Below are 47,708 nucleotides of genomic sequence, written 5' to 3'. Positions count from 1 at the left end.
ATGTAGGCGTCCGACGGGTCGGGCCTGCCGCCGAACTCGCCGAGCAGCGCGTCCTGCCAGCCGGTGATGCCCAGGGAATGCAACAGCCCCTGGGCCCGCAGCAGTCCGGCGAGCCGGTCCGCGGCGGTGGCTGCCGGGACCAGCCGGGCGACGAGCACGGTGGCGCCCTCCTGGAGCATGCCGCTGGGGGTGCCGTCCGGCTCGCGCTCGATCCGGCCGTCGGCGGGGTCGGGGGTGCCGGCGGTGACCCCGGCCAGCTCCAGCGCCCGGGTGTTCGCCCAGGCGCCGTGGTGGTCCAGATTCGACAGGAGCACCGGGCGGTCGGCGACGACCGTGTCCAGCAGCTGCCGGGTGGGCAGCCCGCCCTCGAAGCTGTCCAGGGACCAGCCGCCCCCGGTGATCCACTCGTGGTCGGGGTGCGTCTTCGCGTACGTCCCGATCAGGTCCAGGTACGCGGCGGCCCCGACCGTGCCGGTCAGATCGCACTCGGCCATCTCCGAGCCGCCGCCCACCGCGTGCACATGGGCGTCTTGGAAGCCGGGCACCAGCAGTTTCCCGGCCAGGTCCACGACCTCGGTGCGTGGGCCGATCAGCTCGCGCACCTCGTCGTGACCGACGGCCGCGATCCGCTCGCCGACCACGGCGAGCGAGGACGCCCGGGTGCGGGCCGGGTCCGCGGTGAATACGGGGCCGTGGGTGAAGACCAGATCGGCTGCGGTCATGGGCTGCTCCAGAACGGGTGGGACGGCGGTCGGCGCGGGGCGACGGGCGTCGGGAAGGGGGTGCGGGGCGCCGGGAAGCGGCGACGGCCGTCATGGAACAGGGTGACGCTTCACACGTCAATGGTGTTGACGTAAGGTCGGGACATGACGGAACGGGTGGTTCCCGAAGGCCGGCGGCAGCGCCGCAGGCCCACCAAGCAGGGCGCGGTGCTCTCCGAGGAGCTGATCGTCCGGACCGCGCTGAACCTGATCGGACGGCACGGCGCCGAGGCGCTCTCCGTGCGGCGGCTCGGCGCCGCGCTGGGCGCCGACCCCAGCGCGCTGTACCGCTACTTCCGCAACACCGACGCCCTGCTGCTCGCCGTCGCCGACGAGCTGATCGGCCGCGCCCAGCAGGGCTGGACCCCGACCGGCTACTGGCGGGCGGACCTGCGCGCCATCGGCCTGCGCATCCACGACTCGTACCGGTCGAACCCCCAGGCCGCCCTGCTCGCGGCGCACCGGACGACCGGCCGCCCCCACGAGATGCGCGCGGTCGAGACGATCCTGGGCGTGCTGCGGGAGGCGGGCTTCCCGGACGGGCTCGCGGTGCGGATCTACCACGCCTTCGTGGACCAGGCCCTGGCCTTCGCGGCCCAGGATGCCGCGGCCCTCGCCCTGCCGCCGGCCGCCCAGGCGGCCGACAACGAGGTCTGGCAGGAGGCGTACGGCAGGCTCACCCCCGACACGCACCCGCACATCGCCGCCGCCTTCCCGCTGCTCGCCGCGGACATGAGGGGCAGCGGCTACCCCTTCGCGCTGGAGCTGATGCTCGACGCGGTGGCGGCGCTCAAGCCCGCGTCCGGCGAGGGATAGCCGACCCGCCCAGGCTTATGTCAACACCATTGACGTTGAAGGCGCCGACGGAGTCTCATGGGCGGTACTTCGGAGGGGCCGGGCTCCGGCCGCCTCCGTGATCCGAAGGAGCGCCACCCGTGAACCCTCTCGCCTCACTCGCCGACGCCGCCCCGGCCCCGTTCTGGCTCGACGACCCGCAGCGGCCGGAGCCCCGGCCCGCGCTCGTCGGCGGCACCCGCTGCGACCTGCTCGTCGTCGGCGGGGGCTACACCGGCCTGTGGACCGCCCTCGTCGCCAAGGAACGCGACCCGGGCGCCGACGTCGTGCTCATCGAGGCCGACCGGGTCGGCGGCGCCGCATCCGGCCGCAACGGCGGATTCTGCGAGGCCAGCCTCACCCACGGGCTGGGCAACGGCCTGGAGCGCTGGCCCGACGAGATCGGACGGCTCGAACGGCTCGGCCGCGAGAACCTCCGGGCGATGGAGGAAGCCGTCACCCGGTACGACATCGACTGCTCCTGGGAACGCACCGGCGCCCTCGACGTCGCCACCGAGCCCTACCAGCTCGACGGCCTGGCGGAGACGGCCGAGGCGTCCGCCCGGTACGGCGGCGATCCGCTCCTGCTCGACGCCGAGGCCGTCCGCGCACAGATCGACTCGCCGACGTTCCTCGGCGGCATGTGGAACAGGGACGTGGCGATGGTCAACCCCGCCCGGCTCGCCTGGGGGCTCAGGCGGGCCTGCCTCGACCTCGGCGTCCGGGTGCACGAGCACACGCCCGCCACCGGGCTCGACGAGCACGGCGCGGTGATCGCCGTCCGCACCCCCTACGGCCGCGTCACCGCGAGCAGGGTCGCGCTCGCCACCAACGCGTACCCGTCCCCGCTCCGGCGCCACCGCCCGTACACCGTCCCCGTGTACGACTACGCGCTGATGACCGAACCGCTGACCGAGGAGCAACTGGCCGCCGTGGGCTGGCAGAACCGCCAGGGCTTCTCGGACTGCGCCAACAAGTTCCACTACGTGCGGCTCTCCGCCGACAACCGCATACTGTGGGGCGGCTACGACGCGGTCTACCACTACCGGGGCCGGGTACGCGCCGAACACGACCAGCGGCCCGAGACGTTCGCCACCCTCGCCCGGCACTTCTTCACCACCTTCCCGCAGCTCGAAGGGGTCCGGTTCACGCACACCTGGGGCGGGGCCATCGACACGAGCACGCGGTTCTGCGTCTTCTTCGACACGAGCCACCGGGGGAAGGTCGCCTACGCGGCCGGATTCACCGGCCTCGGGGTCGGCGCCAGCCGCTTCGGCGCCGAGACCATGCTCGACCTGCTCGCGGGCGACCGCACCGAGCGCACGGAGCTGGAACTCGTCCGCCGCAAGCCCCTGCCGTTCCCGCCCGAACCCGTCCGCGCCGTCGGCATCGGCATCACCCAGTGGTCCATGGCCCGCGCCGACCGCAACCGGGGCCGCCGCAACGTGTGGCTCAAGGCGCTCGACCGCTTCGGCCTCGGCTTCGACAGCTGACCACCGGCACCCCGCCCGCCGCACCCCTCCAGGAGCCGACACCGATGCCCGACACCACCACCGTCGTCACCACCGGGGCCGGCCCGGTACGAGGGGAGCGCCGGGCCGACGGCACCCTTCGCTTCCTCGGCGTTCCCTACGCGAAACCGCCCGTGGGCGCACTGCGCTTCGCGTCGCCGGTGGCACCGGACCCGTGGACGGAGCCGCTGGACGCCACGGCGTACGGGCCGACCGCGCAGCGCCGCGCCTTCGCGGAGGTCACCACGATCCCCGAACCGTCGATCCCCGGCGAGGGCGTGCTGAACCTCAACGTGTTCACCCCGTCCGCCGACCCGCGGGCCGCGCTGCCGGTCCTGGTGTGGATCCACGGCGGCGGCTTCGTCGCCGGATCGGCCGCCGGCCCCTGGTACGACGGAGCGGCGTTCAACCGGGACGGGGTGGTCCTGGTGTCGGTCGGCTACCGGCTGGGCATCGAGGGCTTCCTGCACCTCCCGGACGCGCCCGACAACAGAGGGGTGCGGGACTGGATCGCCGCCCTGGAATGGGTGCGCGACAACATCGCGGCGTTCGGCGGCGACCCGGCCCGGGTGACCGTCGCCGGGCAGTCGGCCGGCGGCGGCGCGGTGCAGACCCTGCTCGCCACCCCCTCGGCCCGCGGCCTGTTCCGCGCGGCCGTCTCGGCCTCCGGGGCGGTCATGCGGCCCCAGGACAGGGACACCGCCGGGGCCGTGTCGGCACGGTTCACCGCCCGCACCGGCCTGCCCGCGACCGCCGCCGCCCTCCGCGACGTCACCGACGACGAACTGCTGCGTCTCCAGGACCGGTTGTGCGAACCCGGGGCGGACGGAGCGGACGGGCCACTGCTGCTCCTCGCCCCCTTCGCGGACGGCGGACTCGTCCCGAGGCCCGTGCCCGAGGCGCTCGCGGACGGCACGGCCGGGGCGGGCGTCCCGCTGATGCTGGGGTTCACCGCGCACGAGTTCCACGGGATGCGGCCCGCCGGGGTGGGGGCGGCCCTCACCGACAAGATCTTCCGGGAACCGGCCCTCGCGATCGCCGAGGGACGCGCCCGCGCGGGGCACCCCACCTGGCTGTACCAGTTCGAGTGGCGGGCCACCGCGCCCGCCTTCGCGGGCCTGGCGCACCACTGCTGCGACCTGCCCTTCGTCTTCGACCTGCTGGACGCCGCAGGGGTCCGCGAGGCGCTCGGCGACGCCCCGCCGCAACGGCTCGCCGACGAGATCCACGGCGCCTGGGTCCGCTTCGTCGGCGACCTCGATCCGGGCGCCGCCTGGCCGTCCTACACCCCGGACACCCGTGCCACCCGGCTCTGGTCCGACCGCTCCCGCACCGAGCACGATCCGCTGCGGTCACTGAGGGGACAGTGACCGGACCGACCGCTTCCGGCCGCCCCGGCCCCGGTCGGCGCGGGGCGGCGGCCGGCGCCCGCACCAGCGCGGCGCGCCCCGGTCCGGGCCGCCCACGTGCACACGGAGCCTCCCTCCGGCCGCCCCGGCCCCGCCCGAGCGACAGCCACCATCGTGCGACTCGACCCCGACGACCGCGCCACCCCGTACAAACCGAGCAGCCGGGCAGCCATACTGGACGGGCCGGGGAGGGCACAGCAGTGGGCGACAGGCGGAACGACGGGGGCGACAGCAGACGATGGCGGACACCAGGCTGATCCAGAGCCGGTACCGGCTGCTCGATCTGATCGGGCGCGGAGGCATGGGCGAGGTGTGGCGCGCCCGTGACGAGTCGCTCGGCCGGCACGTCGCCGTCAAGTGCCTCAAGCCGGTGGGGCCGCAGCACGACCAGTCCTTCACCCGCGTCCTGCGCGAACGCTTCCGCCGCGAGGCCCGCGTCGCCGCCGCGCTCCAGCACCGCGGCGTCACCGTCGTCCACGACTTCGGCGAGCACGAGGGCGTCCTCTACCTGGTCATGGAGCTCCTGGAGGGCCGCAACCTCAGCCAGCTCCTGGAGGACAACGAACAGCACCCGCTGCCGGTGGCCGACGTCGTCGACATCGCGGAACAGGTGGCCGACGCCCTCGGCTACACCCACCGGCAGGGCATCGTGCACCGCGACCTCAAGCCCGCCAACATCATGCGGTTGACCGACGGCACGGTGAAGATCTGCGACTTCGGCATCGCCAGACTGGGCCACGACATGGGCTCCTCCCGCCTCACCGGCACGGGCATCGCGATGGGCACCCCGCACTACATGTCGCCCGAACAGATCAGCGGCGGCGACATCGACCACCGCAGCGACCTCTACTCGCTGGGCTGCGTCCTGTACGAGATCGCCACCGGGGCACCGCCGTTCGACATGGGGGACTCCTGGGCGATCCTGGTCGGGCACCGCGACACCCAGCCCCGGCCCCCGCGCACCCACCGGGCCGAGCTCCCGGACTTCTTCGACCGCGTCGTCCTGGAACTGCTGGCCAAGACCCCCGAGGAACGGCCCGTCGACGCGGGCGACCTGAAACAGCGGATCGTCATCGGCCGCACCGGCGAACGGCCGGGACCGGAGCTTCCGGGGCGGGTGTGGCTCGCGCCGCCCGTCCCGGTCGTGCGCCCGGGGCAGCGGCTGCCGGCCTGGACCCGCGGCATGACCACCGGGCACAAGGCGGCCGGCCCCCGGCTGCCCGTCGCCCTGCCCGACCACTCCGCGGGCCTCACCGGCGAGTGGACCACCGGCACCGACCTGCGCGACCTCACCGGGGAACTGCCGCCGGTCGCGGTCGGGCGCCCGACCCCGTCGCCGGAGCTGCTCTCCGTGCTCGCCGGCCGGCACGCCGCGGGCCTCGACCTGGGGCGGCTGGGCCACTGGGAGGAAGCAGGCGAGGTGCACCGCGCGGTCGCCGCCGAACGGGAACACGCCCTGGGCCCCGACCACCCCGACACCCTCGCCAGCCGGTACGAGATCGGCTTCGCCCTCAGCCGCACCGGGCGCGCCCCGGACGCCCTGCGGGAGTTCGACCGGGTCGCCCGGGGCCGCGCACGCGTCCTGGGCCCCGATCACCCCGACACCCTCGCCGCCCGCCAGGAGACGGCGTACGTGCTGGGCCGGCTCGGCCGGCACTTCGAGGCCCACCAGGTGTACGCGGAGGTCCTCGCCTCACGGGAACGGTCGATGGGCCCCGACCACCCCGACACCCTGCGCTGCCGCCACAACCTGGCCTTCAACCTCGGCAGGCTCGGCCGCCTGGAGGACTCGTACCGCATGGCCAAGGAGGTGGCTTCGGCCCGTGCCCGGCTCCTCGGCGCCGAGCACCCCGACACCCTGGTCACGCTGTACGAGGTGGCGTACACGCTCGGCCGGCTGGGCCGCTGGCCGCAGGCCCTGCAGACCTACCGGGAAGTGGCCCGGGGCCGTGCGAGGTCGCTCGGCGCCGACCACCCCGACACGCTCTCCGCCCGCTACGAGGTCGGCATCGGCCTCGGCCGCATGGGCTGCAGCGAGGAGGCGCTGGAGCTGTACCGCGCCCTGGTCGACGACCGGACCCGGGTGGGCGGCCCCACCGACCCCGAGACGCTCCGCGCCCGCCACGGCCTGGGCGTCAACCTGGGGCGCCTGGCCCGCTGGGAGGAGGCGCTCGCCGAGGCCCGGGACGTGTGCGCGATCCGGGAACGGGTGCTGGGCCCCGATCATCCCGACACCCTCGTCAGCCGCCGGGAGGTCGCCGTCGGCCTCGGCTGGCTGGGCCGCTGGGCCGACGCCCTCACCGCCTACCGCCAGGTCGCCGGGGTCCGCGAGCGGCTGCTCGGCGCCGGCCACCCCGACACCCTCGCCGCCCGCAACGACGAGGCGCACTGCCTGGAGCAGCTCGGCCGGGGGACGGAGGCCGTCGAACTGTACCGACAGGTCGCGGCGCTGCGCCGCGGACAGCAGGACCCCGGCGCCGCGACCCCTGGCCAGGTGTGATCGTGCCGTGCTACGAAGGGCCATGCCCGCACCCGACAGCTATGACGCAGTGATCGTGGGCGGCGGCCACAACGGACTGGTCGCCGCCGCCTACCTCGCCCGTGCCGGACAGTCGGTCCTCGTCCTGGAACGGCTGGCCGCCACCGGGGGAGCAGCCGTCTCCACCCGCCCCTTCGCCGGGGTCGACGCCCGACTGTCGCGCTACTCGTACCTGGTGTCCCTGCTGCCGCCGAAGATCGTCCGCGACCTCGGACTGGACTTCGCCGTACGCAAGCGGGACGTCTCCTCCTACACCCCCACCGTGCGCGACGGCCGCGCCACCGGGCTCCTCGTCGGCGGGGAGAGCACCCGGGAGTCCTTCGCCGCGCTCACCGGCTCGGACCGGGAGTACCGGGCGTGGCAGCGCTTCTACGGCATGACGCGGCAGGTCGCCGAACGGGTCTTCCCGACGCTCACCGAACCCCTGCCGGACCGTGCCGAACTGCGCGGGCGGATCGGTGACGAGGAGGCCTGGCGGACGCTCTTCGAGGAACCCATCGGCATCGCCGTCGAGAAGAACTTCACCGACGACCTGGTGCGCGGAGTCGTCCTCACCGATGCCCTGATCGGCACCTTCGCCGACGCGCACGACCCGTCGCTGATCCAGAACCGCTGCTTCCTCTACCACGTCGTCGGCGGCGGCACGGGCGACTGGGACGTCCCCGTCGGCGGCATGGGCGCGCTCACCGACGCACTGGCCCGGGCCGCCCGCGAGGCCGGGGCGGAGATCCGGGTCGACCACGAGGCGACCCGGATCGAGACCGACGGGACCCGGGCCGAGGTCACCGTCCGCTCACCGGAGGCGGAACACGTCGTCGCCGCCCGCCGGGTACTGGTCAACGCCTCCCCGCAGGCCCTCGCCGCCCTCCTCGGCGAGGAGCCTCCCGCCCCGGCCGAAGGGGCGCAGCTGAAGGTGAACATGCTGCTCACCCGGCTGCCCCGGCTGCGCGACCGCTCCGTCGACCCGCGCCGGGCGTTCGCCGGTACGTTCCACATCGCCGAGGGGTACGGGCAGCTCGCCGCCGCCCACCGGGAGGCGGCCGCGGGCCGGCTGCCCACCACCCCGCCGTCCGAGATCTACTGCCACTCGCTGACCGACCCGTCGATCCTCGGCCCCGACCTCGCCGCCAGTGGTCACCAGACCCTGACCCTCTTCGGTCTGCACGCCCCGGCCCGGCTCTTCGCCGCCGACAACGCGGCGGCGCGCGCCGAACTGCTCAAGGCGACCCTCGCCGCCCTCGACGCGCACCTGGACGAGCCGATCACCGACTGCCTGGCGTCCGACGCGAACGGCGAGCCGTGCATCGAGGCGAAGACCCCGCTCGACCTCGAACGGGAGCTGCGGCTGCCGGGCGGCCACATCTTTCACCGGGACCTCTCCTTCCCGTACGCCACCGGGGAGACCGGGCGGTGGGGAGTGGAGACGGCGCACGCCAACGTGCTGCTGTGCGGGGCGGGCGCCGTGCGCGGCGGCGGGGTCAGCGGGGTGCCCGGCCACAACGCCGCGATGGCGGCCCTGGGCCGGTGACGGGAGGGGGCCGGCCACCGCCGGCCCCCTCCCGCGCCCCACTACCGGCCGAACACGCCCCGCAGCGCGCCGAGCTTGCGCGGCAGGTCGTACTCCGCGCCGCCCTCGTGCCCGTTGTACGTGAACACCTCGATCTCGGCCGGTCCCGCGTAGCGGTGGTACGCGGCGAACACCGTGGACGACGGGCAGATCCGGTCCATCAGGCCGACGGAGAACCACGCCGGGGCGCTCGCCCGCGCCGCGAAGTTGACCCCGTCGAAGTAGGACAGGGTCTCCATCGCCTCGTCGATCCGGAAGCGGTGCCCGGACAGCCAGCGGGCGATCTCCGCGTACGGCCCGGCGTCCGTGATCTGCGAGGCCCGCCGGTAGTGGCAGAGGAACGGCACGTCGGCGACGGTCGCCGCGACGTCGTCCCGCAGCCCGGCGACGGCCAGCGCGAGCCCGCCGCCCTGGCTGCCCCCGAGCACCGCCACCCGTGCGGCGTCCACCGCCTCGTGGGCCTTCGCCGCGTCCACCGCCCGCACCGCGTCCGTGATCAGCCGCCGGTAGTAGTGGCGGTACGGATCCTCGATGCCGCGGGTCAGGAAGCCGGGGGAGGAGGAGCCGTGCCCGTCGGGGCCGATGTCCGGGGTGTCCGCGGTGTTCTTGCCGCCGCCGCCCTGGCCCCGGTTGTCCATGACCAGATGGGCGTACCCCAGCGCGCTCCAGGTCAGCCAGGAGTACGGGATGCCCCGGCCGCCGTTGTAGCCGATGTACTGCACCACGGCGGGCAGCGGGCCCGAACGCGTCCGCGGCAGCATCAGCCACGCCTTCACCGGCTGCCCGCCCCAGCCCCGGAACGTCACGTCGAACACATCGACGGTCGCGAACCCGGCGTCGTACGGGACGAACCGAGCGTCCAGGTCGTGGCGGGCCGTCTCGGCGAGGGTCTTCTCCCAGAAGGCGTCGAAGTCGGCCGGTTCCTCCGGCTCCGGCCGGTACGCGCGCAACCGGTCGAGATCCATGTCGAACAGCAAGGGTCTAGCTCCTCTTCAGGGTGAGGTTGAGGGTCGCGCCGTGGCGCCCGGCGGTGTCGGCGGTGATCCGGATGCCGCGGCCGGTCCTGGCGACGCTCACGCCCGGGTCGGCGGAGGCGACGTCCAGGTTGCGCCGCGCCAGGTCCAGCACGACCGAGGAGCGCGACTGCGTCGGGTCGGACAGCGCCACCTTCACCGTCTTCCCGTCCGGCCGCACGAGGACCGAGGCCGGACCGTCCGAGGACAGCTCCTGCGCGGTGCCCGCGGTCCAGAAGTTCGCCGCGACCAGCCCGTCCGCGCGGCGCCGCACCGCGTGCACGGCGGTGGTGCGGGCGACGGGCTCCACCGGGGGAGCGGCCGCCCACTGCCGGGTGCGTTCCGCGGAGGCCGCCGGGGCCTGGAGCCAGTAGTAGCCCGCCCCGTCCGGCGCCGCCCCGTGGTCCTGCCACAGCGTCAGGTACGGGCGGGTGACCGGGGTGTCCGTGCCGTACTTGAGGTTGATCCCGCGCCAGGTCGCGGTGCGCTCCTCGCGCAGACCGTTCAGCGTGGCGGGCTCGGGGAAGACGTAGCCGCCGGTTCCGGCCACGTGCAGCCACCGGACCTTGTCGAGGCGGGCCGACCAGCCGGCGTCCGGGGAGACCGCCGTGCCGTTGACGAGCAGGGCCGCCCCCGGGTCGCGGAGCTTGCGGTTCTCCACGACCGTCTCGACGGTGCCCGCGTCGGCGGTGACGCCCGAACCGACGCAGACGATCACGTCGTCCAGGCAGAACCAGCTCTTCAGGGCACGCAGCGAACTCCCGTACGCGCGCAGCTCCATGCCGTACGCCCCGAGCGTCGTGCCCGGCAGCGAGGTCCCGCCGGCCCAGTCGGCGGTGCTGGTGGTGCGCTGCCCCGCCCCGTCCGCCTGCCGGCCCGCGACGACGGTGGTGCCGGGAAGGCGCGTCGGGTCGACGGTCGGCCAGTAGTCCTCGCTGTAGTGCCCGAGGTCGTCGGTGTACAGCAGGACCATGCCGTCGGAGAGGTGCCAGGCGCGCAGGTTCTCGTTCTGGATCGACTCGTAGTTGTAGATCCGGGACGAGTACGCGGAGATGCCCAGGGCGAAGGACGGCCGGTGGTGGGCCGCCTTGTCCATCCGGGGGTGCTGCTTGTGCGCGACCAGCGGCCCCCGCGCCGGAACGGGGGAGGCCAGGACCCGCTGGGCGGCGACGAGCGAGGCGAGGTCGGTCACGGCCAGGAAGTCGCGGTAGGTGTCCTCGGTGATCCACTGCTTGACCAGGGCGGTGAACCGGTCGGCGGCCTCGCCGGGGAAGCTCGGGATCAGCCGGATCACCGCCTCGATGACGGTCTGCGCCGAGACGTGGCCCTGCTTGCTGGGGCGGGCGATCTCGCGTCCGCACACCGACGCCATCACGTCGCCGCGCACCAGCAGCGGGTCGAAGCCGTCGTCGACCCAGCGCCGGACGTTGTCGAGGTCCGGGTCGGTGACCCGCCACGCCGTGCCCGCCAGGAGGTTCAGCAGCCGGGACAGGTTGTTCAGCAGTTCCTTGCCGTACCCGCCGTTGTAGGGGTGCTTGTAGTGCTGGAGGAACGAACCGTCGGAGTAGAAGCCCTCGCCGGTGCCCTCCGCGGCGGCGCTCGCGTCGTTGAAGGCCAGGACGCTGTTGGCGCCCGAGCCCTCGACGTCCGAGAGCGCGTCACGGACCCGGGCCAGGTCGTCCCCGTTGTCGCGGAGCACGGCGTTGACGGCGACGACGGTGGAGATCCACACCCGGTTGGCCCCGGTCGCGATCTGCCGGTCGGCCCGCCAGAGGTTCGGGTCGGGGGTGTAGTGCCGCACGGCCGCGGTGATCCGGGCCAGCCGCTCCGCCCCGAGCACGTCGTACAGCAGCACGGTCGCGTCGTTGAGGGCGAGCGCGGAGCCGATCTCCCAGTCCCAGTCGTTGTCGAACCGGGTGTGCTCGGGGCCGTAACGGTTGGTCAGCATCCAGTCGAGGCCGGCCAGCAGCAGATCGCGCAGCGCGGTGTCGCCGTACTGCGGGGTGCCGGGGACGGCCCACGCGGTGGCGACCGTGGCGAGCCGCTTGAACGAGGTGGTGACGTGGTTGGAGAGCGCGGTGCTGGTCAGATCGGGGAACAGCCCGTCGGTACGGCTCGGGTCGAGGCCCTTGACCGCGGTGGTCGCGGCCCGGCCGACCCGGGCCACGGCTGCGGCGATCCGCGGGTCGGCGGGGTCGAGACCGGGGCCGCCGGTGAGCAGGGTGTGCCAGCGGGTGCGCAGGGCGGCGGCGGTGTCCTCGGCCGCGTGCGCGGTGCCCGACGCGGCGGGCGTCAGCGGCAGGGCGACGGCCGCGCCGAGCGCCGCCGCCCCCGCGAGAACGGTGCGCCGGGTGGTGCCCGGGGTGCTGCCTGGGTTCATGATGCGGCCCTCACAGAAGGTGTCGGCGGTCGACGGCCGCGGCCAGCGCGGCGTGACCGGCGGGGTTGGGGTGGAGTCCGTCGCCGCTGTCGTACGCGGCCGCCATGCGCGAGGGGCGTTGCGGGTCGCGCAGCGCGGCGTCGAAGTCGGCCACGGCGTCGAAGACGTGCCCGGTCCGTACGGCGGCGTTGATCCGCTGCCGGACCTCCTCCAGTTCCGGAGTCCAGCGGATCCAGCCCTCGAACGGGGTGATGGTCGCGCCGACCGCCCGCAGACCGGAGTTGCGGGCACGCAGCACCAGTTGCCGGTACCCGGCCAGGACGCGCGCCGGATCGGTCTGGCTCGGCGGTTGCTGGAGGTCGTTGACGCCGAGGTGGACCAGTACGGTCCGCAGCCCCGGCAGCGACAGCACGTCGCGGTCGAAGCGGGCCTGGCCGCCGGGACCGAACCGGGCGTCGTCCAGCAGCAGCCGGTTGCCGCTGATGCCGAGGTTGGCGACGGCGGAGCCGGGCAGCCGCCTGGCCAACTGGTCGGGCCAGCGCAGATCGGCGTCGTCCGGCGTGCCCACGCCCTCCGTGATGGAGTCGCCCAGCACCGCGACCACCGGCCCGTGCGCCCCCGTCACCTCGACGCCCGTCAGCAGGAACACCGATGCGGTGCGCTCGCCGTCGACAAAGTGCGAGGCGTGGGTGTTGCGGTGGAAGGACAGCGGCCCGGTGGGGCCGGGCAGCCGGGTCTCCACCGTCAGCCGCGCCGCCTCGGCGGCCCGCAGGCCGTCGACCGGGTCACTGGTCAGCGAGGCGCCGGCGGCGAGCCACGCCTGGCGCCGCCCGCCGAACGTCACCGGTCTGCCGCCCGCCGTCACCGGGCCGACGAGGACCGGGACGGTGCCGAAGGCGTGCCCGTAGCGCAGCCGCACGTTCCCGCCCGCGGACAGCCGTACGTGCGCGGTGAAGGTGGCGTCGGTCAGGCCGGCGCCCGCCACCGTGTCGGTGGCGGTCGGCGCGGTCTGCGCGGTCGCCCAGGACGTCGTCCAGCGCGACCGGCTCCCGCCGCCCGACTGCTCGGCCGCCCGTGCACCGGGCGCCGCGGCCGCGACCGCCGCCAGAGAGGCCGCCGCCGTCAGTACCCCGCGTCTCGCGGGTCCCCGCCCGGTCACTGGGGGCACCCACCCGTCGGGTCGTACTCGCCGCCGTAGGTGCCGACCGAGTTCCCACCGGTGTTGCCGCTCATGGTGTTGGTGCACACCGGGCCCTGCGGGGTGCGCATGAACTTGATGCCGCCGCCCGCGTTGCCGGTGATGGTGTTGCCGTAGACGCTGGTGCCGGTGCCGTCGGTCGCGGTGTCGCCGCCGAGCCGGATGCCCGCGCCGACGTTGTCGTGAACGGTGTTGTAGCGGAAGATGTTGCCGCTGCCGCGCGCGTCCAGCCCGCCGGAGCTGGGGTCCTTCTGGCCGCTGCAGTCGTTGTACTCGACGTAGTTGTTGGTCGAGTTCTCCTTCACGTCCACGCACTCGTTGCCCCGGGTGGCGATGGTGTTGTGGTGGATGCGGTTGTTCCTGCTGACGTCGGGCGCCGCGTCCGGGGCGCCGTTCGCGCCCTGCTGCTCGGGGGCCGTGCCGAGGTAGATGCCCTCGCCGTTCTTGCCGCCCCCGCCGAACTTGAAGTCGGCGACCCCGCAGTCGGTGATGGTGTTCCCGGAGATGTCGGCGCCGGTCACCAGGTAGCGCACCCGCAGGCATTCGTCGGCGGCGTTCTTCAGCGTCATCCCGGTGATCCGCAGCGCGCCCACCCCGTTACCGGGGGTCGTGCTCATGACATAGATGAGTTTGAGGCGGTAGCCCGACACGTCGGAGGACGAGCCGTGCAGCCCGTCCACGGTGAAACCGCTGAGCGTCGTCGAGTCGTGCCGCACCTGGATGATGCGGGCGTCGCCGGCCCCCTTCACCACGGCGTTCGACGGGCCGGTGATGGTGACCCCGGAACGCTTGGTCACGACGTCCTGCTTGTACGTGCCCGCGGCGAGGTGCACCGTGGCGCCGGTCGGCGCCAGATCGACCGCCTTCTGGATCGTGGCCAGCGGGGAGCCCGCCGACGTACCGGAGTCGGCGTCGCTGCCGGACGGTGACACGTAGTACGCGGTGGCGGCCTCGGCGGCCACCGACGGCGGGGGGAAGGCGAGCGGCGCGCCGGCGGCGAGCGCGGCGACGAGGGTGGTGCGCAGGACACGGCTCATGGGGTGTGCCTCCTGGGGTCTGCGAAGGACAGGGCGAGCAGTACGGGGATGCTGGGGCCGAGGAGCAGGGGGCCCAGCGGTACGACGAGGGAGAGCAGCGCGGCGGAGACCACCGCGCCGAGCAGGGCGGTGCCCCGGGCCGGTGACCCGAAACCGAGGGCCAGCGCCCCGCGCGACCAGGTGCGGACCGTGCCGTCCGGCGAGCGGCCCGCCTCCGCCGCGAGCGCCACGTGATGGATGGCGAGTGCGGCGGCGATGCCCACCTGCGCGGCGAGCAGCACGAACGTCCACGGCTCCGAACGGCCCAGCAGATGGACGATGTTGGCGACCAGGACGAACACGGCGACCGTGGACACCAGCGAGTGCCGCCACAGGGCGCGCCAGTACCGGGGGAACGCGGTGAACGTGTGGACGAAACAACGGCTGTCGCCCTCCGCCCGCCACCGCTGCAGGGCGTACCCCATCGCGGCGAGCGCTGGCAGCCAGGTCACGACACCGAGCGCCAGCACGGTGAACGCGGCCCCGGCGGCGGCCGGGTAGGCGATGAACTCCAGCCGCCGCAGCAGCGTCGGCCAGCCGGACGAGAGGGTTGCCTGCATGATCAGCCGACCTTTCCTGTGTACGGCTCCGGGACGTCGAGCAGCACCCGGCCGTCCAGCTCCAGCCGGGTGGCCGCCACCACGTACGGGGCGCGCCCGGCACCGTCGAGCAGCACCGCCGCGGCGTCGGCCGACACCTCTGCGGTACGGATGCGGCGGGCGACGGGCGAGAGGAGCACCGTCTCCTCGCCGAGGACCACGCCCTCGCCCTCCGCGCACTCGGCCCGCCGCGCGTCGACCGGCCCGGGACCCGGGACGATCGCGGTGAGGAAGAGACCGCTCGACGAACGCGCGGTTGTCGCACGCAGGGTGTGCAGGGTGCGGGTGAGACGCAGTTCCGGCGTGCTGGACGTCGGATTGGCCTCGACCTCGGTGACCTCGGAGACGACCCGGGCGTCGAGCGGGGCGAATTGCCGCAGCAGCGCCGACGCCGCCCCGGACCGGATCAGCCGGCCGCCGTCCGGCCGCGGCTCGGTCGGCCGGTCGGTCTGGAGCAGGAACGTCCACTCCCGCTCCGCGTCCGCCTCGGCGAGGTCCAGCAGCACGAGCCGCCCCGACGGGGTGAACACCAGGGTCCGGTCCAGCCGCCGCACCCCGAGCGCCGGGTCGTACATCGCGGCGATCTCCGCCGTGGCGTGCGCCCAGCCGCAGTCCTCGGCGACCAGCACGTCGCGCTGCCGGGCCTGCCGCTCGTGGGGGACGTCCCGGTACACGTGGTACCGGTCCTCGTCCGCGTACCCCTGCCCGTCCACCAGCAGCAGATTGTGGTGCGCGGCCCGCTTGCGGTTGCTGTAGCCCTCGTCGACCGCGAGGAAACCGCCCTGCGAGACCAGCACGAACGAGCCCGAATCGGGGTGGTGGTGGCCCTGGTTGAGAGTGTCCCAGCCCTTCTCCGCCCGGTGCTTCGCCGAGGTCTCCCACGCCTTGTGGCCACCGCCCGGGCTCGCCTTGAACGAGACGAGCGTGGCGTCGTCGTCCCATCCGGTACGGGCGCAGAGCAGCCCGAGGTCCGGGAAGAACGCCCGCGTCGCGGTGGGCGGCGCGGCGGCCACGGACGGGTCGTACCAGAGGTGTTCGAGGTACGCCTCCGGCAGGATGCCCGGCCGCACCCCGCTCTCCGACGCCTCCTGCCACAGCAGTTCGCCCGAGGCGAGATCGCCCATCCACTGCGCCTCGGGGATGCCGTACCGGGCCGCGAGACGGTAGTACAGGGCGGCGCTGTGCCCGCTGCGCCGGTCGTGGCAGTCGCCGTGGTCGACGTTGAACGCGAAGCCGGGCGCCGTCTGGTGCAGCCGGTAACGGAAGGTGTTGCGGAGGAACCCGCCCCGCTCCCACCAGTCGATGCCCTCCGCCTCCTGGAGGAGGTCCAGGTGGATGGCGAGGAACGGCACCCCGTAGCGCCAGTAGACGACCCCCTCGGCGTGCGAACCGTCGTCCGGCATCAGGTCGAGGACCGTGCCGAGGTTCTCCCTGGCGCGCTCGGTCCACTCCTCCTTGCCCAGTACGTAACCGGCGGTCGCCAGGCCCGCGTAACAGATCCAGTTGTGGTTCTGCCAGTACGAGGACGACCACCAGCCGCCCTCGCTCGCCACCGCGAACTCGTACATCCGCCGTCCCTGGAGCAGCAGTTTGTACCGCAGCAGCGCCGCCACGTCGTCCGGCAGTTCGTCGCCGATCCACCGGTGGGCGAGCGCGAGGTGGTGCAGCAGCCAGCCGGCGTCCAGGTCGTGGTCCGGCATGTGCGCCCGGCCCCAGTGCGGCAGCCGCACCGCCGCCTCGATCCAGCGCCGGCTCTCCGCCAGATGGGCCGGATCGCCGCCGACCCGGTACGCGAGCGCCGGGTTGGAGGCGGCGGGCCCCAGCCAGGTGATGCTGGCGAGGGGATGGGTACGGGGCGGGGTCAGCCCGCGGTGGCGGGCGGCCTCCTCGTACAGCCGCGCCTCCTGGGCGGGGCGGGGGCCGGGCGGCGGGGTCGCCGAGAGCAGCAAGGGTCAGTCCTCCGTCCAAAACCGCGCGGAACTTCCGTCGGTCAGCGCGACGGTCAGCACCCCGTCGCCGTCCAGCCGCACCTCGCTCACGGCGGGGCCGGCCGATGCCGCCTGGTACACCGAGGCGAACGTGACCCGGTCCGACCGCGTGGTGAAGTCGACCCGGGTGCGCACCCGTTGCGGATCGTCCGCCGGGCCCGGACCCGGCCGGGTGACCGGGCGCACGGTCCGGCCCGGGGTGTGGGTGTGCCAGCCGTGCAGGATCTCGTCGCCGTACCAGGTGGTGCGCACCTCGCCCGAGGGCTGGAGCTGGACGTCCAGCGCGACACCGGGGCGCAGCTGCGCGGCCAGGCTCCGCTCGGTCCCGGCGTCCACGGTCAGCAGGTCGACCAGATAGCCGTCGCCGAGCACGACCCGGCGCACCGCCCGGACCCCCTCGTACGCCGTCGTCACCTCGGCGGTGACGGACGAACCGTCCGAGCCCAGCAGCCGGCCGGCGCACTCGGCCTGCTCCGAACCGCCCGCCCGGAACGCGGGGTGGGCCTCGGTCGAGGCGTACAGCTCACGGAACTCCATGTGCGCGTACGGCACCTGGCCGGGATCGGGCTGCCACGGGGTGGTGTCCCCGTACAGGTACAACGACAGCTTGTCGCGGTGCCCGTGCGAGCCGCCGTGCGGACCGAAGTCCAGCAGTGCGTGGACGCCCGCGTGGCGCAGCACCGCGTACCCGGCCGTCGGGAACACCGTGACCGGGCCGGGCGCCGGACGCTCCGCCAGCGGCGGCCCGGCGAACCAGCCGCCCAGCTCGCCGTCGAGTCCGTCGTCGCTCCCGCCGAGCTCGGCCCGGGCCCGCCCGGCCACCGCGTCCAGTGCGGGGGAGGGCACCAACTGCTGGGCCAGCGCCACGAGTTCGAGCCACTCCAGGGCGAGCGGACCGCGCAGGTACGGGCCGTCGTGCAACGCCGGGAGAATGCCGCCCGGGGTGGCGATCGCCACCAGCACGTCCGTCATCCCGGCCAGCACGTCCACCACATCGGACGGCAGGACCGCGGGGTCGGTGCCGCGCAGCGCCAGCAGCGCGGCCCGCAGCACGAACCCGTGGTAGTACGTGCTGCCCTCCCACTCCCAGCCGTCGTCGGCGACCGCGACCCGCAGATGCGCGTACAGCCCGTGCTCGCCCTCCAGCCACCGTTTCCCGCCATCCCACTCCAGGCCGCGTGCCGCGGCCGCGGCACGGCTCGCCGCCGCACCGGCCGCGTTGAGCCACGCGGTGTAGTTGGAGGCCAGGTGGCCCTGGCCGGTGAGCAGGTCCCGGGCGCCGAGAGCGGCCTCCTCCAGCGAGTCCAGCAGCGGCAGCACCCCGGCCAGGCCGTCGGTGGAGTCCTCGGCGAGCGTGCTCACGGCGTGCCCGATGTTCACCGCCCAGATGGCGTCGGTCAGCGCCTGGTGGAACAGCCGGCCGCGCAGCATCCAGCTCTGCGCCTCGCCGTGCCGCTCGGTGGCCAGCTCCGCGTACAGCCCGGCGTACTCCACCAGCCGCGCCACCGACTCGGCGCGCTCCCCGCGGTGCGCGAGCACCCGCAGGTGCCGCGCCCACGCCTGGTGCGACAGCACCAGCCAGGCGCCGCGCACCGCCTCGTCGTCCACCCGGCAGCCGTACGCGCAGCGCGCACCGCCCTCGGGGAACACCCCGGCCAGCAGATCACCGTGGTCGAGCTCCACGCCGTGCGCCGGGCAGACGTACGCGTGCCACCAGCCGCCCCGCTCCCGGGCGATCCGCCTCAACGCGGCCACACGCCACCGTCGATGTCCACCGTGGTGGCGGTCAGGAAGCCGGACGACGGCGAGGCCAGGTGCACGACCGCGGCGGCGACGTCCTCCGGCGTGCCGGCCCGGCCGACCGGGATGCCCGCCTCCATCGCCTGCTGCGCCTCGGGGGCGGTGAACGTGTCGTGGAAGGCGGTGCCCTTGATGAAGCCGGGGGCCACGGTGTTGACCGTGATTCCGGTGCCGCCGAGTTCCTTGGCCAGGCCCTTGGTGAAGCCGCGGACTCCGGCCTTGGCCGCCGCGTAGGCCACCGAACCGGGGCCGCCGCCGTTGTGCGCGGCCAGCGAGGACATGGTGACGATGCGCCCGGCCGGGGACTCCTTGAGGTGCGGCAGGGCGGCCCGCACGGTGCGGAACGTGGACGTCAGATTGGTGGAGAGGACCTTGTCGAAGTGGTCGTCGGACATCTCGGCGACGGTGGCCCGGCCGATCAGATGGCCCGCGTTGCAGACGAGGACGTCCAGGCCGCCGAGGAAGCCGGTCGCCTCCTCGACGAGCCGGTCCACATCGGCGGTCACCGTGACGTCGGCCCGGAACGCCTTCGCCCGGCGGCCCAGCGCCTCGATCGCGGAGACCGTCTTCGCGGCCTCGTCGGCGGAGGAGTGGTAGTGGACGGCGACATCGGCGCCGGCCTCGGCGAGGGCGACGGCGATGGCGCGGCCGATTCCGTGGCCCGCCCCCGTCACCAGTGCGCGGGAGCCGTTGAGATCAGCAGACATGGAGTGAGAACCTTTCGAGGACCGGCCGCTCGGACCGGAACCGGTCACTTGAGACCGGCGGTTGCGAATCCCTGCACGAAGTAGCGCTGGCCGATGAGGAAGAGGACGACCATGGGCAGGGTGGCCAGCGTGGTGCCGGCCATCAGGAAGTGCCACTGGGTGCCGTTCTCCGTCTTGAAGACGGAGAGCCCCACCTGGATCACCCGCAGGCTGTCCGTGCGGGTCACCAGCAGCGGCCACAGGAAGTTGTTCCAGGACGACTCGAAGGTCAGCAGTGCCACGGTGGTGAGCGCGGGCTTGACCTGCGGGGTCATGATGCGGGCGTAGATCCGGAACTCACCCAGGCCGTCGAGCCTGGCCGCCTCCTCCAGCTCCACCGGGAGGTCCAGGTAGAACTGGCGGAAGAGGAAGACCGCGAACGGGGTGACCGCGCCCGGGACGATGAGCGCCCACCAGGAGTCCAGCCAGCCGCTGCCGCCCTGGCCGAAGATGTCGTTGCCGCCGGCCAGCGGCATGAAGCGGACGATGAGGAACTCCGGCAGGACCTTGGTGTAGGTCGGGATCATCAGCGCGGCGATGAACAGGTAGAAGATGACCTCGCTGCCCCGGAACCTGATCCGGGCCAGCGCGTACCCGGCCATCGACGCGAGCACCACGTTGATCACGGTGTGGCTGAACGCGATGATGAAGCTGTTGCGCGCGTACGTCGCGAACGGCGCCGCCTTCAGCGCGTCGACGTAGTTCCCGAACGCCCAGTGCTCCGGCAGCAGTCCGGCGTCCTGCGAGGCGATCTCCACCGGCGTCTTGAGCGAGGTGAGCACCATCCAGACGAACGGCACCACCATGAGCAGGGAGACGACGGTGAGGGTCAGGTAGAGCGCGACCCGGCCGGCGGAGAGCGGCCTGCCGTTCCTGCGGGGCCGGGCCTTCGCCGCGATCCCGGGCCGTTGCAGCTCAGTTGTGGCCACGGGTGCCTCCCATGATCCGCCGGTTGACCAGGGTGAAGCCCATCAGCAGCACGAACAGCACCAGTGACTGCGCGCAGGCGTAGCCGACGCGGAACTCCCGGAAGGCGGACTTGTAGATCTCGTACGTCATCATCGTGGTGCTGTTGGCGGGACCGCCGTCGGTCAGGATGTAGATCTGGTCGAAGGACTGGAACGCGCTGATCATCGACGTGATGAGCACGAAGAACGTCGCGGGCTTCAGCAGCGGCAGCGTGATCGAGAAGAACTGCCGCACCTTCGAGGCGCCGTCCACCGAGGCAGCCTCGTACAACTCCTTGGGCAGGGACTGCAGCGCGGCCAGGTAGATGAGCATCTTCATCCCGATGCCCTGCCAGATGCCGACCAGGATCACCGACGGCATCGCCCACGAGGTCGAGGAGAGCCAGGCCGGTCCGTCGATCCCGAGGAACGACAGGAGCGTGTTCAGCAGCCCGTTGCCCGGGTTGTAGATCCACAGCCAGACCAGCGCGATGGCGACGGTCGCCGTCACCTGCGGCAGGAAGACCGCGGTGCGGAAGACGCCCCGCGCCTTCAGCCCGGTGTGCAGCGCCAGGGCCATCAGCAGCCCCAGCATCATGCCGAACGGCACGGTGAAGAAGGTGTAGACGACGGTGTTGACGATGGACTTGCGGAAGACCGCGTCGCCCATCATGTCCCGGAAGTTGTCCAGCCCCACGAACTGCGGCGGCGTCAGCACGTCGTACTTGGTGAAGGCCAGCACCACCGACGCGACGACCGGCAGACCGATCCAGAGCGAGGCGTGCAGCAGCGCGGGCGCCACCATGAGCATGCCTGCACGCTGCCTGCGGCGCCCCGGTCCCACCGGTGCGCGGCCGGGACGTTTTTTCGCGACCGGCTGCCCGGCGGGGGAGGGCGGCCGGGCGGGCCGGGCCTTGAGTACGGATGTTGCTCCCACGGTACGGGTCCTTACATCCGGCCGATGGCGGCCTCGGCGAGCCGGCCGAGTTCCGCGATGGCGTCCTTCGCGGACTGGCTGCCCACGATCGCGGGCTCCAGCGTGGGCTTGATCTTCTCGCGGATCTCCATCCAGGCGGCGGTTCCGCCCTCGGAACACGCGTCACCCATGCTCCGCAGGGAGAGGTCGACGAACTTGTTCTCCTTCACGTACGAGGTGTCGCTGAGGTCCTTCAGACCGGGCACCGAACCACGCTGCCTGGCGGCGCCGATGATCGACTCGGGCGTCGCCAGGTACTCGACGAGCGCACGGGCCGCCGCCGGGTGCTTGGAACTGGCGGACTGGGTGACGAGGGTGCCGCCCTGGAGCATCGCGGGCTTGCGGTTGGCGAGGATGAACGCCCCGAGCTTGTCGTCCTTCAGCAGGTCCGGCGTCTGCTCCTCGGCCTGCTTCCACAGCGCGCTGGTCGTCATCATCATCGACGCCCTGCCGGTCTGTACGTTGGACGGGGCGCCGGCGTCCGTCTTCTTGGCGTAGTCGGCGGAGCCGTCCTTGATGAGGTCCTTGAAGAACTGCAGGGCCTCGACGCCCCGGGCATCGGTGAACAGCACCTTCTTGCCGTCGGCGCTGAACAGTTGGCCGCCGTTGGCGAACAGGAAGGTCTCCCAGCACTGGCGCAGATCGATCGAGAACGGGTCGAAGCCGATCCGGCCGTTCCTGGTGAGCTGCTTGGCCACGGCACGCAGTTCGGCCCAGTTCGCCGGGGTCTTCTTGATGCCTGCCTCGGCGAAGTGGTCCTTGCGGTAGACGACGATGCGGGTGTCGAGGACGACCGGCAGCGCGTACAGCTTGCCGTCGTACCGGGACGGCTCCAGCACCCGCTCCTCGTAGTCGTGCGCGGCGGCGAGCTTCTCCGGCAGTTCGGCGATCGCCTTCTTCGCGGCGAACGGCGGGATCCAGCCCACGCCCATCATCAGCACGTCGGGCAGCAGACCGCCCGCGAGACCGGTGGTGATCTTCTCGTTGAGCTGCGCGTACGTGGTGTAGTCCACGTTCACCTTGACGTCCGGGTACTTCTTCCGGAAGCCGCCGAGGATCTCCTTCTCCAGCAGCGTCTTGCCGTCGGCGCCCTCGTAGATCGGGGTGAGCAGCGTGATCTCGCCCTCGGCGGGGCCGTCGGCCGAGCCGGCCGTCGACGTTCCCGTTCCGCATGCGCCGAGGGCTGCGGCAGCGGTGCCCGCGCCGATGGCGGCAAGCAACGACCGTCTTCTGAGTTCCATGGGACACCCCTTTTGAGGCGGAGGCTGTGGATCGATCCAGCGATGACATCCCGACAGTGGCTGGGAAGCGCTGGTAAATCGATGCAGTGATGCTAGAAACGCCCTCAGAGGGACGTCAACAGCTGATGCACATGAATTTTCGGGGATGTTAACTGGTGAACCGGTGAACCTTGTTCAGTAAATCGATACACTGCTACGGTCAGACGATTCCGAACCGGAGGTGGCATGAGCGGGGTAACGATCCATCAGGTCGCGGAGGCCGCCGGGGTCTCCGCGAGCACGGTCTCCAACGTCCTCAACGGGCGGACGAACCGCATGCAGGCGGCGACGCTGGCCCGCGTGGAGCAGGTGATCGAGCAGCTCGGCTACCGGCCCAACCGCGCGGCACGGATGCTGCGCACCGGACGCATCAAGGTCATCGGCCTCATCGTGCCGTCCGTCGCCAACCCCTTCTGGGGGGCGCTCGCACGGGAGCTGGAGGCCATCGCGCTCGCCGAGGGCTACCACGTGCTGCTCTGCAATAGCGAGCGCGACCCGGCCCGCGAGCTGAAGTACGGCGAGGAACTGCTCGCGGACGGGGTCAGCGGAGTGGTGCTCTGCTCCTCGCTGCCCTCGCTCGAACACGTGACGCCGCTGCTCAGCCGCGGTCTGAAGATGGTCGCCTTCGACCGTGCCGCGCAGGCGGGCGACCCGCCGTCACTGGCCTCGATCAGCGTCGACAACGCGATGGGCGCCGAGCTCGCCACCCGCCATCTGATCGAACTCGGTCACCGGAGGCTGGCGTTCGTCTCCGGTTCGGTCCACAGCGTCAACCGCCGCGAACGGCTGCGCGGCTTCCGGACGGCCCTGGAGTCGGCCGGCCTCGACCCGGCCGACGCGATCGTCTGGCCCGGCGCCGACACCGCCGAGTTCGGCGACAAGGACGCGGCCGAGCTGGGCCGGAACGCGGCCAGGGAGCTCCTCTGCGGCCCCCGCCCGCCCACCGCGTTCGTCGCCATCAACGACATGTGCGCGATCGGCATCTGCCGGGGGGCCAAGGACGCCGGACGCAGCGCGGGCCAGGACGTTTCCGTGGTCGGCTTCGACGACATCCTCCTCGCCGACCTCTTCGAACCCCCGCTCACCACGGTCCGCCAGCCGCTGCCGGAGATGGCCGCGGAGACGTTCCAGCAGCTGCGGGCCCGGATCGACGCGGCTCCCGCGGCGGGCCGCTCCCTGCTCATCCGGCCGAGACTGGTCGTCCGCGAATCGACGGCCCCGGCCCCGGTGCTCGGCTGCGCGTCGGCAACGGTGCCCGCGGCGAAGCGGTCGACGGAGGGGCAGCCTGCCTGAAGCGGGTCCCGGGAACGGCGTACGGGGACGCGGCTGCCCGGTCCGAAAGGGGCGGGTCGAGCCGGTGGGGAACGGGGCGCCGGTGGGGCGCCGTGCCGCCCGTCGACCTGCTGAAAGGGACGGTGCCGCGCATCGGTTGCCCGGACGCGGTCGCCTCGCTCCCCGGTGCCGAGCCCCTGACCGACCTCGAACGGCCCGGACGGATGTTCCAGGAGCCCAAGGGCTGTCATGTCCCCCTTCACGGCGAGGGGTTCATGCTGTGGCACGGCCGTCGGCAGGGCGGTCGCTCTTCCCGAGGAACGTGCCCATGAGGACGGCGCCGAGCACGAGGAGCGCGGCAGCGGCGGTGAGGGCGAGGGAGAAGCCCTCCGTCGCGGCGTGCGGGGAGCTGCCCCGTACGGCCGAGGCGTCGCCGTGGCGCGCGGCCAGGGCGACCAGTACCGCCACCCCCACCGCGCCACCGACCTGTTGAACGGAGCTCAGGACGGCCGAGCCGAGCCCGGCGTTCTCCTCGGTGGTGCCGGTGAGCGCGGCGACGGTCAGGGCGGGCAGACCCAGCCCGCATCCGAGGCTGGTGACGAGCATGCCGGGCAGCACTCCGGAGGCGTAGCCGTCGCCCGGTTCCACGCCGGACAGCAGCAGCAGCCCGGCCGAGCCGAGCAGGAACGACAGGACGAGGGCCGGGCGCACGCCGAGCCGGGCCACCGCTCGGGAGGAGAGCCACATGCCCGCGAGGATGCCGGCACCGTAGGGCAGGTAGGCGAGGCCGGCCGCGAGCGGGCGGTAGCCCAGCACGGTCTGCAGGTGCACCATCAGGAGGAAGGCCATCGCGTACATGGCGGCGGAGAACAGCAGGCTCGCCCCGTTGGCGACGGCGCGGATCCGGAAGGACAGGAACGACAGCGGCACCAGCGGCTCGGCGGTGCGTGCCTCGACCGCGACGAACGCGATGGCCAGGAGCACGGCCAGAACCAAGGACCCGACAACGGCCGGGTTCTCCCGGCCCGACTCCCCGGCCCGGAGCAGACCGTGGACCAGGGACACCAGGGCACCGGTGCCGAGTACCGCACCGGGTATGTCGAGACGCACCGCCTGCCCGGCCCGGCTCTCCGGGACCAGGCGCGGCAGCAGCACCACGGCCGCCAGGGCCACCGGCAGATTGATCAGGAAGATCCAGCGCCAGGACGCCAGGCCGGTCAGCGCGCCGGAGATCACCAGGCCCGCCGTGCCGCCCAGGGCCGCGATCCCGCCCCAGATGCCGAACGCCCTGGCACGCTCCTCGGTACCGGGGAACAGCAGCGCGATCAGCGCCAGCGAGGCCGGGGCGGCCATGGCCGCTCCCGTGCCCTGGGCGAACCGTCCGGCCACGAGCTGCCAGGGCTCCTGCGCGAGCCCGCAGACCAGGCTCGCCGCACCGAACAGCGCGACACCGGTCAGGAAGACGCGTCTGCGGCCCAGCAGGTCGGCCGCGCGGCCGAACAGCAGCAGCAGCCCGCCGAAGGCGAGGAAGTAGGCGTTGACGACCCAGGCCAGGCCCGCGGTGCCGAAGCCGAGGTCCTCGCGCATGCTGGGCAGCGCGACGCTCACCACGTTGTCGTCCAGGACGAGCATGAACTGTACGAAGCACAGCACCACCAGGGCGGGCCCGCGGCGCCCGAGGGCGTCGGCGGTGGACATGACCGGTACCGACGTCATGCCGAGCGTCCGGTACGTGTGAACGGATTCTGCGAACTGCGGCAGCGCCCATGGCGCGATGAGTGGTCGACAGGCATGCGGGCAACGCTATGCACCGGCCGTGCGGGCCGCTATGCGCCACCGGGCCACGTCATGTCGCGTTGAGGCCATAGGTTGGGGCCATGGCCGAGTATGTCGTGGGAGCCGTCCCGCCCGGGGCGGGCGCAATCGTCGTCGGGAACTTTCCGTTGGAGTCCGGGCAGTGGTTCGTCCCGCACAGCCACCCGCAGCACCAGTTGGCCTGGGCGCGGCGCGGTGTGCTCGGTGTCGCCGTCGGCGACACCCACTGGGTCCTGCCGCCCACACGGGCGCTGTGGCTGCCCGCGGGGGTCGTCCACCGGACCGGCGCGACCCGTGACGCGGTGCTGTGCAGCCTCTACTTCGAGCCGGACGGATGCGAGCTGAACTGGGCGGAACCCACACCCGTCGGCGTCGACAGGCTACTGGCCCACCTGATCTCCCACCTCGGCCGCGAGGACCTCCCCGATGACGCGCGGCTACGGGCCGAGGCGGTCGTGCCGGATCTGCTGCGACCGCTGCCGGCCACGCCCATCGACGTGCCGGACCCCACCGACGACCGCGTACGCGCCGTGGCCGACACACTGCTCGCCGACCCCGCGGACCCACGGAGCCTGGAGGCCCACGCCCGGGCCGTCGGAGTGAGCCGACGCACCCTGACCCGGCTGTTCGTCCATGACACCGGCATGAACTTCGACCGTTGGCGCACCCAGCTGCGGCTGCGTGCCGCCCTTCCCCTGCTCGCCGAGGGGCAGCCCGTCTCCCGGGTCGCACACACCGTGGGATACGCGACACCGAGCGCCTTCCTCGCGGCGTTCCGGCGAACCGTCGGTACGTCCCCGGGACGCTACCTCAAGGGCGACGCCTCGTTCGAGGCATCCGCCGCGAGCGTCGCCGGTGAATGACCGCGGCGGGCCCCGGCCAGCGGCGAGCGGACCGGATGGACCTCCGGGTCCATCGGCCTCCCGGCCCGTGGGTGGGGCACCACGGCGGTTACTGCATCGAAGGGTTTACTCCCGGCTCGCCCCTGTGCAGGACGTGAACGGTAGGCGGCGGGCGGCACAGTGGAGCGCGATCCAGGTTCTCCTGACGGCACTGCCTCGGAAGGCACTTCCATGCACTTCTCCGCCGACCGGCCCCGCCCCGCGCTGCGGGCCGTGGTGACCGGTATCTGCTGCGCCGCGGTGACGGCGTCCGTGATGGCCCCGGCCGACGCGGGTGCCGCCCCGCGCTCCGCGGCCGAAACCCCCGCACCCCGGATCGAAGCACCGCTCGGCACGGTGTTCCTGCCCAACCTCGACGACGACTCGCGCCGCTGCACACTGCTCCCCGGCGACCTCGACCGGCTGGACGTGGCCGTGGACGAACGCCTCGCGGCCTGCCACGACGCCGCGGACGAGGTGGTGAACGGCCCCGAGGACGCCAAGGACCTCACCCCGCTCCTGGTGCCGCCCACGGCGGTCGGCGAGGACGCCGTCGGCAGGCTCACGGTGCCCGCCGCGCAGCGGCCGTACGTCCGGATCTTCGTACGGGAGGGCGACCGGTACACCCCGCTCGGCACCGACGGGGCACTGACCGCGCGCGACCTGCGCCGCGGCGTGCGGCTCGCCGTCGAGGGGCGGGACGTCGTCCGCGACCGGACCCGGTGGGACGGCCGGATCGTCGTGACCCTCGCCGTCACCGACCGCGGGCGCACCGACAGCGCGCGGCTCGGGATGAGCGTCGCCCCCGTCCTCCTCCAGCACGACCTCCAGCGCGCCCGGCACGTCTTCGCCGCCGCCCCCGGGAAGGGTCCGGGACAGCCCGCGGAGGTCCCAACCGCCACCCGGGTGCCCGGCGGGTGGAAGGAGTTCGCCGGGTCGCTGCGCACAGCGACCCGCGCCGTGGGGCTCCCCGACCGCGAACTGCGGTTCCAGCCGGGCGGTGCCCAGTGGTGGAAGGACATCTGGCGGCAGGACATCGCCGAACCGGCCTATGCGACCAGGCCGGGCCCCGGCGGGCCGCAGACGATGCGGATCCTGCTGCGCTCGCCGAACTACTGGAAGTCCCCCGACGGCACGAGTGCGAGCCTGCGACGGGCCGGACGGCTCCTCTTCAAGGACCTGCGCGGGCCGGGCGTGGGCGTCGTCCAGCAGTACACCACCGACCGCCCGGACAACGTCGACGAACTCCTCAACTTCACCGGCAACATCGAGTCGCTGCCCCCGTACCGGGGCTACCCGAAGGGCCGCGTGGTGTACGGGAGCTCGGCGGACCGCCGCCCCGATCCGTCGTTCGTGCGGATGCTGCGCGACCAGCGGGAACAGCCGCCCGTGGTGATCGACACCTCATGGCTGCTGGTCGGCCACGCCGACGAGACCGTGCACGTCGTGCGCGCCGACAACGCGCGCGGCTGGACCCTCGCCGTCTCCGACCCCCGGCTCGCGATCGGGCTGCTGGAGAAGGTCCGGGCGGCAGGGGAGGGCGGGCAGCGGCTGTTCGCCGACACCGACGCGGAGGACAAGCCCACCGTCGACGAATTCCTGCGCTACGACGCTGCCAAGGGCGACAACGAGGACGCCGCACGCCGCATCGACGAGCAGGTGCGGGTGCTGCTGCGGGCGACCGGGCTGAAGCCCGCCGAACTGGTGCGACTGCCGGTGCTCTACTTCCGGGTGACCGACACGCCGGGGGCGAACGGCCGCCACATCGCCTTCTCCCCGGCCCTGGCCAACGGCCTGTCGCTGACGGCCGGGGACTTCGCGGCCCCCGCGCCGCACGGCCCCCGGCTCGCCGGGCGCGACCTGTTCCGGGCGGAGGCCGAGCGGCGACTGACGGCCAACGGCGTACGGGTGCACTGGGTGGAGAACTTCTCCTGGGCCCACCTCGGCGGCGGCGAGGTGCACTGCGCGACGAACGCGCTGCGCGACATCGGCCGGTAGCACGGCCGGATGCCGGATGCCGGATGCCGGATGCCGGCGCCGGTGCGGGCACCGGCACCCGGCCGTCGGCCTCCGGGCGGGGCCGGACCGGGCGAAGATGCCCGGCCCGGCCCCGCCCGTCGGAGCGCCGGACGCGTCAGACGAGGTCGAACCGGTCGAGGTCCATCACCTTGGCCCACGCCGCGGCGAAGTCGCGCACGAACTTCTCCCTGGCGTCGTCGCTCGCGTAGACCTCGGCGAGGGCGCGCAGCTCCGAGTTCGAACCGAACACCAGGTCGGCACGGGTGCCGGTCCACCTGACCTCGCCGGTGGCGCAGTCGCGGCCCTCGAAGACGTCCTGTGCCCCGGACGCCGACGTCCACGTCGTACCCAGGTCGAGCAGGTTGACGAAGAAGTCGTTGGTCAGCGTGCCCGGGGCGTCGGTGAGGACGCCGTGCCCGGACTGCTGGTGGTTGGCGCCCAGGACGCGCAGACCGCCGACGAGGACGGTCATCTCGGGCGCGCTCAGGTCCAGCAGGCTCGCCCGGTCGAGCAGCAGGTACTCGGCGCGCAGCCGGTTGCCCTTGCCGACGTAGTTGCGGAACCCGTCGGCGGCCGGCTCCAGGGCGGCGAACGACTCCACGTCGGTCTGCTCCTGCGCCGCGTCGACACGGCCCGGCGTGAACGGCACCTCGATGTCCACGCCGCCGTCCGCGGCCGCCCGCTCGACGGCCGCACCGCCCGCGAGCACGATCAGGTCGGCCATCGAGACCTGCTTGCCGCCGGTCTGCGCGGAGTTGAAGGACTCCTGGATGCCCTCCAGGGTGCGCAGCACCGCCGCCAGGTCGTCGGGGTTGTTGACCTCCCAGCTGCGCTGCGGCTCCAGGCGGACGCGGCCGCCGTTGGCGCCGCCGCGCTTGTCGCTGCCGCGGAAGGACGAGGCCGAGGCCCAGGCGGCGGACACGAGCTGCGGGACGGTGAGGTCCGAGCCGAGGATCCGCTCCTTGAGGGAGGCGATGTCCGCGGCGTCGATCAGCTCGTGGGTGCGCTCGGGCAGCGGGTCCTGCCACAGCTGGACCTCGGTGGGGACCTCCGGGCCGAGGTAGAGCGAGACCGGGCCCATGTCGCGGTGGGTCAGCTTGAACCATGCGCGGGCGAAGACGTCGGCGAACTCGTCCGGGTTCTCGTAGAAGCGCCGCGAGATCTGCTCGTAGACCGGGTCGAAGCGGAGCGACAGGTCGGTGGTGAGCATCGTCGGGAGGTGCTTCTTCGACGGGTCGTGCGCGTCGGGGATGATCGGCTCGGCGTTCTTCGCCACCCACTGGTGGGCGCCGGCCGGGCTCTTTCCGAGCTCGTACTCGTACTCGAAGAGGTTCTTGAAGAACTCGTTGCTCCACCGGGTCGGGGTGGAGGTCCAGGTGACCTCCAGACCGCTGGTGATGGCGTCGCCGCCCTTGCCGGTGCCGTGCGTGCTCGCCCAGCCCAGACCCTGTGCCTCGATCGGAGCGGCCTCGGGGTCGGCGCCCACGTTGTCGGCCGGGCCCGCGCCGTGGGTCTTGCCGAAGGTGTGGCCGCCCGCGATGAGGGCGACGGTCTCCTCGTCGTTCATCGCCATGCGGCGGAACGTCTCGCGGATGTCGCGGGCCGCGGCGACCGGGTCCGGGTTGCCGTTGGGGCCCTCGGGGTTGACGTAGATGAGGCCCATCTGCACGGCGCCCAGCGGGTTCTCCAGCTCCCGGTCACCGGTGTAGCGCTCGTCGCCGAGCCAGGTGGTCTCGGGGCCCCAGTAGACGTCCTCCTCGGACTCCCACACGTCCGCGCGGCCGCCCGCGAAACCGAAGGTCTCGAAGCCCATCGACTCCAGCGCGACGTTGCCGGTGAGGATCAGCAGGTCGGCCCAGGAGATCGACTGGCCGTACTTCTTCTTGACCGGCCACAGCAGACGGCGGGCCTTGTCGAGGTTGCCGTTGTCCGGCCAGCTGTTGAGCGGGGCGAAACGCTGCTGCCCCGCGCCCGCGCCGCCGCGGCCGTCGCTGATCCGGTACGTACCGGCGCTGTGCCAGGCCATGCGGATCATCAGCGGGCCGTAGTGGCCGAAGTCGGCGGGCCACCAGTCCTGCGAGGTGGTCAGCACCTCCGCGATGTCCCGCTTCACGGCCGCCAGGTCGAGGGCCCGGAACGCCTCGGCGTAGTCGAACTCCTCACCGAGCGGGTTCGCGACGGCGGGGTTCTTCGCGAGGATCTTCAAGTTGAGGCGCTCCGACCACCACTGGCGGTTTCCGCCGCCCTGCGTGGGGTGCGGCGCGCGCTCGTGCGCGACGGGGCAGCCACCGCTTGCCCCCTCCGCCTCCGGGACGGTGACGGACGCGTCGTGGTTCTCAGACATGGGAATCCTTCCGGGCCGAGCGGGTCACATCGTTCAGAAGCCGTAAGCACAGGTCCACGGGCGTTGCTGGTACGGGAATCGCCGGTACGGGGATCACCGACCTTGTGACGGACTGCCGCGCGGTACGCGCGTCCGGGGAGGCGGGTGGGACGCCTCGACGCCCGGGTGGCCGGCGTCCCGCTCGGTCCTGAAGGGCGTGCCACGCGTGTTCGCCGTTCGCCGGAGAGCACCGCTCGTCACGTCCGCAGTGGTCCCGTCATGTCTCAGTCTCCCGTTGTACCGGACTTTCCCGTTCCCTTGGCCTGCGCTGGGATCGATCCTACGATCGACGGAGTCCAGGTCAAGAAGCACGTCTGTTCCGAATTCGGTCGGAAGCTGTACGGCTGCCACTGGAATCCGGTACTTCAACGAGCCCGAATGGATGAACCGATATGAGTGACCTGCTGGATCGGCTGCGGGGACGCGGTTGGCGGGTGACCTCCCAGCGGCGTGTCGTCGCCGAGGTCCTCGACGGCGACCACGTGCACCTGACGGCCGACGAGGTGCACGCCCGCGCGGCGGAGCGGCTGCCGGAGATCTCCCGGGCGACCGTCTACAACACCCTGGGGGAGATGGTCTCGCTCGGCGAGGTCATGGAGGTCTCCACCGACGGCCGCGCGAAGCGCTACGACCCCAACGCCCACCGCCCGCACCAGCACCTGGTGTGCTCGGGCTGCGGCCTGATCCGCGACGTGCGCCCGACGGGCGACCCGCTGGCCGGGCTGCCGGACGGCGAACGGTTCGGCTTCACCGTGTCCGGGGCCGAGGTCACCTACCGGGGACTGTGCCCGGAGTGCAGCAGACCCTAGAACGCGGTGTGCCGCCGGGAGTCAGAGGCGGTTGACGCGGTACACGTCCCGCACACAGAGGTTGAGGAGGGTGGCCGCCACGATGGCGCCGGCACAGACCAGGAGCACGGTCCGGTCGGTCCAGGCGTGCGCGGCGAGGGCGGTGACGAGGTAGCCGAGGGGGACGGCGATCCGCTCCCCGACCCCGTTGAACGAGCTCATCCGGCCCAGCTCCTCCTGCGGCACGTGCTGCTGGAGCGCGGTGGTCCAGGCCACCACGGCGATGTCCAGCCCGATGCCCGCGAGCACGGCGGCGAGCAGCACCCAGGGCAGGGACAGTCCCAGGCCCAGCGCCGCCGGTGGCAGACAGAGCGCGGCGCCCGTGACGACGGCCGCGGCCAGCAGCCGGTACGGCCTCCACCGCAGACACACCACCGTCCCCGCCAGCAGTCCGAACGCGAACGCGCCCTGCACGAGCCCCCAGGAACGGGCCCCCGCGTAGTGCTCGGCCGCGACCACGGGACCGAGCAGCTGGAAACCGGCCAGCCACGCGGCGACCACCACCGTCCCGGCCGCGGTGTACGTCCACAGCCAGGTGCGGCGCCGGAAGCCGGACCAGCCGGCGCGCAGATCGGCCAGGACCCCGCTCGTGGTGACCGGTGCGCTCAGCCGCAGGCCGAGCAGCAGCAGCGCCGCGGCCAGGAAGCTGAGCGCGTCCCACGACAGCGCCCACGCCGGGCCGCCGACCGCCACGACCACCCCGCCGACGACGGGGCCGAGCACCTTGACGGCGTTGCCCGGCAGCCGGAGCAGCGCGTTGGCCCGCTGCAGGTGCTCCGCCGCGACGAGCTGCGCCACGACGCCCGTCGCGGCCGGGGCGGTGAAGGCCGTGGCGGTCCCGGAGGCGAATCCGCACACGGCGATCGAAGCGGTCGTCGCGTGCCCGGTGGCCACGAGCGCCGCGAGCACCCCCTGCGCGGCCGCGGCCAGGAGATTGCCCAGGAACAGGATCCGGCTGCGCGACAGCCGGTCGGCGAGGACGCCGCCCGCGACGGTGAGGACGATCGTCGGCACCGCGTTCGTCGCCAGCACGACACCGAGCGCCCCGGCCCCGCCGCCCTGCCCGATCACCGCGTAGGCGAGCGCGACCGGCGCCATCGCGGAGCCGGTCGCCGAGACCAGATTGGCGAGCGCGAACCGGCGGAAGGCAGGAACCCGCAAGGGGGCCGGGCGGGGCGCGGACGCTTCGGCGGTGGCCTTCATGTCCCTTCCACGATCGGTGTGTTCCTTCCGCGACGGGTGTGCCCGTCAGATCGTCCGGGACCCTACCCCCGGTCCGGGCGTCGCGGATCCGTCACAGGCGCCGTTCGGCCAGATCCAGCCAGTGCTCCACCTCGCCCGGGGCGAAGTGCCGGACGGCCCAGTCGGCCATGCGCAGGCTCATGTGGGCCCAGCAGGGGCGCAGGACGTCCTCGGGCAGGGCGTCCAGGACGGCGTCGAGGCGTCGGACGACCCCGGGCGGCTGCTGCCCCGCGTGCAGCCCGAAGCGCAGGGTGACCAGGTCGAAGCGGCGATCGCCCCGTCCGGCGCCGTCCCAGTCGACGACCCCGGTGACGGCACCGTCCACGGCGAGCAGGTTGCCGTGGTGGAAGTCCTGGTGCACCACGTCGTCCCCGGACAGGCGGGGAGGGTGCGCCGCGCCCACCGACCTGATCCGCCGTTCCAGGGCGGCACCGCGACGGCTGTGCCCGCGCAGCGGTTCGTGCAGGCAGTAGCCGGGGCCGTCGCCGAGCAGGTACAGGTTCACCGGCGGGACGTCCCGGTGCCCGGAGAGCAGCCCCGCCTGCGACTCGTTGAGGGCGAGCGCCCGGTCCAGGCCGCGGTGGTCCAGCAGGTCCGGCGGCGCGCCCGGCAGGAGCTGCTGGACCAGCACCACCGCGTCGTCCACCTGGAGCGCCAGCTCCGTCGACGGGCAGGGGTACCCCCGGTCGCGCAGCACCTCGCACACCGTCAGGGGACCCGCCCGCAGCGCGTCGAGCCGGGTGCCCGGCCGCCACTTCAGCACGGACCGGTGGCCGTCGGGCCACCGGACGTACGCGGCGCCCACCTCGCCCCCCGGGCAGGGGCCCTCGACCACCAGCCGCACGCCCGTCCGGGCGTGCACGGCGGCCACCAGGCGGTCGGGGTCGAGGCGTTCGGCACGTGTCCGGTTCTGCTCCTGCGGCGATGAGGTCATCGGAGCATTCTCCGATGCCGATGCCGATGCCGATGCCGATGCCGATGCCGGCCGTCCTGCCCGCCGGGGCTTCGTCCGGTCCGGGACGCGTCGTGGTGCGTCTGCCGTGCCGGGGGAGGGGGACGGCCCTTCCCCGGCACGGCAGGTCCGGTGCCGGTGCGGGAGGGGCGCCGGGCCGGACGACACCGGCACCCCTCCCGCACCGGGTCAGTCGGCCGAGGCCGTCCAGCCCCGCGCCTCCACCCGGGCCGCGTCGCCCGGGCGGCTGTCGTCGAAGACCGTCCGGCCGCCGTCCTCGACGCGGACGGCGTCCACGTACACCCCGCGGCCGACGTACAGCTGATCCGTCGCGTACCGCCAGCGCAGGCGCACCTCCTCGCCGCGCCACGGGGCGAGGTCCGCCTCCAGCCGGTGCCACACCCGGCCGGACCAGCCGGAGACCGAGCCGGTGGGGTGGGCCTCCGGCTCGGGGCGGGGCCTTCGCGCCATCGGCACGGTGGTGAACGGCACCGGCTGCCAGGTCGCCCCGGCGTCCGCCGACGCCTCCAGGAAGACGAAGTCCGACCCGGGCTCGGTGTCCCACCACAGCGCCGAGTCCAGCCGGGCCCGGCCCGAGGAGAGCCGCAACGGGGGCAGGGCGAGCGTCGCCTCGGTGGCACTGGCCCGACCCGAGAACCACGCCGTGCGCCCCCGGGCCGGACGGACCGCCACCGCGCGTGCCATCTGATTGGCCGCGGCCACGCGCGGCGCGCTGCCCGAACGCCAACTGCGCACGGGGTGCACGGAGTTGCCGAGGACGATCAGGAACGAGTCGGTCGTCGGGTCCAGGACGAGACTGGTGCCGGTGAAACCGGTGTGGCCGGCCGTGCGGGGCGTGGCCATCGCGCCCATGTACCAGTGCTGGTAGAGCTCGAAACCGAGCCCGTGCGCGTCACCGGGGAACGCGGTGTTGAAGTCGGTGAACAGCAGGTCGACCGAGGCGGGGGAGAGGATGCGGGCCCGGCCGTACACCCCGCCGTTGAGCAGTGTGCGGGCGAGGATCGCGAGGTCCCAGGCGCAGGAGAAGACCCCGGCGTGCCCCGCCACCCCGTCCAGGCTGTACGCGTTCTCGTCGTGCACCTCGCCCCAGACCAGTCCGCGATCCAGCCCGGACCAGGGCAGCCGGGCGTCCTCGGTCGCGGCGATCTTCGGCTTCCAGGAGGCCGGCGGGTTGTACCGGGTGCGGTGCATCCCGAGCGGAGCGGTGATCTGCTCGCGGAGCAGGACGTCCTGGGGACGGCCGGTGATCTTCTCCAGGACCAGTTGCAGCGAGATCAGGTTGAGGTCGGAGTAGAGGTACACCGTGCCCGGCGGGTTGGCGGGCACCTCGTCCCACAGGAGCCGCAGCTTCCCCTCCCGGGTCGGCGCCTTGTACAGCGGGATCCAGGAACGGAAACCGGAGGTGTGGGTGAGCAGCTGACGGATCGTGATGTCCTGCTTGCCGCCGCCGGCGAAGTCGGGGAGGTACGAGGCGACCTTCGCCTCCAGCCCCAGCGTCCCGCGCTCGATCTGCTGCACCGCCAGGATCGAGGTGAACAGCTTGGAGACCGAGGCCAGGTCGAAGACGGTGTCCTCGGCCATGGGGATCTGCCGGTCGGGCGGGAACTCCACGCCGGTGTCGGTCTTCTCGTCGTACGCCGAGTAGCGCACGGCCTTGCCGATGGGCCGGTGCAGGGCCACCGTGCCGCCCCGTCCGGCGAGCAGCACCGCCCCCGCGTACCAGGGGTGCTTCGGGGACGCCTCGAGGAACTTCTCGGCGTCGACGACCAGTTGGTCCAGGGGCTCCTGCAGCAGCCCGGCGCGCCCGGCCGTTCCGCGCCGCAGGGTGGGGCGGCCGTTCCCCGGCGCCCCGCTCGTCCCGGTCCCCGTGTTCATGTCCGACGCCTTCGCCCCCGACTCCATGGCCGACGCCCGCTCCGCGAACGGAATCGGCGCCAGGGCGAGCGCTCCGCCCAGGGCCAGCATCCCACCGCCCAGCCTTCGTCGGCTGATTCCCCGGCCGGCCACGTCCTCGGTCATCCGGAACCCCTTCCTACCGCCTGAAAGTAACTTTCGAACTCTCTTCCGGAAGTGAAACTTCCTGCCGACGCAGAGAGTACTGCCGCCCCGGCCGTCACGGAGGTCCCCTGCGCCACAAAGAATCTGACGAAGCATCAGAAACTCTCTTCCCTCGGTCGGCGGACTGCGGCATCCTGCGCCCCATGGAGACGGAGCTGAGCAAGAAACTGGGAGTCGAGCACGCCATCTTCGGCTTCACGCCGTTCCCCGCGGTGGCCGCGGCCATCACCAGGGCCGGAGGATTCGGCGTGCTCGGCGCGGTCCGCTACACCGCCCCCGACGACCTCGCGCGCGACCTCGACTGGATGCAGGAGCACACCGACGGCAAGCCGTACGGCCTCGACGTCGTCATGCCCGCCAAGAAGGTGGAAGGGGTCACCGAGGCCGACGTCGAGGCGATGATCCCGGCCGGGCACCGGAAGTTCGTCCGGGACACCCTGGCCGAGCACGGCGTCCCGGAACTCGACGAGGGCGAGGCGTCCGGCTGGCGCATCACCGGCTGGATGGAGGAGGTCGCCCGCAACCAGCTCGACGTCGCCTTCGACTACCCCATCAAGCTCCTCGCCAACGCCCTCGGCTCCCCGCCCGCCGACGTCGTCCGGCGCGCCCACGACCAAGGCGTGCTCGTCGCCGCCCTCGCCGGAAGCGCCAAGCACGCCCGCCACCACGCCGACGCGGGCATCGACATCGTCGTCGCCCAGGGGTACGAGGCGGGCGGCCACACCGGCGAGATCGCCTCCATGGTCCTGGTGCCCGACGTGGTCGACGCCGTCGGACCGCTGCCCGTGCTCGCCGCCGGCGGCATCGGCAGCGGCGAGCAGATCGCCGCCGGGCTCGCCCTCGGCGCCCAGGGCGTCTGGCTCGGCTCCCTCTGGCTGACCACCGAGGAGGCCGACCTCCACTCCCGCGCGCTGACCCGCAAGCTCCTCGCCGCAGGCTCCGGCGACACCGTCCGCTCCCGCGCCCTCACCGGCAAACCCGCCCGCCAGCTCCGTACCGAGTGGACCGACGCCTGGGACGACCCGGCGGGCCCCGGCCCGCTGCCCATGCCGCTCCAGGGACTGCTGGTCGCCGAGGCCGTCTCCCGCATCCAGAAGTACGAGACCGGCGCACTGCTCGGCACCCCCGTCGGACAGATCGTCGGCCGGATGAACAGCGAACGCGGCGTGCAGGCCGTCTTCGACGACCTGACCCGCGGTTTCGAACGCGCCGTGGACCGGATCAACCGCATCGCCGGACGGAGCACCTCATGACCCCGCCGCCCAACGGCTTCTGGGCCCAGGCCGCCGCCGACCCCGACCGCACGGTCCTGATCGCCCCCGACGGCGAGAGCTGGACGGCCGGCCGGCTGCACACCGCCGCCAACCGCATGGTCCACGGACTGCGCGCGGCCGGACTGGAGCGCGGCGACGCCTTCGCGGTCGTCCTGCCCAACGGCGCCGAGTTCTTCACCGCCTACCTCGCCGCCGTGCAGGCCGGGTTCTACCTCGTCCCCGTCAACCACCACTTCGTCGGCCCCGAGATCGCCTGGATCGTCTCCGACTCCGGCGCCAAGGTGCTCATCGCCCACGAACGGTTCGCCCCGGCCGTGACCGCGGCCGCCGACGAGGCCGGCCTGCCCGCCACCCACCGTTACGCCGTCGGCACCATCGAGGGCTTCCGCCCCTACTCCGGACTGCTGGAGGGCCGGCCCGGGACACCGCCGGAGGAACGCACCCTCGGCTGGGTCATGAACTACACCTCCGGCACCACCGGCCGCCCGCGCGGCATCCGCCGCCCGCTGCCCGGCAGGCTCCCCGAGGAGAGCCACCTCGGAGGGTTCCTCGGCATCTTCGGCATCCGGCCCTTCGACGGCAACACGCACCTGGTCTGCTCGCCGCTCTACCACACGGCCGTCCTCCAGTTCGCGGGCGCGTCCCTGCACATCGGACACCCGCTGGTCCTGATGGACCGGTGGACCCCCGAGGAGATGCTGCGCCTCGTCGACACCCACCGCTGCACCCACACCCACATGGTCCCCACCCAGTTCCACCGCCTCCTCGCCCTCCCCGACGAGGTCCGGAGCCGCTACGACGTCACCTCCATGCGCCACGCCGTCCACGGCGCCGCGCCCTGCCCCGACCACGTCAAACGGGCCATGATCGACTGGTGGGGGCGGTGCGTCGAGGAGTACTACGCCGCCAGCGAGGGCGGCGGCGCCTTCGCCACCGCCGAGGACTGGCTGAAGAAACCGGGCACCGTCGGCAGGGCCTGGCCGATCAGCGAACTCGCCGTCCTCGACGACGACGGCAACCGGCTGCCGCCGGGCGAACTCGGCACCGTCTACATGAGGATGAACACCGGCGGCTTCAGCTACCACAAGGACGAGGGAAAGACGCGGAAGAACCGGGTCGGCGACTTCTTCACCGTCGGCGACCTCGGCGTCCTCGACGAGGACGGCTACCTCTTCCTCCGCGACCGCAAGATCGACATGATCATCTCCGGCGGGGTCAACATCTACCCCGCCGAGATCGAGGGCGTCCTCCTCGGTCACCCCGCCGTCGCCGACGCAGCCGTCTTCGGCATCCCGCACCCCGACTGGGGCGAGGAGGTCAAGGCGGTCGTCGAACCCGCCGCCGGACACGGGGCCGGCGAGGAACTCGCCGCCGCGATCCTGCGCCACTGCGAGGACCGGCTCGCCGGGTACAAACGCCCCAGGAGCATCGACTTCACCGAGGAGATGCCCCGCGACCCCAACGGCAAGCTGTACAAGCGCAGGCTGCGCGACCCGTACTGGGAGGGGCACCCCAGGGCGTTGTGACCCGCCGTCCGGCCGTCGCCCGGCGCGCGCTCCGGGCCGGGTTCTGGCAGCGTGTGGCCCATGAACACGCGCACGACGGTCCGGTCCCTGGCGACCCGGTGGACGGTGGTCGTGCCGCTCGTCGCCGCACTCGCGCTGGTGTTCAGCTGGGGGCGGGAGCTGCCGCCGTTCGCCGTAGGGGCGGTCGCCCTCTGCCTCGCGGGCGCCGTCCTCGCCGCCGTGCACCACGCCGAGGTGATCGCCCACCGGGTCGGCGAACCGTTCGGCTCACTGGTGCTGGCCGTCGCCGTGACCGTGATCGAAGTGGCCCTGATCGTCACCCTGATGGCGGGCGGCGGCCCCAAGACGGCCGCGCTGGCACGCGACACCGTGTTCGCCGCCGTGATGATCACCTGCAACGGCATCGTCGGACTGTCCCTGCTCGTGGGGGCCGTCCGCACCCGGGTCGCCGTCTTCAACGCGGAGGGCTCGGGCGGCGCCCTCGCGACCGTCGCCACGCTCGCCACCCTCAGCCTGGTCCTGCCGACCTTCACCATCGGCAAACCCGGCCCCGAGTTCTCCACCGCCCAACTGGCCTTCGCCGCCGTCGCCTCGCTCTTCCTGTACGGGCTGTTCGTCGCCGTGCAGACGGTGCGCCACCGCGAGTACTTCCTCCCGCTCACCCAGGAGGGCACGCTCAAGGAGGACGAACAGCACGCCCCGCTGCCGGGCCGGGGCGCCACCGCCCTGAGCCTGACGATGCTGCTGGTCGCGCTCGTCGCGGTGGTCGGCGACGCCAAGTCCGTCTCACCGGCCATCGAGGCCGGGGTGGAGGCGGCCGGGATGCCCCAGGCCGTGGTCGGCGTCGTCATCGCCCTGCTGGTGCTGCTGCCCGAAACCCTGGCGGCGGTACGGGCGGCCCGCCGCGAACGCGTCCAGACCAGCCTCAACCTCGCCCTCGGCTCGGCGATGGCCAGCATCGGCCTGACCATCCCGGCCATCGCCCTCGCCTCGATCTGGCTGGACGGACCGCTCCACCTCGGCCTCGGAGCCACCCACATGGTGCTGCTCGCGCTCACCATGCTCGTCGGCGCGCTGACCGTCGTACCCGGACGGGCCACCCTGCTCCAGGGCGGCGTCCACCTGTCGGTCTTCGCCGCGTTCGTCTTCCTCGCGATCAGCCCCTGACCGGCCGTCCTCCGGCCAATCAGGGGCTGATCGCACCGAGGGGACTACCGGCGCTCGTGGACCCGCACCACCCGCAGCGCGGGCGACCGCATGATGTCCTTCTCGCAGAACCGGGACGTCACCCAGCGCTCACCCGAGTACAGCTCGGTCTGGTCGCTGTAGTGCGCCGAACCCGGGTCGGAGGACTGGGAGTACGCGAGCAGGGTGCGCGCCACCGGACACCGGCTCCCGTCCCAGCCGACCGCCTGGATGTAGCTGGAGCCGTTCGACACCTCCCGGTAGGAGCCGGACGCCGCGTCCCACTCCGGCTCGGTCTTGTTCCAGACGCCGAGCGACTCGGTGCCGCCGCCGACCGGGATGCGCCGGCCGTTGCGCTCGACCCACTGGTGCCGGCCCAGCGGCGCGTCCAGCGCGGTACCGGCCGTCCGGAGCTCGGCCACCGCGTCGGCGAGCGCCCGGACGACGCCGGGCGCCGAGGTGTTCAGCGTGTTCGGGGTGGTGACCGGGTCGGCGGGGGAGAAGGGCACCTTCCACAGCTCGGCCGCCGGCACCGTGCCCGCCACCCTGCGCCACAACCGGTCGAAGAGCAGCGCGCCCCGGCTGGTGGTGTCCGTCTTCCGGTCCCAGCGCCGCAGCACCTCGCACGCCGCCGACACGTCGACCGCCTCGCCGTCGCTGCCGGTCGCCCGGCCGCCGGGCAGCGCGGCGCAGGCGTCCGCCAGGTCCGTCGCGGCCAGATCACCGGCCGGTGCCCGGTTGGCGAACTGCTGCCGCTGGAGATCGGCCACGGTCAGCCGGCCCCGCGCCGCCATCGCCGACACGTCCTCGACCGCGCCCCGGGTCCGCATCGAACGGGGCGTGGCGATCGTGCCGAAGATCCGTTCGTAGCCGGTCAGCGGCGCGTCCGCGTTCGTCAGCCAGGCGCTGTCGTTGGAGTTCTCCACGTACGGGGCGTTCTCCAGGGCGGGCATCCGGTCCGGCCCGAAGATGCCCGGCTGCACGGCGTCCGGGTCCGAGCCCGGCGCGCAGTCGCTGCGCGAACCGTCCAGCACCGCGAGCCCGGACGCCGGATACGTGGCCCTGCCCAGCGGGGTGGAACACCGCTGCGCGAGCTCGTCCGTGATCCGCGGCAGCACCTGCGACTGCGAGAAGAAGGAGTGCCCGGCGGAGTCGGCCGCGACGGTGTTCACCCACGGCAGCCCCTGGGTGCGGCGCAGCGAGGCCCGGATGTCCGCCGTGCTGCGCGCCCTGCTGAAGCCCAGGCCCGCGTCCGAGAACCGCAGGTTCGCGGCGTTCGGGTCGTTGAGCGCGTACGCGGTCGCCGCCGTCCACGGCAGCGGCAGCCCGGCGCCGAACGAGGTGACGACCGGCCCGTACCGGGTCCACCACTGGGCGCGGGTCACCGTGCCGCCGCCCCGCACCGCCACCGACACCGTGCGCTTCGTCATCCGCTCGGGCCGGCCGTCCACCAGGTACACGGTCGGATCGGCCGGATCGAGGGCGAGCCGGTGGAGGTTGAGCGGCACCCCGGTGGCGACGGTGTGGCTCCACGCGATGCGCGAGTTGTGCCCGATCGACACGATCGGCGCGCCCAGCAGCGAACCGCCCGACACGTTCAGCTCGCCGGGGATCGTCTGCTGCGACTGCCAGAACCGTCGGCCGCCCTGCCAGGGGTAGTGCGGATTGCCCAGCAGCAGACCCCGCCCGTTGGCCGTCGTGCCGCCGCCGAAAGCGACCGCGTTGGAGCCCATGTCCGCGTTCTGCGTCGACAGCAGCCGTCGGGCCGCGTCCGCCGCGTCGCCGGGCGAGGGGGCACCGGACGGCCGGGCGTCGCCCGCGGGCGGCTCGGCGGCCGTGATCCCGTCGACGGTGCGCCCCTGACCGCCGAGCACCGAGAGCGCGTAGCCGCGCATCACGACGTCCATGGTCGTCACCGGGCGCACCCAGTCGGCGCCCCGGCAGGCCGGGTCGTCGATCCGGTTCTGGGCCAGCCAGGCGTTGTAACCGGCCGCCCAGCCGCGTTCCAGTTCCTTGACGTCCCGGCTCTGCCCCGCCGGGGCGGGCGCCTTCAGCAGCTTCTCCACGGTGCGGCTCGCGCGGACCCCGCGGAAGTAGAGGTCGCTGGAGAGGTTCTTCGCCGCGGAGGACAGCGAACCGTCCGGGGCCGCGTCCGGGCCGAAGTACCGCGACCGCTCGCCCCGCAGGGTCACGAAGCCGTCGGCGAGCGTGCACACCTGGTCGGCGGCCTGGGCCCAGCCGTTGCCGAAGCCCAGGTTCGCGTAGTCCTTCGCCACGATGTGCGGGATGCCGTACTCGGTGTAGCGGATCGTGGCGGACAGCCCGCCGCCCGACGGGTGGTGGGAACGGTGCGGGCCGTCGGCCGCCGCCGGGGGCAGCGAGGCCGAAACGGTGAACAGCGCGAGGCCGGATATCGCAAGGATTCTCAGACGGCTGCGGAGCGGCAAAGGTCCTCCCAACTGTGCAGGTGCGAAAGGCGGTTGCCCGAGGTTTCGAGTCGCCGCACGTCACTCAGCCAGTACTTACGCACCCCTGTCAAGATCCTCACCGGCGCCCGGACCCTTGACCGCCGCGTTCGGGCCACCCAGGATCACGCCATGACAGGTGTACGGAGCAGCACAGTCGACGGAGTCGTGGCCCGCAGCGCCCGGCGCACCCCCGAGCGCACCGCCGTGCGGTACGCGGACAGGTCGTGGAGCTACGCGGAGCTCGACACGGCCGTCAGCACCGCGGCGGCCGTCCTCACCGGCGAGCACGGACTGCACCCCGGCGACCGGGTCGCCTCCTACGCGCACAACTCCGACGCCTACCTGATCGGCTACCTCGCCTGCGCCCGCGCGGGCCTGGTCCACGTACCGGTCAACCAGAACCTCACCGGCGACGACCTCGCGTACGTCCTGGACCAGTCGGGCAGCGCCCTCGTCCTCACCGACCCCGACCTCGCCGGCCGGGTCCCCGCCGGATTCCCCGTCCGCCCGCTGCGCGACGCGCCGGACTCCCTCCTCGACGCCACCGCCACCCCGCGCCCCTTCGTCCCCGAACGCGAACCGGCCGCGGGAGACCTCGTCCAGCTGCTCTACACCTCGGGCACCACCGCCCTGCCCAAGGGCGCGATGATGACGCACGGCGCCCTCGTGCACGAGTACGTCAGCGCGATCACGGCGCTCGACCTGCGCGCCACCGACCGGCCCGTCCACTCCCTGCCGCTCTACCACTCCGCGCAGATGCACGTGTTCCTGCTGCCCTACCTCGCGGTCGGCGCGCAGAACACCATCCTGGACGCGCCCGACGTGGACCGGATCTTCGACCTCGTCGAGGCGGGGCGGGCCGACAGCGTCTTCGCCCCGCCCACCGTCTGGATCGGCATCTCCCAGCACCCCGGCTTCGCCACCCGCGATCTCGGCGGCCTGCGCAAGGCGTACTACGGCGCGTCGATCATGCCCGTGCCCGTCCTGGAACGGCTCCGCGAACGACTGCCCGGACTCGCCTTCTACAACTGCTTCGGACAGAGCGAGATCGGCCCGCTCGCCACCGTCCTCGGACCGGACGAGCACGAGGGCCGGATGGACTCCTGCGGCAGGCCCGTCCTCTTCGTCGAGGCCAAGGTCGTCGACGAGAACGGCAAGGAGGTCCCCGACGGCACGGCCGGCGAGGTGGTCTACCGCTCGCCCCAGCTGTGCGAGGGCTACTGGGACAAGCCCGAGGAGAGCGCGGAGGCCTTCCGCGACGGCTGGTTCCGCTCCGGCGACCTCGCGGTGCGCGACGCGCAGGGCTACTTCACCGTCGTCGACCGGGTGAAGGACGTCATCAACTCCGGCGGCGTCCTCGTCGCCTCCCGACAGGTCGAGGACGCCCTCTACACCCACCCCGCCGTCGCCGAGGCCGCCGTCGTCGGACTGCCCGACGAACGCTGGATCGAGGCCGTCACCGCCGTCGTCGTGCTGCGCGGGGACGCCACGGAGGACGAGCTCATCGCGCACGCCCGGGAACGGATCGCCCACTTCAAGGCCCCCAAGAAGGTCCTCTTCGTGGACGGGCTGCCGCGCAACGCCAGCGGGAAGATCCTCAAGCGGGAGCTGCGGGACCGGTTCGCCGGGAACGACCGGCCCACCCCTTGAGAACCCGTCGGGCGGCCTCCGGCCGGAGACCGCCCGACGGGCCCCGGGACGCTACCGGGGCCCGCGCTCGTCCACGATCCGCCGGAACTTGCCGACCGACCGCTCCAGCGTCTCCGGATCGACGATCTCGACCCCGACCGACACCCCGATGCCGTCCTTGACGGCCGCCGCGATCGACTCCGCGGCGGCCGTCCGCTGCTCCGGGCCGGCTCCCGCCCGCGCCTCCGCCCGCACGGTCAGCACGTCGAGACGGCCCTCGCGGGTCAGCCTCAGCTGGAAGTGCGGAGCCACCCCCGGGGTGCGCAGCACGATCTCCTCGATCTGCGTCGGGAAGAGGTTCACCCCGCGCAGGATCACCAGGTCGTCGCTGCGCCCGGTCACCTTCTCCATCCGGCGGAACACCCGGGCCGTGCCCGGCAGCAGCCGGGTCAGGTCCCGCGTCCGGTAGCGGATCACCGGCATGGCCTCCTTGGTGAGCGAGGTGAAGACCAGCTCGCCCTCCTCGCCCTCGGGCAGCACCTCGCCGGTCAGCGGATCGACCACCTCGGGGTAGAAGTGGTCCTCCCAGATGTGCAGCCCGTCCTTCGTCTCCACGCACTCCTGCGCGACCCCGGGCCCCATCACCTCCGAGAGCCCGTAGATGTCCACCGCGTCGATGGCGAACCGCTCCTCGATCTCGCGCCGCATCTCCTGCGTCCACGGCTCGGCCCCGAATATCCCGGTCCGCAGCGAGGTCGAACGCGGATCGACGCCCTGCCGCTCGAACTCGTCGAGGAGCGTCAGCATGTACGACGGGGTCACCATGATGATCTCGGGGCGGAAGTCCTGGATCAGCTGGACCTGCCGGGCCGTCATGCCCCCGGAGGCGGGGATCACCGTGCAGCCGAGCCGCTCCGCCCCGTAGTGCGCGCCGAGCCCGCCGGTGAACAGCCCGTACCCGTACGCCACGTGGACCTTCTGCCCGGGACGCCCGCCCGCCGCCCGGATCGAGCGCGCGACCACATCGGCCCAGGTGTCCAGATCCCGCTGGGTGTAGCCGACGACGGTCGGGCGGCCCGTGGTCCCGCTGGACGCGTGGATGCGCCGCACCTGCTCCTCGGGGACGGCGAACATGCCGAAGGGGTAGTTGTCGCGCAGATCGGCCTTGGTCGTGAAGGGGAAGCGCGCGAGGTCGGCGAGCGAGCGGCAGTCGTCCGGCCGCAGCCCGGCCGCGTCGAACGCGGCCCGGTAGTGGCCGACGTTCTCGTACGCGTGGCGCAGCGTGGCCCGCAGCCGTTCCAGCTGGAGCGCCTCCAGCTCGTCCCGGCCCAGTCGTTCCGCCTCGTCCAGCAGAGCCGTCATCCGGATCTCCCTCTTCCGAGCAGGCGACCGATCATTCGGTCGATCTTTCGACAGCAGTAATTCAGGCCATCGCACCCCATGGCAAGAGGGGCGACGCGGCCGATCCTCGTCGCCCCTCCGTGCTGTCGCTCCCTGCCCGCCGCTCCCGGTGGCGCCGGAGGTCAGGACCGGTGCAGCAGGGTGGCCAGGACCTCGTGCAAAGTGGCCTCGGCGTCATCGGCCGGACCCGTCGAACGCCAGGCGACGAAGCCGTCGGGGCGCACCAGCACGGCGCCCCGGGCCGTCGTCCCGTGCGCCGCGGCCCAGTCGGCCCCGTCCTCCGGCTCCAGCTCGGCGCCCGGACCGATGCCGTACACCTGGAGCCGCACCGAGAGCCGCCTCGCGGCCCGTGTCGCCGCCCGGCGCCACACCGTGTCCGTACCGTCGGTGAGCAGCACCAACGTACGCTCGTACAGATCGAGTGTGGACTTGCGATCACCGCCCTGACGTACCCACAGATGCGGGGCGCGGCTGCCGGGCCGGCCGTCCAGCTGCATGCCCTGCGGCACCACCGGATCCTGCGGGTCGACACCGAGCACGGCGCCGCGGACGTAGCGGTAGCCCAGCGCCACGGCGAGCATCCCGCCCTGCTTCCCGCCGCCCACGCCCGGCGCCGCGGAGTACCCCGGGTGGCTGTGCTCGCCGGAGCGCGCCGAGGCCCGCGAGCTCGTCGCCCGCGCCACCGGGAGCCGCTCCGCGCCGTAGGTGTCCAGCAGCCCCGGACCCGCCTCGCCCCGCAGCACGGCGGCCAGCTTCCAGGCCAGGTTGTGCGCGTCCTGGATGCCCGTGTTGGAACCGAACGCCCCGGTGGGGGACATCTCGTGGGCGGAGTCACCGGCGAGGAAGACCCGGCCGGACGAGTACCGCTCGGCGACCCGCTCCGCGGCGTGCCACGGTGCTTTGCCGGTGATCTCGATGTCGATGCCCGGCGCGCCGACCGCCGTACGGATGTGCTCGGCACACCGCTCGTCGGTGAAGTCCTCCAGGGTCTCCCCGAGTTGGGGCTGCCACGGTGCGTGGAACACCCAGTCCTTCTTGTTGTCGACCGGCAACAGGGCGCCGTCCGCGGCGGGGTTGGTCAGGTAGCAGACGATGAAACGCCGGTCGCCCAGGACATCGGCGAGCTTCCGGGAACGGAAGGTGATGCTCACGTTGTGGAAGAGGTCGCCGGGACCCGTACGGTCGATGCGCAGCTGCTCACGGATCGGGCTGCGCGGTCCGTCGGCCGCGACGAGGTAGTCCGCCCGGACACTGATGTGTTCCCCGGTCTCCCGGTTCTTGAGTGCCGCGTCCACCCCCGACGGGTCCTGGTCGAAGCTCTGCATCTCGGTGGAGAACCGCAGGTCGCCGCCCTGCTTGCGGGCCAGCTCCACCAGCACCGGCTCCAGGTCGTTCTGGCTGCACAGGCACCACCCGGTCGGGCTGAAGCGGGCGATCCCGCCCCCCGGGTCGATCTCCTTGAACAGCCACTCCTGGTCGTCCCCGGTCAGCGAACCGGCCTGCAGAATGCCGTGGTTGTCGGCGAGGACCGAGGCCGCCCGCCGGATGCCCGCCTCGGCCCCCGCGGTGCGGAACACCTCCATCGTCCGCACGTTGTTGCCGCGGCCGCGCGGATGGGTCGAGGTGGACCGGTGCTTCTCGACCAGCAGGTGCTCGATGCCGAGCCGGCCGAGGAAGAGGGACGTGGACAGCCCCACCAGGGAGCCGCCCACGATGAGGACCGGCACACGGATGTCGACGTTCTCGTTCATCAGCTGCTCCAGCTCGGACGACGTTCGGATGCAATGTTCAATGCCCTGGCGAGAGCGGTTCGGACGCCCGCTCACCTGAACGGTTCATAAATCTCGCGCCACCCGGACCAGCGTTTAACGATCGGTCACGGAGACGACACCCGCGGTCCCCGGACGGCCGTCCGCACCCGACGGGAGAGTCACCGCTCCGAAAACCCGCTCGCCAACCCACGGTCCGCGGCACGCCACCAGGCCGGCCCCGGAACCGTCCCGAAGGAGACCGAAAGATGACCACCACCCTCTCGGAGCGGATCTCCCAGTCCGCCTTCGACGGCTCCCGGCTGCGCGTCGTGCTGCTGCTGGACCTGTACGACGGTGCC

At 72.9% G+C, this 47,708-nt stretch carries 34 protein-coding genes and 1 pseudogene (1 of these 35 running past the window's edge); 15 read left to right on the top strand and 20 right to left on the bottom strand.

Annotated features, from left to right (window positions below):
* Window positions 1-722, bottom strand: a 722-nt coding sequence (locus tag ABZZ04_RS11340; RefSeq protein ID WP_356931947.1) for an amidohydrolase family protein, incomplete at its 3' end; no start/stop codon positions are given.
* A 144-nt stretch (window positions 723-866) separates the two neighbouring features.
* Here ABZZ04_RS11340 and ABZZ04_RS11335 point away from each other — a divergent pair.
* From ABZZ04_RS11335 to ABZZ04_RS11315, 5 genes are all read left to right on the top strand, one after another.
* Complete coding sequence (locus ABZZ04_RS11335; protein ID WP_356931946.1) at window positions 867-1,577, top strand: TetR/AcrR family transcriptional regulator; 711 nt, start codon at window positions 867-869, stop codon at window positions 1,575-1,577.
* Window positions 1,578-1,696: 119 nt separating this feature from the next.
* Window positions 1,697-3,088 carry an FAD-dependent oxidoreductase gene (locus ABZZ04_RS11330; protein ID WP_356931945.1) on the top strand — a complete coding sequence of 464 codons (1,392 nt, stop codon included), beginning with the start codon at window positions 1,697-1,699 and terminating at the stop codon, window positions 3,086-3,088.
* A gap of 44 nt (window positions 3,089-3,132) precedes the next feature.
* Entirely contained in the window at window positions 3,133-4,476 is a 1,344-nt protein-coding gene (locus tag ABZZ04_RS11325; RefSeq protein ID WP_356931944.1) for a carboxylesterase family protein, read from the top strand.
* A gap of 277 nt (window positions 4,477-4,753) precedes the next feature.
* Window positions 4,754-7,015, top strand: a complete 2,262-nt coding sequence (locus ABZZ04_RS11320; RefSeq protein WP_356931943.1) for a serine/threonine-protein kinase — start codon at window positions 4,754-4,756, stop codon at window positions 7,013-7,015.
* 22 nt (window positions 7,016-7,037) lie between these two features.
* The gene (locus ABZZ04_RS11315) at window positions 7,038-8,582 is read left to right on the top strand and encodes an NAD(P)/FAD-dependent oxidoreductase (RefSeq protein ID WP_356931942.1); all 1,545 of its coding nucleotides are present in this window, start codon (window positions 7,038-7,040) and stop codon (window positions 8,580-8,582) included.
* Window positions 8,583-8,623: 41 nt separating this feature from the next.
* Here ABZZ04_RS11315 and ABZZ04_RS11310 read toward each other — a convergent pair whose 3' ends face one another.
* The 11 genes from ABZZ04_RS11310 to ABZZ04_RS11260 all read right to left on the bottom strand — a co-directional run bounded on the left by ABZZ04_RS11310 (window position 8,624) and on the right by ABZZ04_RS11260 (window position 22,585).
* Complete coding sequence (locus ABZZ04_RS11310) at window positions 8,624-9,598, bottom strand: acetylxylan esterase (RefSeq protein ID WP_356931941.1); 975 nt, start codon at window positions 9,596-9,598, stop codon at window positions 8,624-8,626.
* Window positions 9,599-9,602: 4 nt separating this feature from the next.
* The gene (locus ABZZ04_RS11305; protein ID WP_356931940.1) at window positions 9,603-12,014 is read right to left on the bottom strand and encodes a polysaccharide lyase 8 family protein; all 2,412 of its coding nucleotides are present in this window, start codon (window positions 12,012-12,014) and stop codon (window positions 9,603-9,605) included.
* 10 nt (window positions 12,015-12,024) lie between these two features.
* Complete coding sequence (locus ABZZ04_RS11300) at window positions 12,025-13,173, bottom strand: SGNH/GDSL hydrolase family protein (RefSeq protein ID WP_356931939.1); 1,149 nt, start codon at window positions 13,171-13,173, stop codon at window positions 12,025-12,027.
* The gene (locus ABZZ04_RS11295) at window positions 13,170-14,249 is read right to left on the bottom strand and encodes a DUF1565 domain-containing protein (RefSeq protein WP_356931938.1); all 1,080 of its coding nucleotides are present in this window, start codon (window positions 14,247-14,249) and stop codon (window positions 13,170-13,172) included. The genes ABZZ04_RS11300 and ABZZ04_RS11295 overlap by 4 nt, the downstream gene beginning before the upstream one ends.
* Window positions 14,246-14,848, bottom strand: a complete 603-nt coding sequence (locus ABZZ04_RS11290) for a DUF624 domain-containing protein (RefSeq protein WP_356931937.1) — start codon at window positions 14,846-14,848, stop codon at window positions 14,246-14,248. Before ABZZ04_RS11290 ends, ABZZ04_RS11295 begins: the two co-directional genes overlap by 4 nt.
* Window positions 14,849-14,850: 2 nt before the next feature.
* Complete coding sequence (locus ABZZ04_RS11285) at window positions 14,851-16,836, bottom strand: hypothetical protein (RefSeq protein ID WP_356931936.1); 1,986 nt, start codon at window positions 16,834-16,836, stop codon at window positions 14,851-14,853.
* 3 nt (window positions 16,837-16,839) lie between these two features.
* A complete protein-coding gene (locus tag ABZZ04_RS11280; protein WP_356931935.1) occupies window positions 16,840-18,630 on the bottom strand; it encodes a heparinase II/III family protein in 1,791 nt (596 codons plus the stop codon).
* Entirely contained in the window at window positions 18,618-19,382 is a 765-nt protein-coding gene (locus ABZZ04_RS11275) for an SDR family NAD(P)-dependent oxidoreductase (RefSeq protein ID WP_356931934.1), read from the bottom strand. Before ABZZ04_RS11275 ends, ABZZ04_RS11280 begins: the two co-directional genes overlap by 13 nt.
* Before the next feature lie 44 nt (window positions 19,383-19,426).
* Window positions 19,427-20,350 carry a carbohydrate ABC transporter permease gene (locus ABZZ04_RS11270; RefSeq protein WP_356931933.1) on the bottom strand — a complete coding sequence of 308 codons (924 nt, stop codon included), beginning with the start codon at window positions 20,348-20,350 and terminating at the stop codon, window positions 19,427-19,429.
* Window positions 20,337-21,179, bottom strand: a complete 843-nt coding sequence (locus ABZZ04_RS11265) for a sugar ABC transporter permease (RefSeq protein ID WP_356931932.1) — start codon at window positions 21,177-21,179, stop codon at window positions 20,337-20,339. The genes ABZZ04_RS11270 and ABZZ04_RS11265 overlap by 14 nt, the downstream gene beginning before the upstream one ends.
* A 137-nt stretch (window positions 21,180-21,316) precedes the next feature.
* On the bottom strand, window positions 21,317-22,585 hold the full coding sequence (locus ABZZ04_RS11260; protein ID WP_356931931.1) for an ABC transporter substrate-binding protein: 1,269 nt from the start codon (window positions 22,583-22,585) through the stop codon (window positions 21,317-21,319).
* Window positions 22,586-22,792: 207 nt separating this feature from the next.
* Here ABZZ04_RS11260 and ABZZ04_RS11255 point away from each other — a divergent pair.
* Both ABZZ04_RS11255 and ABZZ04_RS11250 read left to right on the top strand, forming a co-directional pair.
* Window positions 22,793-22,951: pseudogene (locus ABZZ04_RS11255) on the top strand (LacI family DNA-binding transcriptional regulator); the annotation flags it as partial.
* Window positions 22,952-22,975: 24 nt separating this feature from the next.
* Window positions 22,976-23,917: a substrate-binding domain-containing protein gene (locus ABZZ04_RS11250; protein ID WP_356931956.1), complete on the top strand. Its 942-nt coding sequence runs from the start codon at window positions 22,976-22,978 to the stop codon at window positions 23,915-23,917.
* A 252-nt stretch (window positions 23,918-24,169) separates the two neighbouring features.
* On the opposite strand, the gene ABZZ04_RS11245 is transcribed toward ABZZ04_RS11250, so the two are convergent.
* Window positions 24,170-25,612, bottom strand: a complete 1,443-nt coding sequence (locus tag ABZZ04_RS11245) for an MFS transporter (RefSeq protein ID WP_356931930.1) — start codon at window positions 25,610-25,612, stop codon at window positions 24,170-24,172.
* A 161-nt stretch (window positions 25,613-25,773) separates the two neighbouring features.
* On the opposite strand from ABZZ04_RS11245, the gene ABZZ04_RS11240 reads away from it, so the two are divergent.
* Together ABZZ04_RS11240 and ABZZ04_RS11235 are read left to right on the top strand one after the other, a co-directional pair.
* Complete coding sequence (locus ABZZ04_RS11240; RefSeq protein WP_356931929.1) at window positions 25,774-26,574, top strand: helix-turn-helix transcriptional regulator; 801 nt, start codon at window positions 25,774-25,776, stop codon at window positions 26,572-26,574.
* Between the two features lie 210 nt (window positions 26,575-26,784).
* Entirely contained in the window at window positions 26,785-28,590 is a 1,806-nt protein-coding gene (locus ABZZ04_RS11235; RefSeq protein WP_356931928.1) for a protein-arginine deiminase family protein, read from the top strand.
* A 136-nt stretch (window positions 28,591-28,726) separates the two neighbouring features.
* On the opposite strand, the gene katG is transcribed toward ABZZ04_RS11235, so the two are convergent.
* A complete protein-coding gene (gene katG, locus ABZZ04_RS11230; protein ID WP_356931927.1) occupies window positions 28,727-30,955 on the bottom strand; it encodes a catalase/peroxidase HPI in 2,229 nt (742 codons plus the stop codon).
* 431 nt (window positions 30,956-31,386) lie between these two features.
* Between katG and ABZZ04_RS11225 the strand changes: the two genes are divergently transcribed.
* On the top strand, window positions 31,387-31,803 hold the full coding sequence (locus tag ABZZ04_RS11225) for a transcriptional repressor (protein ID WP_356931926.1): 417 nt from the start codon (window positions 31,387-31,389) through the stop codon (window positions 31,801-31,803).
* Between the two features lie 21 nt (window positions 31,804-31,824).
* Here ABZZ04_RS11225 and ABZZ04_RS11220 read toward each other — a convergent pair whose 3' ends face one another.
* The 3 genes from ABZZ04_RS11220 to ABZZ04_RS11210 form a co-directional block, all read right to left on the bottom strand.
* The gene (locus tag ABZZ04_RS11220; RefSeq protein WP_356931925.1) at window positions 31,825-33,045 is read right to left on the bottom strand and encodes an MFS transporter; all 1,221 of its coding nucleotides are present in this window, start codon (window positions 33,043-33,045) and stop codon (window positions 31,825-31,827) included.
* A gap of 91 nt (window positions 33,046-33,136) precedes the next feature.
* Window positions 33,137-34,018 carry a phosphotransferase gene (locus tag ABZZ04_RS11215; protein ID WP_356931924.1) on the bottom strand — a complete coding sequence of 294 codons (882 nt, stop codon included), beginning with the start codon at window positions 34,016-34,018 and terminating at the stop codon, window positions 33,137-33,139.
* Window positions 34,019-34,225: 207 nt separating this feature from the next.
* Window positions 34,226-36,076 (bottom strand): serine hydrolase, encoded by a 1,851-nt coding sequence (locus ABZZ04_RS11210; protein WP_356931923.1) that lies wholly within the window; start codon window positions 36,074-36,076, stop codon window positions 34,226-34,228.
* 182 nt (window positions 36,077-36,258) lie between these two features.
* On the opposite strand from ABZZ04_RS11210, the gene ABZZ04_RS11205 reads away from it, so the two are divergent.
* Genes ABZZ04_RS11205 through ABZZ04_RS11195 form a run of 3 tightly spaced genes read left to right on the top strand, consistent with a single transcriptional unit; the run spans window position 36,259 to window position 40,082 of the window.
* The gene (locus ABZZ04_RS11205; protein WP_356931922.1) at window positions 36,259-37,368 is read left to right on the top strand and encodes a nitronate monooxygenase family protein; all 1,110 of its coding nucleotides are present in this window, start codon (window positions 36,259-36,261) and stop codon (window positions 37,366-37,368) included.
* Entirely contained in the window at window positions 37,365-38,915 is a 1,551-nt protein-coding gene (locus ABZZ04_RS11200; protein WP_356931921.1) for an acyl-CoA synthetase, read from the top strand. Before ABZZ04_RS11205 ends, ABZZ04_RS11200 begins: the two co-directional genes overlap by 4 nt.
* A gap of 60 nt (window positions 38,916-38,975) precedes the next feature.
* Window positions 38,976-40,082 (top strand): ionic transporter y4hA, encoded by a 1,107-nt coding sequence (locus tag ABZZ04_RS11195; RefSeq protein ID WP_356931920.1) that lies wholly within the window; start codon window positions 38,976-38,978, stop codon window positions 40,080-40,082.
* Window positions 40,083-40,126: 44 nt separating this feature from the next.
* On the opposite strand, the gene ABZZ04_RS11190 is transcribed toward ABZZ04_RS11195, so the two are convergent.
* Window positions 40,127-42,547, bottom strand: coding sequence for a penicillin acylase family protein (locus ABZZ04_RS11190; protein ID WP_356931919.1), 2,421 nt, complete (start codon window positions 42,545-42,547; stop codon window positions 40,127-40,129).
* 150 nt (window positions 42,548-42,697) lie between these two features.
* Here ABZZ04_RS11190 and ABZZ04_RS11185 point away from each other — a divergent pair, with 150 nt between their 5' ends.
* Complete coding sequence (locus ABZZ04_RS11185) at window positions 42,698-44,218, top strand: acyl-CoA synthetase (protein WP_356931918.1); 1,521 nt, start codon at window positions 42,698-42,700, stop codon at window positions 44,216-44,218.
* Window positions 44,219-44,269: 51 nt separating this feature from the next.
* On the opposite strand, the gene paaK is transcribed toward ABZZ04_RS11185, so the two are convergent.
* Together paaK and ABZZ04_RS11175 are read right to left on the bottom strand one after the other, a co-directional pair.
* Window positions 44,270-45,559: a phenylacetate--CoA ligase PaaK gene (gene paaK, locus ABZZ04_RS11180; protein WP_356931917.1), complete on the bottom strand. Its 1,290-nt coding sequence runs from the start codon at window positions 45,557-45,559 to the stop codon at window positions 44,270-44,272.
* Window positions 45,560-45,720: 161 nt separating this feature from the next.
* Window positions 45,721-47,349: an FAD-dependent monooxygenase gene (locus ABZZ04_RS11175; RefSeq protein WP_356931916.1), complete on the bottom strand. Its 1,629-nt coding sequence runs from the start codon at window positions 47,347-47,349 to the stop codon at window positions 45,721-45,723.
* A gap of 266 nt (window positions 47,350-47,615) precedes the next feature.
* Between ABZZ04_RS11175 and ABZZ04_RS11170 the strand changes: the two genes are divergently transcribed.
* A protein-coding gene (locus ABZZ04_RS11170) for a TcmI family type II polyketide cyclase (protein ID WP_356931915.1) crosses the window boundary here: on the top strand, window positions 47,616-47,708 show its 5' portion. 1,029 nt of this gene lie beyond the right edge of the window; the window shows 93 of its 1,122 coding nt (coding positions 1-93); the start codon lies at window positions 47,616-47,618; the stop codon falls past the right edge of the window.

It is taken from the genome of Streptomyces sp. NPDC006435, from assembly GCF_040612315.1.
GTDB lineage: Bacteria > Actinomycetota > Actinomycetes > Streptomycetales > Streptomycetaceae > Streptomyces.
The sequence above is the reverse complement of the archived record's forward strand: the minus strand, read 5'-3'. Positions and strand labels throughout refer to the sequence as shown.

What these genes read in the sequence shown, in the direction of transcription:
- ABZZ04_RS11335 (WP_356931946.1), top strand. Translation starts at nt 867, where the DNA reads ATGACGGAACGGGTGGTTCCCGAAGGCCGGCGGCAGCGCCGCAGGCCC.
- ABZZ04_RS11325 (WP_356931944.1), top strand. Translation starts at nt 3,133, where the DNA reads ATGCCCGACACCACCACCGTCGTCACCACCGGGGCCGGCCCGGTACGA.
- ABZZ04_RS11320 (WP_356931943.1), top strand. Translation starts at nt 4,754, where the DNA reads ATGGCGGACACCAGGCTGATCCAGAGCCGGTACCGGCTGCTCGATCTG.
- ABZZ04_RS11315 (WP_356931942.1), top strand. Translation starts at nt 7,038, where the DNA reads ATGCCCGCACCCGACAGCTATGACGCAGTGATCGTGGGCGGCGGCCAC.
- ABZZ04_RS11305 (WP_356931940.1), bottom strand. Translation starts at nt 12,014, where the DNA reads ATGAACCCAGGCAGCACCCCGGGCACCACCCGGCGCACCGTTCTCGCG.
- ABZZ04_RS11295 (WP_356931938.1), bottom strand. Translation starts at nt 14,249, where the DNA reads ATGAGCCGTGTCCTGCGCACCACCCTCGTCGCCGCGCTCGCCGCCGGC.
- ABZZ04_RS11290 (WP_356931937.1), bottom strand. Translation starts at nt 14,848, where the DNA reads ATGCAGGCAACCCTCTCGTCCGGCTGGCCGACGCTGCTGCGGCGGCTG.
- ABZZ04_RS11275 (WP_356931934.1), bottom strand. Translation starts at nt 19,382, where the DNA reads ATGTCTGCTGATCTCAACGGCTCCCGCGCACTGGTGACGGGGGCGGGC.
- ABZZ04_RS11265 (WP_356931932.1), bottom strand. Translation starts at nt 21,179, where the DNA reads ATGCTCATGGTGGCGCCCGCGCTGCTGCACGCCTCGCTCTGGATCGGT.
- ABZZ04_RS11260 (WP_356931931.1), bottom strand. Translation starts at nt 22,585, where the DNA reads ATGGAACTCAGAAGACGGTCGTTGCTTGCCGCCATCGGCGCGGGCACC.
- ABZZ04_RS11250 (WP_356931956.1), top strand. Translation starts at nt 22,976, where the DNA reads ATGCTGCGCACCGGACGCATCAAGGTCATCGGCCTCATCGTGCCGTCC.
- ABZZ04_RS11245 (WP_356931930.1), bottom strand. Translation starts at nt 25,612, where the DNA reads ATGACGTCGGTACCGGTCATGTCCACCGCCGACGCCCTCGGGCGCCGC.
- ABZZ04_RS11240 (WP_356931929.1), top strand. Translation starts at nt 25,774, where the DNA reads ATGGCCGAGTATGTCGTGGGAGCCGTCCCGCCCGGGGCGGGCGCAATC.
- ABZZ04_RS11235 (WP_356931928.1), top strand. Translation starts at nt 26,785, where the DNA reads ATGCACTTCTCCGCCGACCGGCCCCGCCCCGCGCTGCGGGCCGTGGTG.
- katG (WP_356931927.1), bottom strand. Translation starts at nt 30,955, where the DNA reads ATGTCTGAGAACCACGACGCGTCCGTCACCGTCCCGGAGGCGGAGGGG.
- ABZZ04_RS11225 (WP_356931926.1), top strand. Translation starts at nt 31,387, where the DNA reads ATGAGTGACCTGCTGGATCGGCTGCGGGGACGCGGTTGGCGGGTGACC.
- ABZZ04_RS11220 (WP_356931925.1), bottom strand. Translation starts at nt 33,045, where the DNA reads ATGAAGGCCACCGCCGAAGCGTCCGCGCCCCGCCCGGCCCCCTTGCGG.
- ABZZ04_RS11215 (WP_356931924.1), bottom strand. Translation starts at nt 34,018, where the DNA reads ATGACCTCATCGCCGCAGGAGCAGAACCGGACACGTGCCGAACGCCTC.
- ABZZ04_RS11210 (WP_356931923.1), bottom strand. Translation starts at nt 36,076, where the DNA reads ATGACCGAGGACGTGGCCGGCCGGGGAATCAGCCGACGAAGGCTGGGC.
- ABZZ04_RS11205 (WP_356931922.1), top strand. Translation starts at nt 36,259, where the DNA reads ATGGAGACGGAGCTGAGCAAGAAACTGGGAGTCGAGCACGCCATCTTC.
- ABZZ04_RS11200 (WP_356931921.1), top strand. Translation starts at nt 37,365, where the DNA reads ATGACCCCGCCGCCCAACGGCTTCTGGGCCCAGGCCGCCGCCGACCCC.
- ABZZ04_RS11195 (WP_356931920.1), top strand. Translation starts at nt 38,976, where the DNA reads ATGAACACGCGCACGACGGTCCGGTCCCTGGCGACCCGGTGGACGGTG.
- ABZZ04_RS11185 (WP_356931918.1), top strand. Translation starts at nt 42,698, where the DNA reads ATGACAGGTGTACGGAGCAGCACAGTCGACGGAGTCGTGGCCCGCAGC.
- paaK (WP_356931917.1), bottom strand. Translation starts at nt 45,559, where the DNA reads ATGACGGCTCTGCTGGACGAGGCGGAACGACTGGGCCGGGACGAGCTG.
- ABZZ04_RS11175 (WP_356931916.1), bottom strand. Translation starts at nt 47,349, where the DNA reads ATGAACGAGAACGTCGACATCCGTGTGCCGGTCCTCATCGTGGGCGGC.